At 47.0% G+C, this 45,774-nt stretch carries 34 protein-coding genes (1 of these 34 cut by a window edge); all 34 read left to right on the top strand.

The genetic code is table 11. The features are described 5' to 3' along the window. Positions 1 to 1,694: Helicase associated domain protein (locus tag KTG12_RS11355; protein WP_216945444.1), on the top strand; the 1,694-nt coding region annotated here is incomplete at its 5' end. Positions 1,695 to 2,514: 820 nt separating this feature from the next. Then, a complete protein-coding gene (locus KTG12_RS11350) occupies positions 2,515 to 7,230 on the top strand; it encodes a T9SS type A sorting domain-containing protein (RefSeq protein WP_216945443.1) in 4,716 nt (1,571 codons plus the stop codon). A gap of 462 nt (positions 7,231 to 7,692) precedes the next feature. Then, positions 7,693 to 9,330, top strand: a complete 1,638-nt coding sequence (locus tag KTG12_RS11345; RefSeq protein WP_075965585.1) for a hypothetical protein — start codon at positions 7,693 to 7,695, stop codon at positions 9,328 to 9,330. A 10-nt stretch (positions 9,331 to 9,340) separates the two neighbouring features. Further along, positions 9,341 to 11,806, top strand: a complete 2,466-nt coding sequence (locus KTG12_RS11340) for a hypothetical protein (RefSeq protein WP_122298316.1) — start codon at positions 9,341 to 9,343, stop codon at positions 11,804 to 11,806. Between the two features lie 12 nt (positions 11,807 to 11,818). Beyond that, the gene (locus tag KTG12_RS11335; RefSeq protein WP_075965583.1) at positions 11,819 to 12,772 is read left to right on the top strand and encodes a DNA-directed RNA polymerase subunit alpha C-terminal domain-containing protein; all 954 of its coding nucleotides are present in this window, start codon (positions 11,819 to 11,821) and stop codon (positions 12,770 to 12,772) included. 36 nt (positions 12,773 to 12,808) lie between these two features. Continuing rightward, positions 12,809 to 15,217, top strand: coding sequence for a DUF4116 domain-containing protein (locus KTG12_RS11330; protein WP_075965582.1), 2,409 nt, complete (start codon positions 12,809 to 12,811; stop codon positions 15,215 to 15,217). Between the two features lie 18 nt (positions 15,218 to 15,235). After that, entirely contained in the window at positions 15,236 to 16,429 is a 1,194-nt protein-coding gene (locus tag KTG12_RS11325; protein ID WP_075965581.1) for a hypothetical protein, read from the top strand. Positions 16,430 to 16,447: 18 nt separating this feature from the next. Continuing rightward, positions 16,448 to 18,382 carry a hypothetical protein gene (locus tag KTG12_RS11320; RefSeq protein WP_122298315.1) on the top strand — a complete coding sequence of 645 codons (1,935 nt, stop codon included), beginning with the start codon at positions 16,448 to 16,450 and terminating at the stop codon, positions 18,380 to 18,382. A 67-nt stretch (positions 18,383 to 18,449) separates the two neighbouring features. Beyond that, on the top strand, positions 18,450 to 19,940 hold the full coding sequence (locus KTG12_RS11315; RefSeq protein WP_075965578.1) for a hypothetical protein: 1,491 nt from the start codon (positions 18,450 to 18,452) through the stop codon (positions 19,938 to 19,940). 10 nt (positions 19,941 to 19,950) lie between these two features. Next, entirely contained in the window at positions 19,951 to 21,858 is a 1,908-nt protein-coding gene (locus tag KTG12_RS11310; RefSeq protein WP_075965577.1) for a relaxase/mobilization nuclease domain-containing protein, read from the top strand. A gap of 195 nt (positions 21,859 to 22,053) precedes the next feature. Beyond that, a complete protein-coding gene (locus KTG12_RS11305) occupies positions 22,054 to 22,755 on the top strand; it encodes a ParA family protein (protein ID WP_075965576.1) in 702 nt (233 codons plus the stop codon). Positions 22,756 to 22,830: 75 nt separating this feature from the next. After that, entirely contained in the window at positions 22,831 to 23,430 is a 600-nt protein-coding gene (locus tag KTG12_RS11300) for a hypothetical protein (protein ID WP_122298314.1), read from the top strand. A gap of 25 nt (positions 23,431 to 23,455) precedes the next feature. After that, positions 23,456 to 23,800, top strand: coding sequence for a hypothetical protein (locus KTG12_RS11295; protein WP_075965574.1), 345 nt, complete (start codon positions 23,456 to 23,458; stop codon positions 23,798 to 23,800). A gap of 134 nt (positions 23,801 to 23,934) precedes the next feature. Continuing rightward, the gene (locus KTG12_RS11290; RefSeq protein WP_075965573.1) at positions 23,935 to 24,294 is read left to right on the top strand and encodes a DUF4134 domain-containing protein; all 360 of its coding nucleotides are present in this window, start codon (positions 23,935 to 23,937) and stop codon (positions 24,292 to 24,294) included. 2 nt (positions 24,295 to 24,296) lie between these two features. Then, positions 24,297 to 24,593 (top strand): hypothetical protein, encoded by a 297-nt coding sequence (locus KTG12_RS11285; RefSeq protein WP_075965572.1) that lies wholly within the window; start codon positions 24,297 to 24,299, stop codon positions 24,591 to 24,593. 28 nt (positions 24,594 to 24,621) lie between these two features. Then, a complete protein-coding gene (locus tag KTG12_RS11280; RefSeq protein ID WP_075965571.1) occupies positions 24,622 to 27,216 on the top strand; it encodes a TraG family conjugative transposon ATPase in 2,595 nt (864 codons plus the stop codon). Then, complete coding sequence (locus KTG12_RS11275; RefSeq protein WP_122298312.1) at positions 27,197 to 27,913, top strand: hypothetical protein; 717 nt, start codon at positions 27,197 to 27,199, stop codon at positions 27,911 to 27,913. Before KTG12_RS11280 ends, KTG12_RS11275 begins: the two co-directional genes overlap by 20 nt. Positions 27,914 to 27,924: 11 nt before the next feature. Beyond that, positions 27,925 to 28,608, top strand: coding sequence for a hypothetical protein (locus tag KTG12_RS11270; protein WP_075965569.1), 684 nt, complete (start codon positions 27,925 to 27,927; stop codon positions 28,606 to 28,608). Between the two features lie 11 nt (positions 28,609 to 28,619). Continuing rightward, the gene (locus tag KTG12_RS11265; RefSeq protein ID WP_139322579.1) at positions 28,620 to 29,513 is read left to right on the top strand and encodes a hypothetical protein; all 894 of its coding nucleotides are present in this window, start codon (positions 28,620 to 28,622) and stop codon (positions 29,511 to 29,513) included. A gap of 28 nt (positions 29,514 to 29,541) precedes the next feature. Beyond that, a complete protein-coding gene (locus KTG12_RS11260) occupies positions 29,542 to 30,798 on the top strand; it encodes a hypothetical protein (RefSeq protein WP_075965567.1) in 1,257 nt (418 codons plus the stop codon). Positions 30,799 to 30,847: 49 nt separating this feature from the next. Continuing rightward, on the top strand, positions 30,848 to 31,462 hold the full coding sequence (traK, locus tag KTG12_RS11255) for a conjugative transposon protein TraK (RefSeq protein ID WP_075965566.1): 615 nt from the start codon (positions 30,848 to 30,850) through the stop codon (positions 31,460 to 31,462). Between the two features lie 3 nt (positions 31,463 to 31,465). Then, positions 31,466 to 31,990: a hypothetical protein gene (locus KTG12_RS11250; protein WP_122298307.1), complete on the top strand. Its 525-nt coding sequence runs from the start codon at positions 31,466 to 31,468 to the stop codon at positions 31,988 to 31,990. Positions 31,991 to 32,017: 27 nt separating this feature from the next. After that, positions 32,018 to 33,115, top strand: a complete 1,098-nt coding sequence (traM, locus tag KTG12_RS11245; protein ID WP_075965564.1) for a conjugative transposon protein TraM — start codon at positions 32,018 to 32,020, stop codon at positions 33,113 to 33,115. Between the two features lie 34 nt (positions 33,116 to 33,149). After that, complete coding sequence (traN, locus tag KTG12_RS11240) at positions 33,150 to 34,034, top strand: conjugative transposon protein TraN (protein ID WP_075965563.1); 885 nt, start codon at positions 33,150 to 33,152, stop codon at positions 34,032 to 34,034. 149 nt (positions 34,035 to 34,183) lie between these two features. Continuing rightward, positions 34,184 to 34,657, top strand: coding sequence for a hypothetical protein (locus KTG12_RS11235; RefSeq protein WP_075965562.1), 474 nt, complete (start codon positions 34,184 to 34,186; stop codon positions 34,655 to 34,657). A gap of 38 nt (positions 34,658 to 34,695) precedes the next feature. Continuing rightward, a complete protein-coding gene (locus KTG12_RS11230) occupies positions 34,696 to 35,250 on the top strand; it encodes a DUF3575 domain-containing protein (protein ID WP_075966078.1) in 555 nt (184 codons plus the stop codon). 13 nt (positions 35,251 to 35,263) lie between these two features. Beyond that, positions 35,264 to 37,432, top strand: a complete 2,169-nt coding sequence (locus KTG12_RS11225; protein WP_075965561.1) for a c-type cytochrome biogenesis protein — start codon at positions 35,264 to 35,266, stop codon at positions 37,430 to 37,432. A gap of 13 nt (positions 37,433 to 37,445) precedes the next feature. Further along, positions 37,446 to 38,501 carry a hypothetical protein gene (locus tag KTG12_RS11220; RefSeq protein ID WP_122298305.1) on the top strand — a complete coding sequence of 352 codons (1,056 nt, stop codon included), beginning with the start codon at positions 37,446 to 37,448 and terminating at the stop codon, positions 38,499 to 38,501. An 8-nt stretch (positions 38,502 to 38,509) separates the two neighbouring features. Next, positions 38,510 to 39,571, top strand: a complete 1,062-nt coding sequence (locus KTG12_RS11215) for a fimbrillin family protein (protein ID WP_081415404.1) — start codon at positions 38,510 to 38,512, stop codon at positions 39,569 to 39,571. An 18-nt stretch (positions 39,572 to 39,589) separates the two neighbouring features. Then, a complete protein-coding gene (locus tag KTG12_RS11210) occupies positions 39,590 to 40,795 on the top strand; it encodes a fimbrillin family protein (RefSeq protein WP_075965558.1) in 1,206 nt (401 codons plus the stop codon). Positions 40,796 to 40,823: 28 nt separating this feature from the next. Next, positions 40,824 to 41,780: a fimbrillin family protein gene (locus KTG12_RS11205; RefSeq protein WP_122298303.1), complete on the top strand. Its 957-nt coding sequence runs from the start codon at positions 40,824 to 40,826 to the stop codon at positions 41,778 to 41,780. Between the two features lie 48 nt (positions 41,781 to 41,828). Next, positions 41,829 to 43,157, top strand: coding sequence for a fimbrillin family protein (locus KTG12_RS11200; RefSeq protein WP_075965556.1), 1,329 nt, complete (start codon positions 41,829 to 41,831; stop codon positions 43,155 to 43,157). Positions 43,158 to 43,257: 100 nt separating this feature from the next. Beyond that, a complete protein-coding gene (locus KTG12_RS11195) occupies positions 43,258 to 45,288 on the top strand; it encodes a type IV secretion system DNA-binding domain-containing protein (RefSeq protein WP_075965555.1) in 2,031 nt (676 codons plus the stop codon). 145 nt (positions 45,289 to 45,433) lie between these two features. Further along, a protein-coding gene (locus tag KTG12_RS11190; RefSeq protein WP_075965554.1) for a DEAD/DEAH box helicase crosses the window boundary here: on the top strand, positions 45,434 to 45,774 show its 5' end (the start). It continues 1,939 nt past the right edge of the window; 341 of the gene's 2,280 nt are visible here — the first part of the coding sequence; it begins with the start codon at positions 45,434 to 45,436; its stop codon lies beyond the right edge, outside the window.

Genomic DNA, 45,774 nt, shown 5'->3' with positions numbered 1-45,774 from the left:
ACCGGGAGGACAATGGGTTGTTACGGGCAGATCATATTCTTATTGATGAATTCCACCATTTCGGGGCGGAAATTTGGGGAAGTGCCTTGCAGGATGTGATAGAAAATAATCCCTGTGCCTATGTCCTGGGAACGTCGGCAACGCCGATCCGTCCGGAGGGAATGATCGATACGGTGGATCTTTATTTCGAAGGAAATTTGTTTTATGAGCTTACCTTGCCGCAGGCTTGGTATTACAATATCTTGCCGGTTCCGGTTCTGGTACAGAGTGCTTACGGGCTGGACAACGAACTGGACCGGCTGCAAAGAAAGCTGGAACGCAGCGGTTGTTCAAAAGGACGAAAAGAAAAGGTACAGAAGAAACTGGATCTGGCACGTGTGGATTTCAAAGAGGCTTTGGGGGCACCGGAAGTCATCCGGAAGTTCCTGCCGACAAGCGTACGCAAGCTGCTGGTATTCTGTCGCGATCTCACCGATTTGAAGCAGATGGTGCCAGAAGTATGCGGATGGCTCACGCGAGCGGGACGTGCCATTACTCCGTTCGAGATCCATCATGCCCAAGGTGAACGGCAGAACGGCCGGATACTGGATGCTTTCCGAGAAGAATCAGACCGGCTGCACGTATTGTTTTCCGTCAACATGCTGATAGAAGGACTGCATGTGGAAGGTGTGGATGCTGTCTTATTCCTTAGACGGACAGAATCATATATCGTTACCTTGCAGCAATTGGGCCGTTGTCTAAATGCCGAGGCTGGAAAACGGCCGGTCGTCTTGGATTTTGTCAACAATCTTTCAGGAAAATCGGTTTATGATGTGATGGCTCCCCACTTGGAGCGTCTATCTCTCCTTCCGTCACCCAAAGGATTCGAAGGAAACACCTCTTTTTTGACGACGGGTTTCCTATCAGACATACGGCTGCGCATAGAAGAGATATTGGCAGAACTGGAGCCCTGGCAGATTATGTATGAGAGGCTGATTGAATTCCGTCGGGAAGAAAACGACTGGCCATCAATTACGGAAGGGAAACTCGGTTTGTGGTGCAACACCCAACGCATTGCCTATAAACGGGGAAAATTGCAGGAGGAACGCCGCCGTCAGCTAGAATTGATCGGCTTCGAATGGAACCAGCTCGACTCCAAATGGATGAAAGAATACCGTGCGTTGAAAGTCTTCTTTGATACCTGCGGACGCTGGCCCAAACGTGAAGACGGCCCGCTTGCAACTTGGTGTTATACCCAACGGGAAAGGCGGAAGAATGGACGCTTGAGCAAAGAGCGCATCCGGGCTTTGGATGAGATCGGCTTTGTTTGGAATCAAGACCTTCAAAGGGAATGGATGAAGAATTACGAGGAGTTGAAGTCTTTTGTCGGAAAATATCAGCGTTTCCCTAAATCGACGGAGGGGAATCTGGGTGGATGGTGTCATACACAACGAAAAATGCACAAACTGGGGAAATTATCCCATGATCGCTGGCTTCTGTTGGATAAAATAGGATTTGTTTGGTCAGCGGAACAAGTCTGGCAAGGCAACTTTGAGCAGTTGCGCCTGTTCCATAACCGCCAAGGGCGATGGCCAGGTTGCCGTGAAGGAGCATTGGGACGTTGGTGTACCATCCAAAGACGGGATTACCGCAAGGGAAACATGTCAGATGAGCGAATAGTACAATTGGAGCGGATCGGTTTCCCTCTGAGCTGACAGGAAACATCTTTGAAACCATTGGGTTACGAAATATATTCCCAAATGTTATTTGCAGGAAATAGTATAGTGATAACCTGTGTAAGCAGATATAGAGTCTAATTTTATGAATAAATACGCATAAAATCAGAATTCAGATATGTACATAACTGATAGGAATTCTAGACACTTTTAAAAGATGTTATTACCAAATTTCGTAGACATGGAAATGAAATTGTCACTGCATATAAATGACGATTTACAAAAGACGGTTATTACCAATGTCATGACTCTTGTCTGTCATAATAATGTAAGGAGCATTATTATGAACATCTTTTGACTTTCCTTTGAATGAAGCCAGTTTGAATATATAGGGTATGGTTACAATTTAAATAATCTTTATGCCCCACTCGGAATACTTGATTTGGGTAATTTTAAATATAATTGTCGGTTCTGCAATCACTAGTAGAAGCAATATACAGGAATTCTGAATATGCCTTTTTCGGTAACTGCAAATTGATTATACAATCCCCCCCCATACACATACACTTAATTCCTCAACCTCTCTCTTGAATTTTTCCAATCCTTTCCCAAACTTTTTTTTTATTTTTTCCTTCAAATTTTTTCCCTAATCTAAAAAATGTCTATCTTTGTCCATAGAAGAGTTCCTCATAAGTATGAGGTTGTAAAATACTGAAATTAGCACAATCTCCAAATCGTTACCTTAGACTTTTCAGAACTTCCATAAGCGTTTGTCTTTCAAATTAATCCATCAAATTGATAAGAATTTAAAGTAAAAGTCATTTCAGGAGCGTTGGGATGTGAAATTGCATCAAATGGTATGTTGAGTTTGGCTGAAGGCGGAACAGGTGAAATCTTATTGCAAATAAAAGGGAAGACTGTTTCTCCAAGAATGAGTTGGGAAAAAGTAAAACTACAATTGATTTCGGATGAAGGAGCTGTTTTGGAACTACTTGTATATTGTTATTGTAGAACTGAAAGGGCAACATTGGTGGCTAATGTAGAGCGTATCCAAACGACAATGGTTAGAGGCAATATACGTGAGTATCGCTTTATGATTGCTAATTCTGGTGGTGGAGAAACGGGTGAAATACGAGTAACTCCCCCTAAAGCGGAATGGTTATCGTTGGCTACATCTGAGATTATTCCTTCATTAAAACAGGGGGAAAGCACTTCGGTTGTCCTTCGACTATCTCCAGCGGAAGATATGCTGCTGAGACCAGTTATGGGAACGATTGCAATCAATTGCGAGAATGGGGATGGGCTGGCGATGAACTTTGTCGTTACACCTGTTTCTGAGAACGTGGGAACTTTGGTGGTTGACGTGTGTGATGAAAATACCTATACAGCCAAGGGAGCTCCTCATGTGTCGGGAGCATCTGTTCGTATCACAGAGTATAATACAGGTAGATTACTCTTGGATGCGAAAACGGATGTGAATGGTTTATGTACTCTTCCAGCCTTGGCAGAAGGTTATTACAAAATCGTTGCTACAGCGGAAGGACATGATGTAGTCGAGCAGGTCATATTGGTAGAGCCAGGAAAGGATAATAAGGTAGTGATGAATCTGAGTATCCAGGCGATAGCAATAGACTTTAAGGTTGAAGAAACAACTTTGGAAGACCGGTATACGTTTTCTACAAAAGTAGACTTTGAAACACATGTACCGGTTCCTGCTGTCGTTATAACAGTCCCGGATCGGATTGAAGCGGAGGCGTTACAACCTGGTGAATCATTGGTTTATACAGTTATTTTAAAGAATGAAGGATTGATTACGGCTCAGGATTGTGAATTTTTGGCTCCAGAGGATAATTCAAATTTTGATTTCGAACCATTGGTTACAGGTTTTTTTGATTTGAAAGCTAAACAGTCAGTTTCTATTCCGGTTGTGATGACTCGAAAAGGAAATGTAAAGACTCGTAGCAGTGAGAGGGAAGTGACACCTCTTCCACTTAGTGATTGTTATCTATATGACGGAACCAGTTATTTTTGGGATTGTGGAAATGACCGTAAATGGCATAAATATTATGTTCCGACAAAAATAATGGAATGTGTGGATGATGGGAGTGGTTTTAAAGGATTCCCGTTTATGGGAGGAGGAACTATATTTGGTGGAAAGGGAAAGGATAATAACCCGGTTACTGGCCCAACTCAAATTTTGGATAAAAAAGAAGAATTGGTAGTTGGTCCCGTTCCACCATCGAAACCAAGTAAAGGATGTATTCCGTGCCAGATGAGTTTGGTCGGAAATGGAATCAAATGTGCTAGTCGTTTTATTCCTGTTTTGGAAGAAACCAAAGATGCAATAGAAGAAGCAATCCAAGAGGTTTTAGATGAACGGCTTGAAGAAGAGCTTTTGAATGATGGAATTCTAGAAGAAGATATAGAAAAATTATTTGAGAGGAGGGATTTTTTATCATTCTTATCAGATTTAATGAAGGCTGCGACTGAATGTGTACAACAGTTTTTTGATCCTAATCATCCAGAGTTATATAAAAAAGTGGCAGAGTGCTATAAAGGTTTTGAAGATTCTTTCAATACGTTTATCGATGACTATATGGATAAATATTTGAAAGGAAAAACGGACGAGCAGAAAGATATATTTAAACGAAGAGCGCGGAAGTTAGTAAAAGGTTTAGGAATAGCAGCCGATGTTTTGAATTGTCTACATGATTTTGCTCATGCTTGTGATCATCTGTATCAGACTAAAAGCGGAACGAATGGTCACATTCCGGCTTATATAACCGATTTTTCTAATGTCGCTATAAAAGCAGAGGAAGGATTGCAAAGTTATATGGACATTATGCATGAAATTCTAGGTGATTCAAAAGAATGGTATGATTGTTCTATGGATGAGTTAATAACTTGTTTAGATCAGTTTGATATGGATCATCAAGCTGTGTACGAGAATGTAGTGGTTTACAAACCTTCTTGTGTGGGTGAACAAACTTTTAGAGATTTTGTCGAGCGCTGGAATAATACGCAAGCAAATAAAGCTGTTGAAAATCGGATGGATCTACAAAAAATATTGAACTGTTCAAACAAAATACAGGAACATAAACAGTATGCGCAAGAAAAAGGCTATGCTGGTATAGAAGAGTATTTCGCTGACCAATATGTATTGTTAGCATCTAAGTTGGACGAATCCAGTCAATCGGTATGCTCTTCTGTTGCTTTGAAGTTTGAACAGACAATGGTGTTGACTCGTCAAGCATTTAAAGGTACTCTAATGGTTAAGAATGGACATGAGTCAGAGTCGATGAAAAATGTCAAGTTGAACTTGGAGGTTATTAGTGAAGATGGAAGTGTCGCTACTGTGAGAGAAATCCAAATATCTCCTAAAGAAATCCAGGGATTTACTGGCCAGCTTGATGGAGTTTGGGCATTGGCTCATGGAGAGACAGGAGTTGCAACGATTGAGTTTATCCCGACCAAGTATGCCGCCCCGACCGGCCCAAAAGAATACACGTTCGGTGGAACGCTCTCTTATCTCGATCCGTTTACCGGCTTGGAGGTGACTCGCGACTTGTTCCCGGTAACCATGACCGTCAGCCCTTCTCCGAATCTGTCTATGGATTACTTCGTGCAACGTGATATTTTAGGGGACGATCCTTTTACAAAAGATGTGGTTGAACCGATGATCCCGTCTGAATTCTCGTTGCTGATTCATAACGTGGGTGCGGGGGATGCTAAAAATGTAAGTATGGTCACTCGACAACCTAAAATAGAATATAATGAAAAAGGGCTGTTGGTAGATTTCAAAATCAAGAGTTCGCAATTGAATGGTGAAGCCGAATCTGTTATAATGGGCGAAAGCGTGCAAAACGATTTTGGAACAATTAAAGCAGGAAAGACCGCTTATGCCCAATGGTGGATGACCAGTACGTTACAGGGACATTTTACGGACTATAAAGTGGAGGCGACCCATGAAACTAGCTATGGTAATTCTGATTTGTCCCTGTTGGACACAGTGCGTGTCCATGAGTTGATTCGGGGTATTCGGGTGAATGAGTCGGTTAATCCAAAAGTTACCGGTTTTATGGTGAATGATCTGGAAGATGATTTGGATTTCCCGGATAGGATGTACCTGACGGATGGTACGACTGCCCCAGTTGTCAAAGCTACTTCCGCTGAATTGCAGAAAATATCGGATACCGAATATAAGTTGGATATTACTCCTTCGGCTAACGGATGGAATTATATCAATATTCCGGATGAGACCGGTGGACGGTTGAAGTTGCTCAGTGTGAACGAAGATACAGATCTGGATACCCGTAAAGTATGGCAAACCGATCGTACATTGCGGGATGGAAAAGACCCGAAGTATGAATATCTGATTCATGTGGTAGATTATTTCGAAGACGGTCCGGTGACAAAAGCCACTTCTTCCGGCTCTTTCCGGTTAGTCTTTGAAGAGCGTCCGAAAACTACACTGGCGATAGAATCCATTACAGGTTTGCCTGAAGAGGATCAGGTGGCAACCTCTCCAGTCGGAACAATTACGATCAAGTTCAACAAAGCCGTTTTATCGGATGCTTTAATCCCAAGTATGGTAGAATTATATTATCAAGGCGAAAAAGTGGATACGAAAGGGCTCCAGTTTAAACAACAACAACAAAACACATATACATTGGATTTGTCAACTCTTACCAAGCAAAACGGAGTCTATACATTGACGATCTTAACATCTAAGATTAAGGATTCCGAAGGTTTTACCGGTGAAGGGGACTTTTCGGTTGTTTGGAACCAGGTAGCGAGTGGAAAAGTCTCTTTAACAGCTTTGGTCGATCCGGAAAAGGCGGGAACTGTTACTCCCAGTTCCATACAAGTCAATTATGGAAAGAATGCAGAATTTGTAGCAAAGGCAAACAAAGGCTATCAGTTTAAGACTTGGACGATCAATGACCGGACCGTGTCGACTGAAGAGACCTATTTGCATACCGCAATCGTGGACCAGACGCTTGTCGCCAATTTCGATCCAATCTCTTATAAGATCGAAATCTCTTATGATGCTTCCCAAGGTTTTGTCACTTTCGGAACCGGTTATTACGAGTTTGACAGTTCTTTGGAACTGATCGCAACGCCGAATGATGGATATCGGTTTGCCGGATGGTTTATTGAAGGAAACAGAGTCTCGATGGAGGAACGATTTATATATAAGGTTACCGGGGATGCCAAACTGGAAGCGCATTTTGAAGCTACTGGCAGTGATCCGGACAATCCTGACACCCCCGGAGGCGAAGATCCTGATAACCCCGATGGTGGTGATCCCGATGATCCGACTGCTAATGAGAATGTGGAAACGATTATCGTACAAGTCTATCCTACGCAAGTAGCCGATTATGTCCATGTGGGCGTTTTGCCGGCGAAGAGCCGTCTTATCCTGTTTGACTTTACGGGTAAGCAGGTGAAACAGGTTTCCTCTTGTGAGGGTAATGTAGATCTGTTCATGGGCGACCAGCCGAGTGGTTTCTATCTGTTGCATATCCTGGCGGGAGATGAGCAGAAGAAAACGGTGAAGCTGATTAAGAAATAACATGTGCGTGAGATAGATAAAGAAAGATCGGAAATTTCCGGCCTTTCTTTATCTATCATGTTATGTCTTCAAACTGGAATTGATCAGGCAAAATGTAATGAAAGTCGTCCGTGAAGCGGTTCTCCGTAACGAAGGGTCTATCCTTGAGGGACTATCCCCAATTTTGTGTAAACTCAAAACTACAGGAGGGGGTGCATCGTGCATTACGACACACCCCCTTTTTTTGTGTTTCTATTCTTTGTTATCCCGTTCAGTGCCCTTTTTCATCGGTTGATTGTCATTTCTTCTCCAAGTCCTTTCAATAGGGCGTTTGCGAGCCTTTTGTACTTATATATTAGGATTTATTTACTATAAATTAAGTATTATTATATGTTGATTGTAAAAATTAATTGCCTGATTTTCAATTGAATTTCGGCAATTTGTTTTATATTCGCATGAAAATCAACCAAAACGCTTTCAACTATGAGTGATGAAGAAAAGATAATTGCTATCTGTTGGCTGGATTCCGGATGCTATCAGGCGACATCTGTTGCTGAGCATTTCGGTATGTCCGTTGTTGATCTGGAAGCGGATCTGGCCGCTTTCAAGAATCATGAGAGCTACGCGAAACAGTATGCTGCATACATACAAAAACATACTGCCCCCAAGCTGGCTGACTGCTCGTTTACAGACTGGGATCAGAACTGTACGCTTCGGGTACTGAAGAACAAACGTATCGAATGTGTCATGTGCATTCCCGAAGAAGATAAGTATTACCATTTCTATATCCCGAACAAGTCTTATCTGGACAATATATGCGAGAACTCCCCCTGGATACCTTCAGACCGTTTCCGGCAGGAATTGGTCACCAGCCATATCAACGACTGGAAGGAACTGACGGCAGAAGAGCAGTTCAAGTTCCTGGTCAAACGGTATGACAGTGACATTTTCATCCCCTTCAGCAACCGTGCGGAAAAGACATTCATCAATCAGGTACTGGGTATACGTATTCCCGGTTCTTCGGACTGGACCTTGACGGACCAGCAACGGATGTACCAGGCTTCGGGAGGTTCCGGCGAAGAAAATCCCGCGCGTAGAAATATGAATATGCAGAACGCTGATTTGAACGCTCAGGACAGGTCCATAAGACGGGACCAGATACACCAGTTTGCCAAACTGACCATGACAGGCAGTTTCTCTTTCTCATGGGATGGAGTCGAAGAGGAATGTGAGCTTGACGACTCTGATATGGAGGCTGTACAGAGTTTGGTTCAGGAGAATGATTCCAAACGCTTGCAGGTGTTGGCATCCAAGGGGCCTAAATCCATCGAAAAGGGTCTTCTGTACAAAATAGACCCGTTCTACGAATTCTATCATCTTCAGGTTCCTATGAAGGAAGGTGTGGATTCCAACGACTTCACTGCGCTCAAACACACTGCGCAAAAGGCGTTCGATGCAATCTCGGAAGCTTACCATGCCCGATCTGCCAATAAGCAGACCGCTGCGGTTGCCACCGGTCAGAAGGTTCAGACTGCTGTACTTGACATGAAGCTGCAGGAGTCTATCTGGCAACTTTTCCACGAATTGCGTGATACGGAGGACGAAGAGGAATGTGACGGTATTATCGCTGACATACAGATAGCCCTTCAGGATGCTGGCACAGAACAATACGGGCTTGTATATGATATGTATGTGCACGAGTTTCAGGAGACTATGAACAGTGATTTGCAGGAAAAATTGAAGTCCGTTTTTGTGATGCCGGAACAATCGAAACCCGACAAGGCTGAACCGGTGTGTACGGTTCCAGCGGTTGCTGCCTCTGGTGGAACTGTGCTCCCTAATGGCGCCGGTAAGTATGATGCGCTGCAACGGAACCGTATGGAGCTGCTGACAGAAATCCGGAAGGACGGAATGACACCTGAGCTGATAGAAAAGCTGAGCTGGACCGAGCAACAGATTTTGCAGATACCTGCTGGACATAGACCGGCTTTCTATCCGGAAAATGATTTGACCTTGTATAAGTTGTACTTGAGTGGGAAGATGCTGACAGAACTGGCCGTTGTCAAAACGGTGACAAGCCGGCTTTCCCCCTCTGAGGTAAAAGAAATATATAACCTTTAACTGAATCGTTATGAATTTGTTCAAAGCTGTAGGAACTGTGTTGAAGTGGCTGGTAGTCGTACCCTTGCGGTATACGGCAAAGCTGCTCATGTGGGGTGGCCGGCATCTGGGACGGTTGTCGGTTAAGGGGGGGAAGTATGCCTGGAAACGGCTGAGAGGAGAGAAGGGTACAGCTGTAGTTGTAAGGAATAAGGACGGTGAATATATCGGATTCGAACTTTATGACAGCAATGGGAAACATGTCAAGACAGGAACGCTTTTGGACCTGACTTCCTATTATCGTAAGAACTTCCTTAACGGAGTTCCAGAACATATCATCTCTACGTATCGGATAGACAATATCTATCCCTACATGAAATGGCTGAACAAACCCATACAACGTGCATCAGAAGCTTTGTATAGATTGACCACTGATAATTTGCCGGATACGTCATTTTCCCTTCGGGAAGGTTATTGGAGGTACAAAAATGACTTGACACAGGGCGAGATGACTCCGGATCAGCAAATGTTGTTCGGTTTCTTTAATGATCAACAGGACAAGCTGATGGAGAGAGCCGAACTGAACCGGGCTATAGCGAAGGAGGATGGCGATTGTGTACTTCAGATATTGGAGGAAAGCAAGCTCAGTAATGACCCGGAAGAACTGAAGGATAGGTTGGTTCAGTGCTCGGAACATGCCAAGCAACTGTTCGATTTTATGGACAGCAAGCAGTTGTACGAGATGCTGAAATACATAAATCATGTTGAACCGTCGGTGAGTTGTTGGGACCATGAATGCTATGTGAAACTTCTGAATATGCCGTATGAGCAGATTAACACACTGCAGTTGTTCCATTGCAGGATTCAAGATCACTGCTTGGTAGGACGAGATGGTACGGCAGAAGTTACCAAGGTGGTCAATAGGTATGATTTTAATGAGGGATGGAAAAAAGACGGTCCGGAACGCTTCAGAAACGGTAATGACAAGGAAAAGGCCGAGATGATATCGCTCGCACAACAGGCCGGCAACAACGAGGCGGTGCAGGAAATGGCCAAGCAGTTTTATATGGGCATGTTTAACCAGAACAATATCCGCAGCAGGCAGATGTACATGCAGTCCGTGCAGGAACTGGCAAGAGTGGCGGTAAACACGAATGACGGTGTGGGTATGTCCCCTTTGATGGAGTATTTTTACCTGGTGCACCGGAAGAATGTCGCTTGCCTCGAACTGGCTGAAGGGATGTATACGGACAGAAATTTCATGGTATCTGAAAATTATTCTCTGCTCAAAGCTGACTTGGAGTCATTAAACAGACAGATAGACGAGATATACGCTACCCCGGCAATCATCAGCTTGGAATATCAGAAGGTGGACAAGCTGGTGGAGATGTACCGGAAAGGTTCAATAAAGGGACCGGACGGAAAGATCCAACCGGATGCGGCTGAAGCTTTGGCAGGCTTGATCTATAGTTTGCACAAAGTTGGGGTGGCTGAAGGTGTCATCGAAAGACTGGCGAATACGGATATTCTGAAATCGGCAGTCTTGAAGGACGCGCTGTTGAGACATAACCTTTCCCAAGAGGATGTGCAACACTACACATCCGGACAGGTGCGCGAGCGGACCGATGCGCGGCAACAGCCGGGACAATACAACCTGACATCTGCTAACGGACCGGTCATCTTACAGGGGACCGAGTCAAACCTGCTGGACAGGCTGGAACTGATTCATGAGAAATACGGACCGATGATTCGGGTGGACATGGAGGACCGCAGGGTATTGCCGTTCCCGGCAGAGTATGTCGATGACATGATGATGCGCGAACCGGAAACCCTGAAAGATATTATTCGTCAGGTGGGAGCGGAAGCACTGGCTTACCGGAATGGTGACCTTACGGCAGAAGAACTGTTTCAGTGCCCATGCTATGAGCCGTACAATCCCAGGACAGGAAATGATGTGACGTCCTTGGCTGACCGGATGACGGAATTCTGGGCAGAGAGATCTATGTCTCCGCAAGAGATGGCTGCGTCAGTGTCAGGGGGTATCTCAATCCCGGTATCCGGCAGCGAGGAATTGCAGTTCTCCGCTGACACGCCGCTGGACAAGTCATTCTCCCAAACGGACGAATATATCGAGAAGGTGGATTCCATGCTACAGAAGTATGACCCTAAATCAACCTTTGACCAGTACTGTACTTTGGTCTGTCCCAGCGAAAAGGCAGTTGACATGTGGCAAAGTAAGGAAAACCAGGCCGTTTTTGTCCGGCTGATGGATGAATGTGTGGCCATGTCCATGGCATACCGGAAAGGTGAGATTACCCCGAAGGAACTGATTAATGCCATTCCCAACGCACAGCGCGATAATGGATATTCCAAGGAATATGCCGATAAGTTGTCCAATAGGGTCATGGGTATTTACGAGGGACGTATCCGCAGTTCAGTCCAACAGTTACAGGATGACGCTTCAGGGGAAAAACGACGTGTGGGTTATCACAGATGAAAAAGGACTGTTATGGAGAAACTGATGACTTATGATGAAATAGAAAAGGTGTATGGCCTGCAACCTGAAAAAATCGGACTTTGGTTGTCCAAAGGATATATACAGGGGGCTGACGGTTACGTGTCCGTTTCCTCTCTGAAGTCATTCATGAATGACATCGGTATGGATAATGCCGGCATGAAAGTTAAGGGATCACTGACTACCGCTTATCGGCAGTTTGTCCGTACATGGCCGGATATATTGGGCACAGAACTGAGTGATATGCTCCGCGAATGTGCAGAGGATGATGACATGGCGACGGTAGCTGCCAGACATGACATAAGTCTCTCTACCCTGCAGTATTATATCCGTACGGCTTCCATCCGGTTGAAAATGTATTATGCGGATGTACCTGCTTTGCGTCTGCGGCTGGCTGAGACCATCCGGGAGAACCGAAACCTGCAGCTTTTATTGAAAAGACAAGGTTCCAATGCGGACAACAGCAAGGATGTGATAAAGGAGATGGTGTGCTCTGCACTGAAGGATAATATGATATGCAGCGAGCGGGACCAAGAGACGGCCTACCGGGATTTCATGCGGATGTTGCTTACTTCCGTGACAGAATTGGGCTTGTCGGTACGCTGCACGAACGCGGCCATCAAGAGCGGAGTGAATACCCTGTATGACTTTATCGTGGTGAACAAGGCTTGCGGAAAGAGCGGGATGCTCACCAAACTGCCGCACTTCGGAATGAGGTCCTATCAGGAAATAGAGGACTTGCTGACACGGCTGAATCTTATCAAGGTAGACAATAACGGCTGCTGGACATCGGTAGCGGATTTTTTGATTGACACGAATTCGGAACTGTTTATACGATACAGTGGAAGTTCCGTGCAATCGACTCATAAGCCCCGGCTGAGAGGGAACGAGATGGTGGCCGAGTGGATCGGCAATTATATGGAGTTTACCCACGCCAAACGTCGGTAAACGGTTGAATGGAAAAACGATTAACTAAATATGACTATGGATACGAATAGAGAGTACTTGCAGACTAAGTATGCACCGGACCGGAACATCGAGACACTGGCGGTGGCATTCGCTATGCATTATATGCAGCAGCATCCTGGTACGAAATCCTTGTGTGACATGGCAGATGTTTTGCGTGTGTCTCCCGAAGGGTTGAATGATCTTATCGTGCAGGCGGGGAACTCCCCACTGCTTAGCGGGCAACGGCCGGACAGGTTGGAGCAGCTGGCCTCCATCAACGAGGTCCGATACAATAATTTTCTAAAGGCTGTCGAACAGAACAACCGGGTGGCGGTTCTGTCCAATCCTTCCCTTTCGGCTGATGCAGCGGATTTGGCGTTGGCACGGTACTATTTGAACTCACATAACAACTCCCGGTTCCGTTCTATGGCGTCCCAGGCGTTGGGCATGGACGTGCGGACCATGGAGAACTTGTTCTATGCGGCGGCCGCCAAGTCGCTCTTCCGGAACGAGAACGCTCCCTTGCTGGAGAAATTTGCCAGCGAGAATATCGAGAAGTACAACAAATTCCAGGAAAAGATGGATAATGTGCTGTATGTGAAAAGCGACATCGAGCCGGGTAAGAAACTGGAGGATCTGATTGTCGGGTTTGCGGTGAACTATATCAACAAGCATCCGGACGAAGAGACAAAGGAGAGGGTGTTCAGTGCACTGAAGGTGAGACCCGCTATCCTGGCCGAACTGTACCGCAAGGCGCAGAAAAGGCCGGTGCTGAAGGGTTATACGGTTCCCACATTGGGCAAGCTGGCTCAGCTGAACTGGAAACGCTACCAGAATTTCGTGAAGCGTGTGCTGGACACGGACATCAAGGTGCAGGCAAACGCCGGTGACCTGATTGAGCGGATGATCCCTTCCCGTGAGTTGGGAGCCGCCGTATACCTGATGGGGCAGGACGAGTTCTCCAAGAACCAAATCTGCCAGGTATGGGGGCTGTCTGAGGAAGCATTTCAGGATGCCATTGACAAGTACTCAAACAGCAAGGAGTTTGAACAGAACTGGCTGGCCGGAGAGGAGCAGAAGAAAAGCTATATACAGCGGATTATACCAGAGATCGAGCGGCTTCGTAACGATGCAGCCGAAATACTGGATCCGACCTACAAGGTTTCCGGTGAGCAGGGCATCGAGAATATCAATACGGTAAGCGATGAAGCGCGGACGAAATATCTGCAATACCACCCGGACGTGTTTGCCGGACTGGATAAGGACCATACGACTTACGAGAATGCGATGATCGCTTGCAAGGCTTGCGGTCTGGCGCTGGAGCATGTGGTGAATAAGGAGCCCAGACTGGTGGACTATAACCTGTGTATGGAAGCGGTCAAGTCCAACGGATATGCCCTGAAATGGGTGAAGCGTGCCTGGAAGGACCGACCGATGTGCTATGCTGCGGTCGCCAACAACTATAATGCGTACAAGTTCGTCCCGCGCAACATGAAGAGCGAGCGCAAGCTGATGCACCTGGCAATTACACCTATGGGGGGCGGCCAGAATCTCCAGTATGCGTTCCAGAAGGACAAGTCCAAATATCTTTGCCGTATGGCTGATCGCACGTTCGCCGAGGCACGCGAGTTCTTCCCGCAGAGGTTCGCACCGTCGGACAACGAGCTGAAACGTCAGGCACGGATGGCAAGGGCTCAGGCCAAGATGCAGGGACAGCAGCTGGAGAACGGGGTCAAGGTGACTCCGCAGGACTACTTTGACCTGTATCCCACACTGGTGAAAGAGGCGCGTGAGGCTATTGAGAAGAATTTCATGTCGGTACGTGCCGAGACGGAATCGTTCGTCCGTAACATGGCGGCGTTCTATAACGGTTCCATTTCTGCCAGCCAGCTGTTGGCCGAACCGCCAATGGCGGGCCGCTATCCGGAAGACATGGATCCGGCAATCAAATACCGGACGGTCGTGCTGGACACGTTCGCTTGTGCGACAAGACATCCCGAACTGGTGCCGGCGGGCAGCCTGAACGTGAACTTCAAACCGTCAGTGCAGCGCGATTTCTCCGCTGTGACGATTGATGACTATTACAAACGGCCTGCAGGACAGGACAAGGGCCCGGCTGACCAGGTGAAGCCTTTCTGGGAATCGGCTAATATGGACAGCTCCATGTCGGAGGGCGTCAAAAAGGGATTGGTGCATCTGCTCAAGCAGGAGGCTGAACTGGCCATGGCTTACCGGAACGGCGAGATATCCGCTGAGAAATTCTTCTCCACACTTCCTATGGGAACGAATGTCCCGCAAATGGAAAAGGCGCAACTGGCAGGATACGCCAACGAACTGACACAGTACTGGGCTGACCGGTTCCCGGAAATGGTTCAGCAGCAGAAACAGAATCATTCCCAAGACCAAGGGCTGAACAGATCCCGCAACGGGGGCATGCATCACTAACCTATTATCCGGATTACTATGGGACTATTGGATTATTTCAAGGAACTGGCAGGCGAGGTTGATGAAAGAGACGGCCAGATTAACATCAGGACGGATTTCGCTAACCGTCCCGGGGCCTTGTACCTCTGTATTAATAAGGAGAGCCACAGGGTGACCAGTGTGCGTCTATGCGACATCGCTTCCCGGCTGAAGGAGGATACCTTCGAATCATTTATCTGCGAACAGGTGAAGCAGGTGAAGAAATTGGACTTCATTCCCAACGAGATCGCTCTCTTCTACTTTGTGCCGGACCTCGCTACCGTTCCACGTGTCCACAAAGAGGAAAATGACCACTTTATCCCGTACATCCAGGATAAGCAGCCACAGATGAAAATTGACTTGACCGATGCTGCGTTCGCTGTCAAGTATGGCTTCGACTTGATAGAGAATGACAAGTGCTTTTCGGCGGTTACTAGTGGGGTGGGGAATACCGAACGGTACCGGGAGTTCATGGAAAGCAACGAGAAGGAACGCTACCGGGGTATCGTAAATTACTATCTGGATGGCATACAGGAGGATTACCGTAGACAAAAGGGCATCTCTGCCCGAAACCCGATCTATAATTTGTTACAGCGGATGGGCGACAACGAGAATGTGGTAGGACTGATCGTGCACCAGATAAACAGGCGCAAGGACATTGCTCCCCTGATGATGCGGATGCTCAAGCCGGTCATCTTCAACACGAAATGGGGGAGGAAGAATATATCCGACGCCGAGATGCTGAATTACGTGGCAAAAAATGACATGAAATATCTGAGCGTAGAGTTCAGGAATCAAACAATGCTTGACTTCTTCAAACGAAACGGATTGTTAGACGCTGTGTTGGAATGGTGCGGTTCGGTGAGCTATATGGATGACTATGTACTCCACAGGGGGCCTGGAATCTCAGACAAGGTGAGCCCCATACCGGGCTTGACGGTCAGCGAGACATTATACCAGAATATACTCGACAAGGGGGCTGCGGTCGGACAGATGTGCTACCGTAGACTATGCCGGGACTTACGGAAGGAGAAGGAACTGAACCCTATAATCGACTTGACGGCTAAGTATCCGGATTTTATACGCAAAGATTGTCCCGGCGAAAGGCCGCTGCCGCCGGGAATGACAGAGGACTCGTTCGAAAAGGGACGGGAAGCGACCAAGAACAGGAGCACTTCGTGGTTTCATTTATAAATTCCTAAAAACAATGTTATGGAAAACGAACAGGAACAGATCAAGATTAACAATTACGACATCAACATGCTGATTGGCATATACTTCTATGACCAGGGTACCATTCAGCTGAGTAAACTGGCCGAGAGACTGTGTGCACCGGAAAACGAGGTGGAGCTGATCTTGGCAGAATACCGGGAGTCTCCGGTGTACAAGGATTTCTATGCCGAAATGAGTGCCTTCTCTAATGCAAGACTGGGTAAGCAGGATACGGAGGTGCTGGCTAAATGCATGGGCGAGGCTGCCGAGCTGATGAAGGCTTTTTATGTATTGGATCAGCGGAAAGTGAGCCCGGCTACCATACTGAACGAGGGCAATGTGGATAAACTGCTCCAGTCTGCCTATTTTGAGGAATGTATCGGAAAGGACCTTTCGGTGCTTCTGACTTCCGAGAGCTCGGAGAACCAGGGTTGGAAACGGCTGATGGCTGAGACGGCACTGGCAGATGGCTATCAGAAGTCCATGGAGGCGATGCAGTCCTACAGGGATTTCAGACGCTCACAGGTGGACGGTGATTTGGGTGAGAAAGAAGCGGAGTACCGGGTGTTTGCGACGGAGGCTTACGAGAAGGCGCAGCGGGCTTCAGAAAATTATACAAAGGTTTTCAACCAGACTTTTGTATTGCCCGAAGTGATGGCGATGCGTGACTTGTATCAGAAAGGGGATGAACAGAAGCTGTTGGTTATGGTGCAGCAGAAGCGTGCAGATGCGTTGGTGATAGGGCAGTTCGTGGATATGCTTTGCGGACAGCCCCAGGGGCTCTCCGCTGACTTCACAGGGACTCCGGAAGCTATATCGGACGAGTTGCATAAGGCACTGACCGAAACGGCGTGGTTCGAGAATATGGTGGGGCATGACTTGTCGGGCATTTACCCTGAGATGATGACACAGGCGCAGTTCGAGATGGCACAGGGCTATGTCAACCGTATATGCGAGCAGGCTGGGGACGGAGCAACAGTGAAGGTGAAGGCGTTCACGAGCAAAGCGAACCTGATAGAGATGAAGGTGAACCCGCAGGAGATTGCCAGACGGATGGATGTCCTGACCGGAAGGGTGGAAGAACGTAAGGAACTGAACGGGTTGACCGAGAGCTTTGTGAAAGGGGAGTCTCAAGGTGTCAGTCAGGAATTCTTTGAATCGGACCAGTTCAAGAGACACTACGGCGAGGATCTTTCTTTGGTAGGGGCCAGGCCGGGTGTGGCTGATGTCATGGTGATGGAGCAGTACCGCAAGATGCTGGAGGGACGTATCTCCGAAATGGCGGCTGATCTGTCACAGAACCCGTCGGCTGACAGAGTACAGGATTACAAGGAGTACGAATCATTGGTGAACCAGGCAGAGGTGGCTTCTCTCCGTATGGACAGTTTGTATGCGGACAGGCCGGTACAACTGATAGATTTGTCTGCCGATGACCTGGCCGGACTGAAGATGGACCGGACGGTGTCATTGCTCTATAATGAGCATACGGGCAAGATGATACTTGCTGAAGCGGGCACAAGCCTCGAAGGGACTGAGGGGTATTCGGTGATTGACCGGTTCACGACAGCCAAGCATGCAATGGACTTCATACGTCTGGCTGATCAGAAAATGGAACAGACGCACCGTTCCGGACTTTCCACGGACAATATGCGAAATGAGTATAAAGTGTTCAAGGCTCTTCCTGCTAACGACAAGTCCTTGTATCTGTCCATGAGCATCCTGTCCAACGAGATGGCGCAGAAATCCGAGCATCCGGATCTGGCTGCCATGAGACAGTTCGCATTTGAATATGAGCAGAAAGTGCAGTTCGACCTGGCGAACCCGGGTGTGACCGATGTGGTCAAGACGGATGCCAACCGTGCGAAGCTGCAGGCAAAGATTGATCATGACAGCGGTGCCGACCGTACAGAAAAGGTGGGTGGCCGGTCAATGTGATAACAGAGAATGAATGAGGGCCTGCCCTTCATGGGCGGGTCCGGTACTAATTTAAAATAGGACGGTAATGAAGAATTCTTACCAAAACGACATACAGACGGTACAGCTGGGTAATATCATCTCTTCGGTGGGATCATTGCTTGACCGCTCTGAAAGTATGCAAGAGACGCTAAGCATGTTTCATCTGGAGCAGTCTGCTGAGATTTTGCTTCAGCTGCTCGAAGCGGGGGACGAGCCGGTCAAGACGGAAATACTGACGGCCTCGTTTCTGGGTGATGTTGCCGAGGTGCTGTACAAACGGCTTGCCGGCCTGGACTTCCCGGAGGATACCCCGAAGAATGTGTTGGCCGCTCTCGCGAACGGACTGATGGTGAAAATCGGACTGGTCGGTGACGAACTGGACGAACTGGAGACTTATGCAAGCCGGATGGACGGCTATCTGTACGAGGGCAGGGACGAACGGCTGAAAAGAATTGCCGAACTGCATATTTTGAGTGACTGGCTGATGCAGGCGTATGAGCGGATCGGCAAACTGTTGCCGGAACGACTGGAAACAGAGGAACAACGGCTCATTAAACGGTTCTCCTTCTGGCAGGCATCGGGCTATACGGCAGACTATCTTTATCTGGAGGGATTGTCGGATGACCTGATGGCATCGGACTTCCTGCATTCGACCTTGCAGGATGATCTGTCTAATCTGCAGGCGGCGCCTGAGTCGTGCCGGGCGCTGATAGCCCGTACAGTGAGACTGTGTAACGTGGTAGACCAGGACGGCTCCCTCGAAAAAGAGGAACGGTTACAACGGATAGATAATGTGATATTGGACTATAATTTCCACATCCCGATGAGCGAATGGGACTTTGTCTCCCTTCCTGACGGTTATCTGACGGCCTACATGAAGCTAAGGGCCGGGGAAATAAGGTTGAACGAGGTGGAGCAGTCGCTGACAGACGAACGGATGTGTCGGTGTGCCGTATATGTACATCCGGATGATATAGCCTATGTACCGCAGTCGTTCTGCAGACTGGATATGGCTGATTATGCATTGTCATACGGCTCGCCGGAGAACCTGAGGTATATTTCCCAGGATATGCAGACCCCGCAACAGGTGGCGCTGGCCCTTTCCAGGGACCCGATGACGGCCAATTATGCGAACCCGGATTTGGTGTCTTACGAGATAGCTTCTGCCATCGTCCTGAAGGACGGACGGGCCATCCAGTTCCTCCGTCCGGAGAATTACACGAACCAACAATTTACGGCATTGGCACAACTGGCACTGATACAGTCGCCTGATGTACTCAAGTATATCCGTCCGAAGTTCCAGACGAAAGAGGTGATTGCTGTCGCCGTGCGGAAGGATTACCGCTGTTTCAAGCAGATCCCGGTACAGCAGCGCACAGCGGAAATGATGATCTATTTTCTGTTTGTTGACCCGCGTATCGGTGAGTTCGTCCCGGTCATGCTGCTGAAGGACGAGGTGTTTCGGAAAAAGGCATCCCTGATTACAAACAGTTGGGAACGCTATGCGGCGCTGCCGGAGATTTCTGCAACCAACTGATCGAAGGGTTATGATAGCCAAGATACTGAAACATTCCAAGTCTTTCGCAGGGATAGAATACAACCGGCTGAAAACGGAGAACGGAAAAGCGGAGATGCTTGAAGCGAAGAACTTTGAACTGGAAGCTATGGTCGGACTGACGGGGCAGCCGAGTGCGGCGACATATCTCGATTTCCTGAACTATGTGTCTGACCGGCGACCGGACGTCAACTACCGGCAGTTCCATGCGGTCATTTCTTGTGCCGGACGTGAATTGTCCAAAGAGCAGCTGTTGGACGCCGCCCGGATCTACATCGACAAAATGGGATATGGTGACCAGCCTTACCTGGTGTTCTTTCATAAGGATACGGACAACAACCATGTACACATCGTCTCCACACGGGTACGCTATGACGGCTCGCTGGTATCCGACAAGTCGGAACGGTACCGCTCGCTGGCGGCTATCCGGGAGATAAACAGACAGTTCAATATTTCCGAATCCGAGAACTTGCAGGTGCGGGCCAAGAAGGATATCGCCGCTGCCTTGGAGTGGCGGTTCGCATTCGACTCCAACCTGGTGGGTATCTTCAAGGAGAAGGGCTACAAACTGGAGAAGTCCCAGACGGTTGCCGGACGGTGGATCCTTTCTTCGGACGGCGAGATGTGCGGAACGATTACACAGGACCAAATCGATGCCTGCAAGAAGGCTTACAAGGAAGGGGTGTCCGTGCGTGTCAATGGCAAGCTGCCTGTGGACAAGCAACCGAAAATCTTCAAGCGAAAGCAGCTGTTGTTCAAGAAACTGACCGAATATGCGTCCAAGGGCTATACGTTCGAGGAAATCAAGTCCCTGCATGAACTGAGGACACAACTGGGATTCCATATCGAAAGCACTACGGTCAAAGACAAGGAAGGGAAAGAGCATATTCGCTGGTCGGTGACCGACTATCCGGGCAAGACTGTCTACCGGAGTTCTGACGTGTTCCCGATTGAGACGCTGGTACGCTCCACGGACTTCAGCGAGAAAGCGGATCATTTCTATTCCTTGGTCAATCAGGTGCTGGCAGAGGAAGGAAAGAAATGCGGCTGGAGGAGATTCGCCGAACGGATGTCGGCGCTGGGATATACTATGCATACCGGCAAGGGAAATGTCGCTTATGCAACCAGGCCGGGTGAGAACGGTCAGTACCATCTGCCGGCTGACACGGTGGCCGCGCTGAATTATAACCAGCGTGTGATCAATGTATCGGCAATGGATATTCACTCCGAAGAGGAAGCACGATGCCTGGCGGCCATCAACAGGGTCAAGGTGGACGATATTCGTCCGGTACAGTTAACGCCGGAAGATAAGTCTGTACGCAAGGTGGTAAGGGAAACGCTTTCTTCCCTTCTGCACAACCTTTCGGGCGAGGATTTGAGCGCGGCGCTCAAAAAAGAAGGGGTGTCCGTGGTGCTCATGGGCAAGGAACTCTTCTTTTATCACCCGCAAGGCGGCTTGTACAATGTGTCCAAATTGGGTGGCGGTTTCACGGTAGAACAGGCGAAGGGCCTGGACTTGAATGTGCTTGACGTGGATCGCATGAACCGCTACTACAGCAGGTGGGAGGATTACTTGAACGAGAAGACCGTCACGTATCCCGAACCGCCGGGCGAAGAACAGCAAACTAGTGGCAATACCCGTGGCACCGGACAGAATCATAGCCGGTCAGCAGTAAGCGGTGGTGCTTCCGGAAGGAGAACCCGCGCAAGGGATTATGATGACAGCCGGACTAGGTCCGCTTCCCCATCCATGGATGCTGTGCTCAAACCGATATCACTGGCAGGATTCCTGGCACAGATGGCACAGATTGCCAACCAGATGAAAGCCGGAGGCGGTGGTGGAGGTGGCGGGCGCTCCCGCAAACGCAAACGTAGGGATGATGATGAAAATGAAGATTGATACTAAGTGCTGGTTGATACGTTCTCATGGAATAGTGGAAGGTGTCAACCAGAACTGTAATGGATGCAAATCAGAGAGAATTCCCAACGGAATTCCGGTGTATCAAATGAAAAAACTAATAAAATTTGCTCTGTCGTACTGATTTGCTTATCTTTGTCTGACAATGATTTAGTAGTAACCAAAACCGAAATAAATATGTTAATAGTTTTTGCCAATCAGAAGGGCGGTGTGGGGAAAAGCACACTGGCTTTGTTGTTCAGTGACTACCTCGGTATGGCCGGTTACAGATGCCGTGTATTGGATTGCGACAAGCAACAGAGCATCTTTGAAAAGTACCTGCTGGACCTGACTTTTGAGGGTATCCATTATGATACCGAAAAAATCCAGAATGATGATTGCCCGGTTCCTGTCAATCCAAACTCTTTGTTCCGGATCGAACGCCTTCCGTTTGACGTGCTCTCCGGTGCTATACGCGGATGGCTCGACAATGGGGAGGACTCTTTTACCGATTCTGAAAATGACTTCAATATATTCGACATGCCCGGACAGTTGGACATTGAGCAAATGGAACCTATTTTCCGGCTGGCAGATGCCATCATCACACCGACAAGCTTCAGTGATTTTGACAACAGCTCCACACTTACGTTCACTAACGCATTACGCGGGATGAATCTTCGAGCCAAACGCTTCGTTGTGCCAAATGCCATTATGACATCAGCAAATTATTCGAGCCGTAGTGATATTGAGCAGCAATTGTTGGGTATGGGGTGCCATATCACACCGGATGTGGCGCGTACCGTAAACCTTTCCCGGAATTTAAGTACGATGTTCATTAATCCCTATGTGCTGGCTGTCGTTGAGAATGCTTTTGCTTATATAATAAAGAAATTGAAATAGCGTTAACTTGCTTTAAATTATAAAAAGTGTTTATCCATAACTTTATGAGAATCAAATTAAAATGATAATTTTGCAATGGCAAACCTAAACGATTTAATCAAAACGGCGAAGGAGCAGACTGCCAAAAGAACAGCTCAAAACACTGAGGATAAACGTTCCTCTGTTGCTTCACCGACTGCGTTTACTGGTACGGGAGACTCAGACACTCCCAAGGCGGTCAATTCGATTGCCCAATCACCTACTGACACGGTATCGGCCGTGCCGAATGAGAACCCATTAAAGAATCCGGCTGATAGTGCTGGAGAATTCATGAACGAGCCCACACCTAAAAGAAAAAGGGCCGATTCGTTGAAGAATATTTCCGAGGAAGAGTTGAACGAACTGTTGACGATGTATGAGAATCGCAAAAAGCTTCGAAAGAAAGTATCTCGACAAGAGCGGAAATTTACACCGGAAATCATGGAACTCAAGGAAAAGTGTAGGATATTTTTGGATAATAATCAAATTGATGAAAAGGCCGTGATTCGAGTAACAGGTGAAGCACGTGATTTAATCTTTTTGTTTGGGAAAGTCTTCAATATTCCTACCCAGGTATTAGCCTCCTACATTATTCAAAGTTATTTGGAAGACAATTTTGCTGAGTTCGTCAAGAAAGTTCGCCGATTGGGTAACTGACAACCTGCCATAAAACAATAAGATCATGAAGTGGATTGTTATGCTTTTGGGGGGATATACCCTCTATTATCTTGTATTGATTGTTTTTGATGCGCTCAAAAACAGTGCACCGATGGCTGATGACGAGGATACGCAGATTATCCCTGTGGATGATATGCTGAGTTCATCAAGTTTTCGGGCAAAGAAAATGGAGCTGCCTGCCGATGTACGCAAGGAGTACATGAGTGAGGATAAGGAGGAGCTTGAATCCTATCGTCCGCGACGGGTGACCGGTGCCATCTATGCACAGGGCTTTGAGGTGAACGGTTACAATCAACAGCTTATGAAGTCCGGTAGGGCGGTATTCGACGGATGTGTCTATACATTCTGAGAACGGAGCATCTGAAGATTTGAAGAAGTAGTTTTTATACAGTGCGCCGTAAATGGTGTTGATATAGGCGCAAGCGGATTTGATTTGAAGAATTGAAATATTATATTTTTACAATTAACTAAATACCAAACACTATGATTTTGATTAGTAATTTTAGAAATCTGGCGTGTGTCAAATTTCATCAGGTTAATGCCAGAGCATTGTCGTTGGCAATCGTAATGTTGACATTCGTGACAAACGCTTTCGCTCAGAAAGATGCGTCAGCTTTTGCAGGTGCAATTGATGAAGCAAGTTCACAACTTGAAGGCACTTTCGAATCCGTAGCCAATCTGTGTTTGATTGTCGGCTCACTGGTCGGTCTGGTCGGTGGCGCACAGATCTACATCAAGTGGAATAACGGCGACCAGGACGTTACCAAGCGTATCGTCGGCTGGGGCGGTGCCTGTCTGTTCCTCGTTGCAACAGGTTCAATACTTAAAGTCCTTTTCTTGTAATAATGGAAGGCATAGGTGGTTTCAAGGTGTACAAGGGGTTGCAAAGACCCCTTGTATTCAAGAACTTGAAAGGCAAGTTTATCGGTTGGGGAGCGGCTGCTTTGATTACCTCTTTCTTACTGTGTGTGCTTGTAGGGAATCTAGTCGGTGTCCTGTTTGGTATGGTGACGCTGATAGTCAGTTTCGTACTGTCTATGTCATTCATACTGTACAAACAGAGTCAGGGACTCCACAGCCGGGATTCGGGTGCGGGCTACTACATCGTACGACGTATAGTCCGGGGTAAACTGGACCTATAACATCGACAATTAAATCAAAACTGTTTTTATGAAAGTATCGGAATTCAAATCTCCTTATATCTGTATCGAACAACAGCCGGAGGGCTATGGAGTGGTATATAACGCAATGGGTGATTATTCGGTCATCTTCCGTGTCGAAAACCCTGTGCAGCAATGGTCCGGCGACAAATCGTTGTATGAGGACTTTCATTCCTTCTATACGAACTTGCTGAAGCTGTTCGGAAACGGTTATATCCTCCAGAAACAGGATTTGTTCTTCCGCAAGAAATATCATCATGTCTGCGACAATACGGATTTCTTGGACAACGAATATTTTAAGTTATTCGAGGGACGTGAATATACCGAGACCGAAACGTATCTTATCCTGACCTGTGAGGTTAAAAAATCGTTCTTTTCATACGATAAGGAGGCATGGGATACATTTCGTTCAAATGTTTCACGGTTGCTGCAGATGTTTGACGCTAACGGTTACGCTATCACCGCATTGGACGAAAGCCAGTGCAATGACTATCTGCATAACTATTGTACCATTAATTTCAATAAGGGAGAGGTGGCCTTCGACAATATCAAGGCTACCCGCAAGAAATTCTGGGTGGGGGACCGCGAGGTGCGGGTGATGTCACTGGTGGATGTGGACAGCGTGGATGTCCCAAGCGAAATAGAATGCTCCCGTACCGAAGAGATCGGGGATTTTATCATGCCAGTGGATTTGTTCTCGTTCCTCCCTTCCGTTCCGGAGGTGGATACACTGATTTATAACCAGATATTGTTCATACCGGACCAGCAGGCTGTGCAGACCAAATTGTTGACCAAGTGCAAACGGCATAGTTCCATACCAGACGCCGGAAACGATATGGCCGTGGAGGATATCACCAACATGCTGGGTGATATGGCACGGGTCGGAAAAATGGTGGTGTATTCCCATTTCAATTTTACCCTGATCGGAAGGGGGAATCTGGATAAGGCGACCAATATGCTTGTGGGACAACTGAACAGCCGGTGCGGTATCTATCCGAGCAAGCAATGCTATAACCAGTTCCCGCTGTTCCTGGGATGTATGCCGGGAAATGCGCGGAACATCAAGGATTATGACAGGTTCCTCGTTCCGGCTGACGCGGCTTTGTGTTTCTTCTACAAGGAGGCAAGACAGCAGGACGAACATTCTTCGTTCAAGACTTACTTTTGCGACAGACAGGGCATCCCCTTGGCCATAGATCCGTTCTTCAATATCATCGCCACCCAACGTTGCCGTAACTCCAACAAGTTTGTACTGGGTCCGACAGGTACGGGTAAGTCATTCTTCGTCAACGAGTATGTACGTCAGATTTACCGGAATGGTATAGAAGTCGTGCTGGTGGATACCGGACACTCTTATCTGGGTTTGTGCGAATATCTGAAGGGCAAGTACATTACCTATACGGACGAGAACCCGATTACCATGAATCCGTTCCGTATCAACAAGGAGGAATTCAACGAGGAAAAACGTGACTTCCTGAAGTCCTTGATTACGCTACTGTGGAAAGGTAGCAAGGGTGAACTATCGCAAGTGGAGGACACCTTGATCTCCAATACGGTGAATGAGTATTACAGGGATTACTTTGACAGCGGGCGGGACGCTTCTTATCTGTCGTTCAATTCGTTTTATGAGTTCTCCGTGCCTTTCATGAACAAGCAGATCAGTGAGGCTAATATCCGCAGCTATGCGGAAATGGAGTCATACGAGTATGTGTTGAAAAAGTTCTATAAAGGTGGAGATTATGAGCGCACGCTGAATGATGACATGGACAAGTCACTGTTTGATGAGAAATTTATTGTATTTGAAGTGGATGCCATCAAGGATCATAAAATCCTGTTCCCTATTGTGACACTGATTATCATGGACCTGTTCATACAGAAAATGAGAATCAAGAAGGGGGGTAAGTCGTTGATAATTGAAGAAGCATGGAAGGCCATCGAATCTCCTTCCATGGCAGGATATTTGCAGTATCTGTACAAGACAGTGCGTAAGTTCAATGGAGAAGCCATTGTCGTGACACAGGATGTGGCTGACTTGACCGGCAATAAAATCTTGAAAAACGCCATTGTTACGAATGCGGATACGATGATCTTGCTTGACCAGGAGAAGAATAAGAAGAACTTCGATGAAATACAGAAAGTGTTGGGTATCACAAATTCTGAACTGGCAAAGATATTTTCCATAAATAAGGTCGGGACACTGGCCGGTCGGAACAAGTATTCCGAAGTGTATATCCGTCGTGGGGCAATCGGCGAGGTGTATGCTACAGAGGTGTCATTGGCACAGTATTATACCTATACGACCACACGTATCGAGAAGGATGCAGTCAGACTGTATCATGATGCTTACCAGGAGTATGAGAAAGGGGTGATGGAAGATTGGATGCGTATCCGTTCAGGAGGAAAATCGGACACCGATCCCCGTTTATATAAGGAGCTGCTCGCTGAATGGCGCAAGCATATCGACTTGTACCGGATAGCACTGACTGCCTATATCGAAGAACAAAAACGGACAGGGCTGAGTATCCAGCTGTTTGCCGAGAAGGTGAACAGCCCGGGTTACAGGGTCCCCATTAAAACAAAGGTATATGAGAACATTGACTTCTAAAGTATGGATATGTGTCCTGATTGGATGGCTTTCCGTTGTGTCGGCCTACGGGCAGATTACGGATTCGGCAACGCTGCCTGTCTTGCAGAAGGATGTGGCTGACCAGACGGCACGCCTGGTGGCTATCTCCGGAGTGCAGATAGTGGAAGCGGAGCAGATGGAGGATTTGGCACGCTTTACGGAAGAGTGGGTCGAAATGAACGAGGCGGTGCAGAACGGCTTGCGTACCTTCGGACAGAATGGCTGGGAGGACGGACCGCAGTCCACAGTGGATGTGGCGTTCGAGGACTTCTGGCTGGTGAAGGGACTGTGGAAACAGATCCGTCAGATGGTCAGCCTTTACGGCGATTACTTGTCCGGCTTCGAGCATATGGATTTTGCCGTCAACGCTTTGCGGACGGAGACAATGGACGTGTTTATCACGCAAGGTTATAATACCATTGGTGTTTTCAACAATATGATGGGAATTATCAAGGATCGGACTTCGGCGCATCCGCAGATGACCATTCGCCAGTGTTTTACTAAAGGCGAGGACATGAAGCGGCAGGTGACGTCCATAAACAACGCACTCAAGTGGCAGTTGCGCCGCGTCCATGATTATTCGCTGATGAACAATACACTGGATCCCTTTAAATGTCAGGATATTCCGGCAAAAGGGGACAATGATTTTGACCCGGCTAAAGCAAACCGGATGTAATCAATACTTATATGGAAATGACAGGTGGACATAACAGGTTTTCGTCACTCTCTCTGACCGGTGTCAGAAGGGGACTGGCAATGGCGGCGCTGCTGCTGTCTGGCATGGCTGTGTCGGCACAGGGCGTGATGTTTGTGTACGACCCTTACCGACATGCGATAGTGTCGGCAAACAACAACTCTTCCCTGAAACGGTTCGAGCGTATCGGGAACCTGAAGATGGATGTCATTGCCAACAAGGAGAAGACAGCGGCCAATTATATGGTTTTGAACATTCTGGAAGAGCACTTGTATGCCAAGGAGAAGTCCTTGAGCAACGGGAACCTGGCTTCCATGATGAAATTGTATGAACAGACGGTAAAGGATGTGGCCGAGTTCTGGGAACAGTACCATGAAACGTATGTACTGTCCAGTGATTCCTTGCGGATGAAGTGTGAGGACTATTACGAACGGGCCAAGGCTAATTCTGACTACGAGATGGATCAGATTGAACGCCGGGTGGCCAAGTACGTCCGCGAGTCGGGATTCATCGCGAACAATACGGAACGTATCACCATGATGGAGAATTGTTACGAGCGGGCAAGGGCCGAGAAGATGCGGGTCATCTACCATGGCCGGGTGCTGTTTTCCCTGGCCGTTTACCGAGAGGGATTTCGGGAGCAACAGATTGATGTGCTGAAGAATGTAATCAGATAAATACGGATACTATGACAGGAAGTAGATTAATAGTAGTGTTTGTTTCGGTGTTGACTGGGTTGGTACTGGCAGTGATGCCGGTATCAGCCCAAACAACGAACATCGACATGAGCAATGACACCAAGCTGCTCATGAGACAGATGGAGATGGAGGCCAGCATGAAGTCTATCGAGGAATCTTCCCGTAAGGAGAGTGCGTCTTCCAAGGACGAATACTTGCAGTCGGTGGAGATCCTGCAGCAAACGCTTGACCGTTTTTTTGATTGTGCACCGGGACTGACTACCCGTATGAAGGAGTGGATGACTATCCGGGCATCGATTGAGGTGGCCGGAAAGACCATCTTCAAGAACGGGAATGACTCAATTTACAAGAACCTGACGAAAATGATGAACCGCCGGATGTTCACCTTGCCGGATGCGGCGACTATGCCAGGTGATATGGTATGGCGCAGATACAAGGATGCGTTTATACGCACGGAGAAGGCTTTTCTAGGAACAAGCCGGATCGAAGGAATTGAGGATTTGCTGGACACGGCGGCGGGCATGACTGAGGGGGAGGCAGCTTCCATTAAATCGGCCATCGACATGATGGGCAGCGGCAAGAACGGTAACGGTATTCTGGACGAAGGGTTCCTGAAAAGCGACAAGCTGACGGAAGGCTACAAGAAGGAAGTGGGACGCATCATCGACGATGTGATGCAGATACACAGCTCATGGGTGCCTTCGGCAGACAAGGAATCGTTCTACCAGAAGAAGCTGAATGAACTGAACCGGCTGTATGCGCACGTGAGGGGATCGGACTGGATAGACTTTATCCTGGAGTCCGAACAGACGGATCGGATGAACATCAATGAGGAGTACCGGAAGATATTGGACAAGTCTTTTTCCGGACGTAAAAATAGATAGGAATAAACAAGACATAATACACGAGACTATGAATGAACTGTTTTTTGATAGTACATGGCAACCTTTGCTGGACACTCTTTTGTCAGGAGTGCGCGGGTTGCTGGATTTGAGCCAAAACGGGTTCTTCCATCTGCAGGCGCAAGGTGGGGACACCACCGGTGGGTTTGACATCTTCAGCAACGGTCTGCTGGACAAGGACACCTTTGACTACATGCTGGAACTGAAACGGATGATTACCGCCGGGGACCGCACGGGCCTGGTGGGTGCCATGGCGTACTATGCGAAGGTGATTGCCGGCTTTTTGTGCCTGGCTCATTTTGCGGGAAAGGCTTACAACTATATGTTGGGTGAAGAGACTTGGAAGATTATGCCGCTCCTGAGACCGTTCGCCCTGCTGCTGGTTATCATGTTCTGGGGTGGGTATTGCGATTTGGTACGCTGGCCGGCAGCCCAGTTGGAAGGAACGGCGTATGCGCAGATTTACGCCAAGAACCAGGAAATCGGACAGCTGGCTTCCGAACGGTGGGAACAGATTGATATCCTGACGGGACGTATCTACACCAAGGCGGCCATGGTCGATAATGCCATGGATTCTTGGCAGAACGAGGATTTCCTGCAGGCGTTGATTTCCAGCATGTCGGTGACGGACTATAACGAACTGTCCCAAAAGCTGATTGCGGGAGGTTCTTGGGTGTTCAAGGCTTTCCTGTGGGGATTCACGTTGATCATCGAGAAGCTGGGACTGATATTTCTTCAGTTCTCAATCGTGCTGATCATCATGATGCAGACGCTCTTTATGAGTATACTGTATATCATCGGACCGCTCTCGTTCGGATTTTCCGTGCTCGGGGTATGGCGTAGCAGCTGGTCGGCATGGACGGCACGTTACCTCAGTGTGACATTCTACTCTGTCATCCTGTTTGTGGCACTGTCTGTGATTTATACCATTTTGGGATACACGCTGGAGCGTGAGATACAATACCTGACGGATTTGGTGGCCAAGACGGAGGATCCGCTGAAGGACTGGGATGAGTTCTATGAGTATGCGGGCGCCATGACGGGCCAGGCTTGTATGTTTGTCGTGTGTATCATGGCAGCGTGCGGTGCGACCATGTATGTGCCGGTTTGTTCGTCTTGGATTATCGAGACATCAGGAACGGCTCCGGCAGCTACAGGTGTCACTGCCGGTGTAGGTATCGTGACAATGGGCGCTTCCAGCGTGGTCCGTGCAGGCGGCTCTGTTATCAAGGGTATGGGCAGTACTATAGGAGGGGGGCAATCCTGATAATGCCCCGCAATAATAATGTTAGTCGAATAATCTAAATAGCATAGTTATGTTTGTAAGAAATATAGAGCAAAAACAGAAGTTGGTACTGGTGGTTTGTATCATCATGGGAATCGTGACGGTTGTCACTTCCATAGGTTCAATGATATATGCGGATGTCCGCATCTCCAAATCGGAGTCGCGCATCTATGTGCTGGACGCGAATTATAATGCTTTCTCGGCTGTGCGGTCCAATGGTGGGCTGACCATGGAAATGGAGGTGAAAGGGCTGGTCGAGGATTTTCACTCCCTGTTTTACACCCTGGGCCCGGACAACGAGTTCATCAAGAAGAACATGGAGCGAGCCAACTACCTCTGTGACCAGTCGGCATACCGACAGTACATGAATATGCGCGAGCGTGGCTATTATAACGAGCTGGTGAAGAATAACATGCACTCCTGGCTGATGACGGACAGCATCCAGTTTGACAAGAACCAGATGACTTTCCGATATTGGGGAACCATCCGCTTTGACCGCCGTAATGGGGGAACCTACTACAAGCTGATTACCAGTGGTAAGATTCAGGTGCAGCCTCGTACGGAGAATAACATCCATGGACTGATGATCCGTAACTGGATGGTGGAGGATTACAGTTCTTTTCGTTCTGAAAACGGTAATAATTGATCTATGGGTTTGCTTGGGCTGAAACGGAAAAGATCTCCGGAGGAACAGAAGGAGTACGAGAAGAAGGTGTTTGAGACAACCCGGGACATGACGGTTGCCATAACCGAAAAGGTGTTCCGGTTTACCCATATAGATAAGGGTATACAACGCCTTCAGTTGATTACCGAACGCTATCCCCGGGTGACGGTGGCTCTCATGGGCGGTACCATGACGGCGATACTGCTGTACTTTATCGCTTTAGGGAACCGGCCTTCCCCGGACAGCACTGACCCGTTGGCTTTGGATTCCGTGGCGGGCAGGGTGATGGGCTTTTCCTCCGGGTATGGGGAGGTGTTCAAGACCAATACCCCGAAGGATTTCGTGGAACAGGTTGTGCGTGAGATGAAAATCGATACGGTGCGCTACCGGACAGACAGCCTGTACAGGATAGAAACGAACCGGGAGTTCATTATCCGCTACGGAAAGTTTGACGAATCGGTAATCAGACCGCCGGAGAAGGTGGACAGTGTAATGTTGACTACAAAGTAATATTTAACCAGATAAACAGAACTGATTATGGGAAGAATAGATTTTTCAAAGTTGGCAAGGCAGCCCAAATATGCGCTACCGATAATTGTCCTGCCTTTTGTGCTGCTCCTTGGCGGTGTTTTGGTGGGGACCGCAGAGGAAGATGAAAAGGTAGAGCCGTCGGCGGCAGAAGTGGTGGTGGACCTGCCCGATGCTGTCGAGCAGAACGAGCTGTCCAAAAGTGAGCTGATGGAACAGCGTATCCGCGAGGAAGAAGCGGACAGACGCGCATACAATGACTCCATAGCGGCAGTCGAACAGGCACGCAAACTGGATTCGATAATGAAGGCTTCACAGATGTCAACCAGACGGCAGAGGGAATCCGTGCGACGGGTGAATGATCGATCAAACCGCTCTTCATCGCAGTCTTCACGAAGCACCAGCCGTTCAAACAACAAACCGCAGGAAGAGGAACTGTCTGAGTTCGAAAAGTTCAAGGCTGAAATGGAGATGTTGGACAGACTGGCAAATCCGGAAAAGGCTGTGGAAGAGAAACCGAAGATAACAAACCCTAATAAGTCTAAGGACCCGGAACCGAAAACGGTGACAAAGGCTTCCGTCGAAGAGAGCGAGTACTTCAACACGCTACGCGACAAACGCCAGCCCAGCCATATTCATGCTATGGTGGATGAAGTGGTAAAGGGCAAACAGGGCTCCCGTGTCCGTATCCGGTTGAGTGATGACATCGAGGTGGACGGATACAAGCTTACAAAAGGGACGTACCTATACTCCTTCATCAGCGGATTCGGTAACATGAGAGTATACCTGACCATCAACAATATTATGGTGGAGGACAAGATTATCCCGGTCAAGCTGGAAATCTATGACCTGGACGCCAACCCCGGACTGTATGTGCCGAAATCCAACTTCGCAACCATCGTGCAGGAATCCGGATCACAACTCACAGGCTCCATGCGGGTGAACGTGGACCAGTCCGAGTCTTCCCGTCTGGCAGAACTGGGTTACGATATGTTTGACCAACTGATCAGCATCGGCACACGCACCGCCGGACGTAACCTTTCCAAGAACAAGGCCCGTATCAAGTATAACACACAGGTTATCCTGGTGAACGGCAACGAGAAATAAAACAAGCTATGTCTAATATAAAAAGGTAAGATATATGAAAGCATCTAAGTTAATTGTATTGCTGGGCCTGATGGTCTTGCCGGTGTTTGCCTTCGGACAGACTAAGAGCATTGATGTGATGGAAACGGTTAAGGTAAACCGTGAGGTCTCCACCCATTTTGTGACGGGTGATCCGATTAAGTATGTGGATATTTCCATGAATGAGGTGGTGGGTAACCTGCCATTGAAGAATATTCTTCGTATCAAGCCGATTGAAGAGAAAATCAAGGTGAAGAACAACCGTGGCGGTTGGGGCGAGGAAGACCGTACCTTTATTGACGGACAATCCATGGGTATCGTCACTATCGTGACCGAACGCAGCGTGTCCCAGTATCAGCTGGTCTATACCGAGATTCCCCAGGATGCCTGCAGCCAGTACGTGATTCCCTTGTCCGAGAAAAGCAGCTACCTGAACCCGGATGTGTCCATGTCCGAGACGGAGATGGTGAAGTTCTGCTGGACTGTCTGGAACTCCAAGGCGAACTATCACGACGTGCGCACCAAGAAGGACAAGATGTTGTTCAAACTGAACAACATCTATACCATTGACGATTATTTCTTCATGGACATCGAACTGGTCAACCAGACCAAGATTAAATATGACATCGACCAGGTACGCTTCAAGATTGAGGACAAGAAACAGAACAAGCGAACTACCACTCAGTCAGTGGAGGTCGAGCCGGTCATGAGTCTCTTTGACATCAAGGAGTTCAAGAAAAACTACCGCAATGTCTATGTGTTCAAGAAATTCTCATTCTCTGACGAGAAGGTCTTCACCATTGAACTTGCCGAACAGCAGTACTCTGGAAGAACCATTCTCCTGACTATCGACTACGAGGATATTCTGAATGCGGATACCTTTAATAAAAAGATTTATTAAAATGTGGATCATAGCCGTCTGAGACCGCTTGGGCGGCTGTGAACTTAAAATTCTAATAATTTGAGCGTTAAATGAATAAAAACGCTCGTATATTTGTTCTTTTCAAAAATTAAGCATAATTTTGCGATTAGTTAAGTAACCAAAACGATATGAAAAAATATATTTACTCCTTAGCTCTGTGCCTGTGCGTGTCCGGTTCTCTCTATGCCGGCAACGGGGAAAAATACATCGGTATCTCCGGCGGTTATTCTCTTCTACGTGCAATTGATGTCCGTCTTTCCTACGAAATGGAATCACGTTACCATGGCAGCCACGAACTGTTCGCGGAATTTTATGACAGCTACGAAAAAGGGGACTGGAAGTACTTGCAGGAATACCGTGGCGGTTATGCCTACAAATTTCCCCTTCACCGAGGCAAAAACTCCACTTTCAAGATGCGTATGGGTGCGGCTTTAGGTGCCGATGCGGAAGGATTCACTTGCGGATTCCAGATGGGATTCGAGCTTAACCGGACTTTTGGAAACGGTGTTCAGGGTTTCATTGCCCAAAACAATGAATATGCGCTTTGGACACGACGCCCTTGGCGTAACGGCCTCTCTATGGGCTTGCGTATCCCTTTCTGATGTAATTATACAATAAACAATAAATATGTATGGTACTCATGAAAAAATTTAAGTTTCTATTAGTGGCAGCCTTCCTTATGTTGGGACTGTCTGCCAATGCTCAGTTCTACTCAGTAAAGACAAACGTGCTCGGGCTGGCTACCGGGAACCTGAATCTTGAACTTTCTGCAACTGCAAGCCGCAAAGTATCTATTCACTTGCCGGTTAATTACAATCCATTCACGTACAACTTTATCGCAGACAATTGTAAGATGAAGAACCTTACTGTTCAGCCTGGTGTACGTTATTGGTTTACGGAATCGTATATGCGTTGGTTTATGGGATTCCATGCAATCTATTCACGTTACCATGTTGGATGGAAGGAATTGTCTGACTATCGTTATGATGGTTGGGGGGTAGGTGGCGGTTTCTCCGTCGGTTATTCTAAGATGCTTTCAAAACGCTGGAACTTCGAGGCTGAATTAGGTGGCAGTTTGATGTGGCATGACTTTGACAAGTACCTTTGCAAAGAGTGTGGTTCTCTGCCTGACCCGGGTCACAAAATCAATTTCGTCCCGACCAAACTTTCATTAGCATTCGTATACCTGTTCTAAAAAGGAGGTTGCTATGAGAATCAAATATTACATAGTGCCTTTGTTTGTGGCAAGTTGCCTGCTGATGTGCGCATGTAGCGGGAAGCGAGCATTTGTACGCAAGATGGAAGGGCAGAACCTGACAGCCGGATTAAGCCAGCCGGGAAAGACCGTGGACACCACTGTAGTGGATGTGCCGCGCGAGGTCAAGTTCAAGGAAAACGGTAAAGAGGCGTATATTTCCGTTGCCACCAAAGATAAGGACGGCAGTGACATCGCCAGTTATACATTGTCTGAAGTCCGCGTGTTCGCAAAGAACAAGACCGTACCCGAACGTAACGGTAAAGTAAATGTGGACTTTATCGTAAGTGTGCCGAAGGGCCTGGTGGATAAGAACTGGCAGGTGCACCTGATTCCGAAGGTAACAAAGGATGTGACCAAGGATTCGCTGTTTTTGGATGACATCTTCATTACCGGAGCCCGTTTTGATGACAAACGTCGTAAGGGTTATGAGAAGTATGAGAATTACATGGAAACAATCATCCCGGATTCTGCAGACTTCGTGAAGAATTTCGTGGATTACCGTCTGTATTACCTTACACTGGACCGCAAGAACTTGTTTGCTAACAAACACCGCAAGAAAGTACTTAGGGATCGGGACCGTTTCAACAACTGGGAATATAAGGTAAACCGCAGATTCCTGCACTATAACCAGTATCCCGAATACATGATCAGCCAGAAGGCAGGGGAGACTCCGACAACGACCATTAACCAGCTGAATGGACTGTCACAGCAGGAATTGGCCTATTTGGGCTTGCAACAGCAAGGTATGCTGGATGGTGTTCCCGTGAACTGGATGTTACGCGACATCAATCTCCGCTATTCGCCGGCCAAGTACAAGAAGTATATTCAGGAGTTGGGCGATGACCCTGACAAGCTGATGCTTTCTCGTGTGGACTCGCTCTTATGGATGGACTTCTATACTCGTTACGGTGACGTGGAAAACAACAACGCACGTAAGCGCAAATCGGAAGAAATGTATGAGAAGTATGTCAAGTTCCCCTTCGCACGTAATGCCCGTCTGGATTCTATCGTGGATAAGGGAAAGGATATCGAATACTACTATTCTCAGGACGTGCATGTGGACGAAGCGAACAAGAAATTGTTCCTGACCTTGAACGGAGACGTTACCACATTGGATGATGCGGTTTACAACATGCCGAACTCGGATACGATTGTATATACTATATCCAACATGCTTACATTCCTGGACCGCGCCCCGCGTTATGTGAAGAAGGTAGTGGAACGCCGTGCATTCGAAAACTATTCGGCACACATTGTATTCCCTGTCGGAAAATCCGAGTTTAAGCTGGATATGGGTAATAACAAAGATGAGATTGACAAGGTGGAAAAAATAGTTCGTCAGGTTGATGAAACAGGTATTTTCGTAGTTGACTCTATCGTGATGACCGCCACCTGTTCTCCGGAAGGTTCCCGGGCAGCGAACGAGAACTTGGCACGTCGCCGTTCTCAGTCAATGGGACAGTTCTTCCGTGGCCGTCAGAATGAAGACATCGAGCTGAGCAAGCTGATTGTCCCGCACTATCTGGCAGAGGACTGGGCGAAACTGGAGGAAATTCTGAATGCAACGGACACGCTGAAAAACAAGAATGAAATCCTTGCTTTGATTCGTGACGAAAAGAACGCTGATATCCGTGAAAGCAAAATCCGTTCTCAATTCCCGGCTGACTACAAACTGATGAAAGACGCATTCTATCCTGAATTGCGTGCCGTAAACTTTGAGTTCAATATGCACCGCAAGGGCATGGTTAAGGATACGGTTCATACAGATGTGATTGACGAGAAATATGCAGAAGGACTCCAACTGCTTGAGAACCGTCGCTACAAAGACGCTTTGGAGATTTTGCTTGACTATGATGATGTCAACACTGCTATCTGCTATATATCCATGGGTTACGACACTCCGGCTTTGAATATTCTGCAAAAGGAAAAGGAAACGGCTAATACCGTATATCTGATGGCTGTCATCTATGCACGCCAGAAAGACTATCCCAAAGCAATCGAATATTACAAAAAGGCTGTGGCTATGGATAAGACTAAGGCGTGGCGTGGAGCGCTTGACCCTGAAATCAACCAGCTGATCCAGGCTTATGACTTGAATAAATCAATGTTTGACGAATAAAAACAAAACCTATATGAAAGCAAAGAAATTTATACCTCTTTTGTTTGTGGCCGCAGCTCTCTCTTCCTGCGACTTTACAGAGGATTGTGACTATTTCGGCTGGTTGCGTGTAGAGAACAACTGGCAGGGTTATAATGATATCCCTTCTTCTCCGGACAGAAACTATGCATTGATGTATAGCGACGATAAGGGTTATCAGGGTGAATACAGCATTGTTCCGAATCTGGAGGGTATTCCCGACACCGTAACCACCCGTATGCCGATGGGCGGTGCCCGTGTAATCACTTTCACAAGACCCAATGATGTCAACAATGACGGAGTGAACGATGAAGATCCGGCATTACCGGTATCCAATATGTCACAGAATATCAAGTTCAAGAACTTGGAAAATTATGACAAGGCAACCGCTTTCGTCGACTATTACGCTGACGAGACAGGCAGTCATATAGCTGAACCGGGACTGTTCTATTTGGGACAGTCATCAACCAATGTAAAGTTTGAAGATACTGAACTGGTGATGGGGCCGGATACAAGAAACCAGATTCCGGTGCTGCAGCGACAGATAACAAAGTTTCTTGAGTTCCGCTTCCGGGTGGGAAAGGATAACCCGAGCCTGCCGAATGTGACTGGCATCCGCACCTCTTTGTCCGGTATCGCTACTGAACTGAACTTGTCAACCGGTGAAGGTGTACCCGAAAGCGCCGTTACTTGTAACTATATGGCATCCAAGGTTCCAGGTCCGGGTGATCCGGGTTATGATCCGGAAAATCCTTCTTCAGACAATCTGGCTGACATCCAATACAAATACCAATTCACTGTACTTGACTTCCTGGGACGTTTTGAGCAGGTGGACAACACCCGTAATATCCTGACTGTATGGGCTCAGTTGGACAATGGTGAAGAACGTGTTCGTAGTATTGATATAAGTTCGTATTTGGCAAACTTCGCTCACCTGTGCATGGTCGCCCGTATTGATATTGACGTTTCAAGCGACAACTTGAACTTGGGGGTTGTTTTTTCTGAATTTGAAACAGGGCTTTGGGAATATTATAACATTGGCAAGAAATAAACACTATTATGAAACAAATCAGATATCTACTTATATCCGCTGCGGTAATGGCATTCGCCGCTTGTTCTTCCGATGTGGAAGAACAGGGTCCGAGGGATTTTTCCGGTACAAAGGTTGTGCCTGAAATAACCATCGTTGACCAGGGAGAGGCGCAGTTTACCAAAGCCTATGATGGTACTGGGTCAACTTACTTCAAGAGTGGTGACCACGTGGGATTCCTTCTGTTGGACAAGAATACACGTAACTTGTACAGCGACACTAAGGAGATTGGTGTGTTGCGCTATACTTTTGATGGTAAATACTGGGGTACCTATGATTCTTATAGTATGACTGAGGATTATTGCGATGTGTATTGTTTTTATCCATATGACGAAGGTGAGGACCATTCTTATGACGGATTGTGGCCTAATTCTTATCGTACGCTTGATACATCCACCAACATTGACTATCTGTGGGGCGAGGCAAAGCTGCCCGCCGGTTCTTCGGGTGTGAATGGTATGACACCTCAGGTACATATGCGTATGAACCATGCTTTGGCACGTGTATCATTCCGATTGAAACGCAAAATGGCTTATGACCCGAACAGTAATATCGGTAAGGGTAGTGTCACTGCATTTAGTGCAATATGCAAAGACAAGGCAACTAAAGCGGTTCAACAGGGTAAAACAAAGTATTGTTTTATAACAGGTGCCGTTAATGGCGGTATTACCCCCATTAGTAATCCTGTTCCTTTTAATACGTTGATAGGTAATTCAATACCACAGGCTGTCGGAAGCACTTTGGGTGGACGGGATGAGTTCATGTCTGTTGTTCCATGTAAAGGAAGTATTGACGTGAATATGACAATAGATGGTCAGACATATGCAGTGACAGTTGACCAGGATAAGACCGGTGGTGAATTCAAGGCAGGTTATCACTACCTGATTACTCTTGAATATACAGGCTCGGAAGTGACATTTACACCAGGTAACGGTGATGGCAATGGTTCAACTGGTTCTGGAAGTGGCATGGAAATTATTCCTTGGGCTCCGGGTGGTAATATTGGCGTGAAAAGTATATCAAACAATTGAATTTAAAAACTATAAGTTATGAAGAAGTTATTATTTGCGGCCATTCTTGGTTCAATGGCCATGGCTTCATGCTCCAATGAGGATACGGTTGCTCCCGGAGCTCCGTCAACGGACGGTTCAAAGTCAAACCTGCGCATTGAGATGATTGTGGATGGCATCTCCACAAAAGGCAATACGGAAGGTATGATGACCGGCGGGCATCCTTGGGTGGACGGTGACCAAATCCGTCTGTTCACATTGGATCATGACAAGTTTGAAGCGGACGGCACCGTAGAGAAGTATTCGGGTGCTGATTTCCTGAACAAAGGTTATAAGTATGTGGCAGCACAGGAAACTTGGAAAAACGTGGATAATGATCCTGTGACCCTGTCTAACCAGAAGGCCCGATTGTATGCGTTTTCACCTTCAATTCCGGTAGCAGGACCGTTTGTCTATAACGGTGACGCTACATTGGACCCGACACGTGTGCCCATCAATTTCAATACACCCAACAAAGTGGATTATTTGTACGGTACACACCGTAATACCAAAGACGGTGTAACGGATCCGGATGGAGACAACACAACTGACAATGGAGGAAGTATACACGAAAACGGAACAAATCTGCAGTATGTGGATAATAAGAACCCGCTGGTTCGTCTGTATATGAAACATGCACAGACTTCTGTCCAACTGCGATTGCTGAAAAATGCAACTGATCCTGAAAAGAAATATACGGGTAAAGGAATTGTTACTGCTGTGGAAGTAATGCAGCTCAAGCAGACTGTCAGCAGCTATGGCAATGTAATATTTGTTCCGGCTGACGGTGAACATGGATCTGCACTGCCTGCTGACGGATATATTGACATCACCAAGACAGAAGACAATATTACACCGAGAGAGTGGAAGGTCGCTCAGATGACAGACTTGATTAACGGTGCGGATAAGACGTCATTCACTTTGAATCCTACTGTTGTGGGAGTCCCTAACTGGAGTACTGCCCAAGTACTGTTGGCTCCTTGTAAGGATGATATGGTTCGCGGTTTTCATGTGGTTGTGGATGATGTTGATTTCTACATCCCTTGCTGTACCGCTGACAAACCAGTAGAATGGAAGGCTGGTTTCATGTATACATATGACATGGTATTGACAGGCAAGGGCCTTGAAATGACCAACGGCGCCGACGGTGAAGTTATCACTGTCAAGCCTTGGGAAGACGGTGGCACAACTCCGGGTGAATTTTAATTGATAAATTATTAATCAGATAAAACGTATGAAGAAACAATTGTTACTTTCACTATTGGGTGTGGGCTTGGTTCTCGGCGCTTGTTCTGATGACAAAGATCCCGTCGTATATCCAAATGACGGGAACCTTTCCATTACGACAAGTATCTTTTCCAACGTGAACAACTATGCGTTCGCCAACAATGAAAAGATCGGTCTGTTCGTAACTGAGAATGAAACGGGTGAATGGTATAAAACAAATCCGTATAGCAATGTAATGGCAACCTCGGTCGGTATCGGCAAGCTACGCTGGGATTTTTCCCAGGTTGTTCCGTTGAACGATAATCCGGCATTGGTGTTCGCTTATTACCCCTATGATGCGGATGTGGTGAATCCTTACAGCATACCTATCCAGATTGACCGCGAAGACAAGATGGTGGACTATATGTACGGGTCCAACAGGCAGACCCAAAAGGTAACCCGTGATAACCCCAATGCGGATTTGATCATGAACCACGCTTTGTCCATGATCCAGTTTGACATCTCTATCGACAAGAACCAGCCATATCATGGTACGGGTATTATTGAAGATGCACGTATCGTTGCGTTGGATAATGACGGTAAGTTGATTCAAAACAAGGATTTGGTACAGAGTGGTTATCTGAACTGTATTACAGGCTATATCGAGCCTCTCCATTGGGGCTCGATTAAGATCATTGATTTGATAGGCAAGTCTTTCCATGGAAATTTCAGCGGACGTTACCCCGTATGTATGGTGGCGCCGACCTATCGAATGAGCCATACGGCTTTTATGATTAATGTAGATGGCCGTGAATTCTACTTACCTTTGCCGGAGGGTACCACCTGGGCAAAGAATACCAAGAACCGTTATGTGATTACACTTTCCGGTATGGAACTCAAGTTCGACGGCAATTCTGTAATTGTAGAAGATTGGACCGATGGTGGAACTTCCGGAGGTGAATTCGGTGGCGGTGGTGATTTTTAAGTGAAACGATTTCAGTTTTTCAATAATAAATTATTAAACAAAACAGAGATGAAAAAATTTAAGTTCTTTACAATGGCCCTTGCAGCTATGAGTATGGTTGCTTGCTCTAATGAAGACGAGATGGGTCGTAATAACCCCGGTGTAGGTACTAAAGGTACTGGAATCGAAGTTCAATTTGATGTGGATGGCACTGCTGCCGGTACCAAGAGTAATTTTGAAGGCCTGGTAGGTGGCGATGATAAAGATGCCAACGGTACTGCTTATAATCCATGGGAAACCGGAGATAAGCTGCGTTTCTTTATCACTGACTATGCCGAAGCTGTTAATGGTGACTTCACCAAGTATGAAGGTGCTATCAACTTGAACCGCGAATTGGCATATGACAAAACTCAGAAAGGTTGGTTGTATTCTGATGGTGCTGACCCTGCCACACTGTCTAACGTGAAGGCTCGTCTGTATGCATATTCACCTTCTCAGACAACTTCCGGTAGCGCTTATTACAATGGTGATGTTGCATTGAAACCAAACGCATGTCCGATCGTATTCAACACACCGAACAAGGTTGACTTCATGTACGGTACTCACCGTAATACCTTGAACGGTAGCTCCACTATTCCGGGTGATAATGTGAATGACAACGGTGGTTCTACTGAATCAATCGGTACTGATAAGGATTATGTTGACAACAAGAACAACAAGACCCGCCTGTATATGAAGCATGCCCAGGCTTATGTGGAAATACGTCTGTTGAAGAATGCTACTGATCCTAAAAAGAAATACTCAGGTGAAGGTATCGTTACTGCTGTTGAAATCATGCAGTTGGAACGTATCACTAATGAACAGGGTAAGGATGACTGGAAACCGAGAGCAGACAATACCTTGCCGACTGCAGGTACTTGTGACGCTACTGCCGAAGGTAAGATTAATGTAACTGATAGAGGTGTTTTGAAGATGACAGACTTTTATACCGGAGCTGGAAATACTTGTAATTTCACATTGAATCCTACTGTCGCTTCGGGTACACCTGACTATGGTCAAGGTAAAGGTTTTGCTTTGGTATGTCCTGAAGAGGCTACTACTTCAAACACGACTAAGATGACTCGTGGTTTCCACGTGGTTGTTGACGGTAAGGACTTCTATATCGACGCAGCAGACGTTAAATTCAATGACCAACGTCATGTTACCAACATCACTGAAGTTGAATGGAAGCCGGGTTACAAGTATGTATACAACTTCGTATTGACCGGTAAAGGTCTTGAACTTGTCCCGGATCCTGAAAATCCGAGCACTGACGGTGACGTTGATGGTGATGGTATTTCTGACTTTATCGTTGTTAAGCCGTGGAATACAACTCCGGAATTCAACCAGGAGTTCTAATAGGACGCACTTTTGAACTTATAATCGTTAATATGAAGGCGGCACGGCTTATGTCAGTAGCCGCCTTTATTTTTTTAATGAATCATTCAACCTACTTACTATGGACGAAACTAGAGAACAACAGAAACTATACTCCTTTATGCAGGGGCTCGTGTACTTTTTCCTGATACTTGAGATCATAATGTATTGCGACCTGCCGCCATTGGGCTTCTTCGATGATATTTTGGCACGTATTCGTGCAATACCTATCTATAACAATATCTTCTTCAGCAAACTGCTTATCCTGTTTCTGGAAATCCTTGTAAGTATCGGTTCACGTCCGCAAAAACAACTGGATTTTAATCCTTATACCCAAGTGGCCCTTCCATTGGCTACGGGTATTATCTTCTTTTTCTCTTCGGCACTGGTGATTGTCTTCCGGCCGAAGGATGCTACGGCTTGGTACAACTGGATTTCCATCCTATACATCATCATGTCCTTTATCGGCACGATTCTGCTGAATGTGGGGTTGGACAATATCTCCAAACAGATTCGCTCGAATATGCTGCGAGACCGGTGGAATAACGACAACGAATCGTTTGAGCAGACGTCATTTATTAACGAGAATCCGTACTCTGTAAATATTCCCATGAGGTACTACTACAAGAAAAAATGGCATGATGGTATGATAAATATCGTTAATAGCTTTAGAGGCACACTACTTATTGGGACGCCTGGATCAGGAAAGTCATTTTCGGTGGTTAACAGCTATATACGTCAACATTCGGCCAAAGGATTTGCCTTGATGGTGTATGATTTTAAGTTCCCGGATTTAGCAAATATTGCCTTCTACAATTTTTTGATGAACAAGAAAAAAGGAATCATCCCTGAGTCATTTGAATTCAACGTCATCAACTTTAACGATATCGAATATTCCCGACGGGTGAACCCGCTTCGCCCTGAATATTTACAGACACTGGCCGATGCCATCGAAACGGCAACCGCCGTGGTAGAATCCCTGAAAAAGGGGGGTAATGACAGTGGGGGTGGTTCTGACCAGTTTTTCTCCCAGTCGGCTATCAACTTCTTGGCGTCCTGCCTGTTCTATTTCTCCAAATACACACGTAAGGATGATGACGGCAATATGATACATGGTATATGGTCGGACCTGCCACATGTGCTTGCCTTTATGAATAGATCCTATCAAGAAATTTTCGATGTGCTCTTTAAAGAGAGAGAATTGGAATCCCTGCTCTCTCCCTTCCGGTCTGCATACAACAACAGTGCGTTTGACCAGTTGGAAGGGCAGATCGGTACACTGAAGATTTCTATCTCGCGTCTGGCTACCAAAGAGTCTTACTGGATATTTTCAGGGAATGACATTTCCTTGTATATCAGTAACCCTGCTTCTCCGTCATATTTGATTATAGCCAACTCTCCGGCCACACAGGATATTAACTCGGCATTGAATGCCTTGGTACTGAACCGTCTGGTGCGTCTGGTAAATACCAAACATAACCTGCCATGTTCGATTATCATCGACGAGATGCCGACTATCTATTTTCACAAGATCGACAACCTGATTGCAACGGCACGTTCAAATAAGGTGTCCGTGCTTATGGGTATTCAGGAGAAGGCACAGCTGGTTCAGCAGTATGGCAAGACTGGTGCGGACGTAATTTTTTCTGTTGTCGGCAACGTCATCAGCGGTTCCGCTCGAAGCAAGGATACGCTGGATTGGCTGCAGAACTTTTTCGGCAAGGTTAAGCAGGTTAAGGAAGGTGTCTCTATTGCGGACAGCAAAACGACGATTTCTATCAATGAGAATATGGACTATGTGATTCCAGGCAGTAAGATTGCGAATTTGCGTACCGGTGAGCTGGTTGCTCAGGTGGCCATGGACTTTTCAGAAGGGGACGATTTTCCCCGATATATGTATAACTGCAGGACAAAAATGGATATGAAAAAAATCAAGGCTGAAGAAAAGCAGTATGTAAAAATCCCCAAAGTATATACATTTGGCAGTATTGCCGAGCGTGAGGCGTTCTTGGCAGCCAACTACAACAAGATTATCCAGGATATTGACTTGCTGATTCAGGAGGAAGCCCCCGAGGCTTATGCCAAGTCAAAAGAGAACCCTAATGGTAAGTAATTCGTCTGCGATATATCCTGTAAATCTGATATTTGGTCTTTTTGATTAGTTATTATTAACCTTAAATTAGTAATTGTTTGCATTGCAATTTCTATCTTTGAAATTAATATTAATGCGGACAATCGCAAACCAAAACTGAGCAACTATGAACCAAAATTTGGAGGAACTTAAAGAATTGTTGATGTACAGTTACCGTAAGCTGGGATACACGGTAACAACGGATAAGGATATGCTTTATCTGCGCTTCTCTCCGGACAGTCAATCGCCGGCTGTTATGGTTCGTTGTGCCAATGAATCCCGACCGCTTGATCGGGCGGCCGTTCAGCAGATGTTTATGGAATTTGAGCGCATGGGCGCTCAAAACGGATGTCATCAGTACCGGTTGGTCAACCTCTCCGGCTTTGAGGATGGCTGTAAGGTTTTCGAAGATTATAATATGGCCCTGTCTGACGCTTCTTACCTTCGTAGAATGAACAAACCAGGATT

Origin of the sequence: Parabacteroides sp. MSK.9.14 (assembly GCF_019041495.1) — a bacterium.
In the GTDB taxonomy this organism is placed as follows: domain Bacteria; phylum Bacteroidota; class Bacteroidia; order Bacteroidales; family Tannerellaceae; genus Parabacteroides; species Parabacteroides merdae.
This window is presented reverse-complemented; position numbering and strand designations above follow the sequence as displayed.

Coding starts and splice junctions, on each gene's coding strand:
- KTG12_RS11270 (WP_075965569.1), top strand. CDS start 27,925: ATGGAAATGACAGGTGGACATAACAGGTTTTCGTCACTCTCTCTGACC.
- KTG12_RS11320 (WP_122298315.1), top strand. CDS start 16,448: ATGGAAAACGAACAGGAACAGATCAAGATTAACAATTACGACATCAAC.
- KTG12_RS11250 (WP_122298307.1), top strand. CDS start 31,466: ATGGGTTTGCTTGGGCTGAAACGGAAAAGATCTCCGGAGGAACAGAAG.
- KTG12_RS11335 (WP_075965583.1), top strand. CDS start 11,819: ATGGAGAAACTGATGACTTATGATGAAATAGAAAAGGTGTATGGCCTG.
- KTG12_RS11205 (WP_122298303.1), top strand. CDS start 40,824: ATGAAGAAACAATTGTTACTTTCACTATTGGGTGTGGGCTTGGTTCTC.
- KTG12_RS11310 (WP_075965577.1), top strand. CDS start 19,951: ATGATAGCCAAGATACTGAAACATTCCAAGTCTTTCGCAGGGATAGAA.
- KTG12_RS11280 (WP_075965571.1), top strand. CDS start 24,622: ATGAAAGTATCGGAATTCAAATCTCCTTATATCTGTATCGAACAACAG.
- traK (WP_075965566.1), top strand. CDS start 30,848: ATGTTTGTAAGAAATATAGAGCAAAAACAGAAGTTGGTACTGGTGGTT.
- KTG12_RS11330 (WP_075965582.1), top strand. CDS start 12,809: ATGGATACGAATAGAGAGTACTTGCAGACTAAGTATGCACCGGACCGG.
- KTG12_RS11345 (WP_075965585.1), top strand. CDS start 7,693: ATGAGTGATGAAGAAAAGATAATTGCTATCTGTTGGCTGGATTCCGGA.
- traM (WP_075965564.1), top strand. CDS start 32,018: ATGGGAAGAATAGATTTTTCAAAGTTGGCAAGGCAGCCCAAATATGCG.
- KTG12_RS11285 (WP_075965572.1), top strand. CDS start 24,297: ATGGAAGGCATAGGTGGTTTCAAGGTGTACAAGGGGTTGCAAAGACCC.
- KTG12_RS11225 (WP_075965561.1), top strand. CDS start 35,264: ATGAGAATCAAATATTACATAGTGCCTTTGTTTGTGGCAAGTTGCCTG.
- KTG12_RS11195 (WP_075965555.1), top strand. CDS start 43,258: ATGGACGAAACTAGAGAACAACAGAAACTATACTCCTTTATGCAGGGG.
- KTG12_RS11300 (WP_122298314.1), top strand. CDS start 22,831: ATGGCAAACCTAAACGATTTAATCAAAACGGCGAAGGAGCAGACTGCC.
- KTG12_RS11290 (WP_075965573.1), top strand. CDS start 23,935: ATGATTTTGATTAGTAATTTTAGAAATCTGGCGTGTGTCAAATTTCAT.
- KTG12_RS11200 (WP_075965556.1), top strand. CDS start 41,829: ATGAAAAAATTTAAGTTCTTTACAATGGCCCTTGCAGCTATGAGTATG.
- KTG12_RS11315 (WP_075965578.1), top strand. CDS start 18,450: ATGAAGAATTCTTACCAAAACGACATACAGACGGTACAGCTGGGTAAT.
- KTG12_RS11215 (WP_081415404.1), top strand. CDS start 38,510: ATGAAACAAATCAGATATCTACTTATATCCGCTGCGGTAATGGCATTC.
- KTG12_RS11210 (WP_075965558.1), top strand. CDS start 39,590: ATGAAGAAGTTATTATTTGCGGCCATTCTTGGTTCAATGGCCATGGCT.
- KTG12_RS11295 (WP_075965574.1), top strand. CDS start 23,456: ATGAAGTGGATTGTTATGCTTTTGGGGGGATATACCCTCTATTATCTT.
- KTG12_RS11340 (WP_122298316.1), top strand. CDS start 9,341: ATGAATTTGTTCAAAGCTGTAGGAACTGTGTTGAAGTGGCTGGTAGTC.
- traN (WP_075965563.1), top strand. CDS start 33,150: ATGAAAGCATCTAAGTTAATTGTATTGCTGGGCCTGATGGTCTTGCCG.
- KTG12_RS11325 (WP_075965581.1), top strand. CDS start 15,236: ATGGGACTATTGGATTATTTCAAGGAACTGGCAGGCGAGGTTGATGAA.
- KTG12_RS11230 (WP_075966078.1), top strand. CDS start 34,696: ATGAAAAAATTTAAGTTTCTATTAGTGGCAGCCTTCCTTATGTTGGGA.
- KTG12_RS11265 (WP_139322579.1), top strand. CDS start 28,620: ATGACAGGAAGTAGATTAATAGTAGTGTTTGTTTCGGTGTTGACTGGG.
- KTG12_RS11305 (WP_075965576.1), top strand. CDS start 22,054: ATGTTAATAGTTTTTGCCAATCAGAAGGGCGGTGTGGGGAAAAGCACA.
- KTG12_RS11220 (WP_122298305.1), top strand. CDS start 37,446: ATGAAAGCAAAGAAATTTATACCTCTTTTGTTTGTGGCCGCAGCTCTC.
- KTG12_RS11350 (WP_216945443.1), top strand. CDS start 2,515: ATGTTGAGTTTGGCTGAAGGCGGAACAGGTGAAATCTTATTGCAAATA.
- KTG12_RS11235 (WP_075965562.1), top strand. CDS start 34,184: ATGAAAAAATATATTTACTCCTTAGCTCTGTGCCTGTGCGTGTCCGGT.
- KTG12_RS11260 (WP_075965567.1), top strand. CDS start 29,542: ATGAATGAACTGTTTTTTGATAGTACATGGCAACCTTTGCTGGACACT.
- KTG12_RS11275 (WP_122298312.1), top strand. CDS start 27,197: ATGAGAACATTGACTTCTAAAGTATGGATATGTGTCCTGATTGGATGG.